Here is a 56985-nt window from a genome sequence, read left to right on the forward strand (position 1 = left end):
GCCGCGTCGCCACCCGCTACGACCGCTGCCCTACGGCTTTCTTCTCCGCCATCGCACTCCCCGCAACCGTCTTCTTCCGGCTGTAATCAACGAGCCCTGACCCGAGTACCGCAAAATTCAGACATCTGCTTTTATTGCACGCTGATAGCAAAAGGGAGGCTTTTGTGGGCGAAGAGCTGGCAAAACCGGTGCTCTCGCTCGATTCGTACAATCGAGGAAATAAAAAACAAAAACAGGCGCCGGCACTTCCATGCCGGCGCCTGTTTTTTCGTGTCCGTCACCTGCGCGGCGTGCGCCGTTTGTGGCTCGGAAGAAGCTCGGTCTTCAGCTCGTAGGCGGGCCGCCGAGGGCGCGGACAAGGGCGATGCTGGCGCGCATCTGGTCAGTCTCCACGGAAATCAGCGCACGTTCCGCGTCAAGGGCGCCAGTCTGGGCCGTCACGACCTCCAGATAGTCGGACGCGCCGTCGTGATAGCGTGTCAGCGCCAGATCGCTGGTGCGCGCGGCGGCATCCGCTGCATCCCGCTGCTCGACCACCTGCGCGGCGAGATTGCGGCTGGCGGCGAGGGCATCCTCGACCTGACGGAAGGCGCCGATCACGGTGGTGCGATAGTCGGCGGCGAGCGCGTCATATTGCGCGCGTGACAGCCGCAGCCCGGCATGGCGTCGTCCGCCGTCGAACAGGGTGACGAGGCTGGCGAGTGGTCCCAGGCCCCAGAAGCTGTTGGGCGTGGTGAGCAGCGCGCCATGCGTGGTTTGCCAGCCGCCCGACAGGCCCAGCGACAGCGACGGGAAGAACGCGGCCCGCGCCACGCCGATCCGCGCATTGGCCGCCTGCAGCCTGCGTTCGGCGGCGGCGATGTCCGGACGGCGCTGCAGCAGTTCGGACGGTGTCGCGACGGGCAGGGCAGGGGCGTGCAGCGGTCCGACGCGCGGCGCTACCGCGAAGTCTGAAGCCAAGGCGCCGACCAGTGCCGCCAGCTCGTGCTCGGTCGCAGCTCGCTGGTTGGCGATCGCCGATATTTCTGCGCGGGCATTGGCCAGCACGGTGCGCGCGCGGTTCACGTCCATGCCAGAACCGATGCCGCCGTCATGGCGTGTTACGGTCAGTTGATAGGCGCGGTCGAATGCGGCGACCGAGCGGCGCAGCAGTTCGGCCTCGTCGTCCAGCCCGCGCAGCCGTGCATAGGCATCGGCCACGCTGGCCTGCAGGCTCAGCCGCGCCGAGGCGAGGTCGCCGGCGCTTGCAGCAGCATCGGCGCGCGCCGCCTTGACGCTGTCGCGAACCCGTCCCCAAAGATCGACTTCGTAGGACAGCGTGCCGCCGACCATGGCATTGTCATAGGTGACCGGGCTGCCCTGGCTTAGCGGGCGCCCGGCGGAGACGCGCTGGCGGCCGTCCTGTCCGGCCAGCGAGAGCTGGGGGAACAGGTCTGCCTGCCCGATCCGCGCCTCGGCCTGCGCCGCGTCGTATCGGGCAAGTGCAGCCGCCAGCGTGGGGCTGGCGCGTTCGGCGCGCGCTTCCAGCTCGTCGAGCACCGGGTCGCCATAGGCCTGCCACCAGGCGCCGCGCGGCTGGCTGTCGAGCGGCGTGGCTGCCGTCCAGCCGGTCGGGGGCGCTTCCTTGAACGCGGCCGGGGCCGGTGTGACGGGGGGATGATAGGCGGGTGCCATTGAACATCCCGCGAGCAGGGCGGCGAAGCCCCCCGCGAGGAACCGCTTAGCCCGCATGTGCGCTCTTCCCGCCAACCGTCTGGATGCGGACATGATCGCCGGTGCGGATCGCATCGGGCGGCGAATCGATCACGACGTCGCCGACGCCAACGCCGCGCGAGATCGACACGGTCTTGCCCTGGTCGCTGCCGATCGTCACCGGCTTCAGCATCACCACACCCTTGGCGTCGACCGTTGCGACGCTCGGCCCGTCGTTGCCATAGAGGATTGCGCTGCCCGGCAGCGACAATGTCCCGCCCGATGCCTTGGCGCCCGATCCGCCGCCAACCGCGAAGGACACCTGGGTGAAGGCGCCCGGCTTCAGTGCGCCGTCGGGATTGTCGGCCTGGAGTTCGACCAGCACGGCGCCCGATTGCGCATCGACTGCCTGTGCACTGCGCACCAGCGTCGCCGGGAAGGTTCGCTGCGGATATTCCGGCAGCGACAGGCTGGCACGCATCCCCGGATAGACCCGGGCGGAAAAACCCTGCGGCACACGGACATAGATCCGCATCCGGCGCACGTCCGACACCGTGAACAGCGGCTGGGAGGACGCATTGCCCGCCACGACGAGCTGCCCGATCTGTGCTGCCCGGCTGGTGACCACGCCGCTGAACGGTGCATGGAGTTCGGTAAAGCCCCGCAGCGCCTGCAGCCTGCGGACATTGGCGAGCGAGGCGTTGGCGAGCGCCGACTTGGCGGCGAGGTCGCCCGACTTCTCGTCGGCTTCCTGTCGCGACACGGCATCCTTCTGGAGCATCGTCGACCAGCGGCGGGCCGTTGAGTCGGCAAGTCGCTGATTGGCGAGCGCGGTCTGATAATCAGCGCGGGCCTGGGCAAGCTGCTGATCGACTTCTGGCGCATCGAGAATGGCCAGCGTCTGGCCGGCGCGGACATGGTCGCCGATATCCGCCAGCCACTGGCGTACATAGCCGTTGGTGCGGGCATAGATTGCGGCGCTGTTGAGCGCCTGGACCGTGCCCGGCAGCACCAGCGCGTCGCCGCCATTGACCGGCGCCGGGTGGACCACCGCGACCGACGGCATCGCCGCCTCGGCCGCCGTGCTGTTGAGCGCCTTTGTGGCATGCATCCGTGACGTGGTGCCGATCGCCACCACCGCCAGTGCGACTGCGGCGACGCCGATGCCCAGCTTCTTCATCGTGGCACGGCTGGGCGCGGCGGCCTCTGCCTGAGCAGACAGGGTCTTGATATCGGAAAGATCAGACATGGCTTTGCTGCAATTCCATGGATGGGGATGCGGCTGCGCGCTTGCGGTGCACGAGCGCGAAGACGGTGGGGACGAAAAACAGGGTTGCGATGGTGGCGCAGATCAGGCCGCCGATGACAGCCCGGCCCAGCGGCGCGTTCTGCTCGCCGCCGTCGCCGAGGCCCAGCGCCATCGGCGCCATGCCGATGATCATCGCCAGCGCGGTCATCAGTACCGGGCGGAAGCGGACCAGCCCGGCGCTGAGCGCCGCCTGGGTCGAATCGCCCAGTTCGGCAAGCTGTTCGCGGGCGAAGCTGACGACCAGAATAGCATTGGCGGTAGCGACGCCCATGCACATGATCGCCCCGGTCAGCGCGGGTACCGACAGGGTCGTGCCGGTGCTGAACAGCATCCACACAATGCCGGCGAGCGCGGCGGGCAGGGCCGTAATGATGACGAACGGGTCGACCCAGCTCTGGAAATTGACCACGATCAGCAGATAGATCAGCACGATCGCGCCCAGCAGGCCGAAGCCCAGCCCGGCAAAGGCCGTGTTCATCGTTGCATATTGGCCGCGAATCGTGACCGTCGCGCCCTTGGGCAGTTCCGAATTCAGCGATGCGATCGCGTGCTGGACGTCGTCCGTCACCGCACCCAGATCGCGGCCTTCGGTAGTCGCATAGATATCCAGCACCGGCTGAATGTTATAGTGCGACACAACGGGAAGCGCGTTGGCGCGGCGAATATCGGCCAGGCCCCCCAGCGGCTGGGGCGGCCCCGAGCCCGACACGGGCACATTAGCGAGATCATCCATCGAGCCCACCAGATATTCGGGGGCCTGCGCAACCACCGGATAGGAGACACCCGATTTCGGATCGACGAAGAAGACCGGCGCCGACTGGGATGTGCCCGCCAGCGAACTCGACAGGCTGTTCGTCACGTCGCGCTCGGTAAGACCATATTGGCCGATGCGCGAGCGGTTGACGTCCACTTCCAGCTCGGGCGAGCGCTCGGGCTGCTGGATGCGTGCATCGGCAAGGCCTGGAACGACGGCGATCTTCGCCAGCAGCTTCTGGGCATATGCGCGGGTTGCCGCCGGATCCTTGCCCGCGATCTGGATGTCGATCGGGGCCGGCGCTCCGAAGTTCAGGATCTGGCTGGTGATGTCCGCTGGCAGGAAGGCAAAGCTTGTGCCGGGGAAACGGCGCGGCAGTTCGCGGCGCAGCGTCGCGATGATCTGGTCGGTCGGCGCATGCTCCTTGGTCAGCGTGATCAGGATGTCGCCGTCCTGCGGGCCGATGGTGCCGCTGTTGTTATAGACTGTGTTGATCGAGCTGACCGGCAGGCCGATATTGTCTGCCACCGCCGCGATCTGCCCGGCAGGCGCCAGTTCGCGCACCGCCTGGGTGATCCGCTGGAAGCGCGCCGACGTGTCTTCGATCCGTGAACCGACCGGCACGCGCACATGGAGTGCGATCTGGCCCGAATCGACGCTGGGGAAGAAGTTGCGCCCGAGCATCGGCACCAGCGCGAAGGACAGCAGCACCACCGCCATGAAGCCGATGAGGAACGGCCCGCGCGCGGCGAGTGCCCGCTGGAGCAGCCCCGCATAGCCGAGCCGGATGTGTTCGAACCGTGCCTCGAAGCCGCGCTGGAACCGCACGAACGGGTTACGCGAACCGGGCGAGCCGGCCATATGCTCGTCCTCGCCGGGCGCGTGCGGCTTCAGCAGATACATGGCCATGGTCGGCACCAGCGTGCGCGACAGGATGAAGGACGCGACCATCGCAAACACGACCGACAGCGCCATCGGCACGAACAGAAAGCCGGCTACGCCGGGCAGGAAGAACATCGGCACGAACACGATGCAAATGCACAGGAGCGATACGAAGGCGGGCGTCACGATCTGGGCGGCGCCGTCGAGGATTGCCTGAATAACGCCCTTGCCCTGTTCGAGGTGCCAGTTGATGTTCTCGATGGTGACGGTCGCATCGTCGACGAGAATGCCGACTGCCAGGGCAAGGCCGCCCAGCGTCATCACGTTCAGGGTTTGACCGAACAGGGCAAGCGCGGCCACTGCCGCCAGCACCGCCAGCGGAATCGACAGCGCGATGATAACGGTCGAGCGCCACGAACCCAGGAAGAGCAGGATCATCAGGCTGGTCAGCGCTGCCGCGATCGCGCCTTCCTGTACCACGCCGATCACGGCGCCCTTCACGAACATCGATTGGTCGCCCACCGGCAGGATCTTCAGCGTGTCGGGTAGCGTCGCGGCGATTGCGGGTAGCTTCTCCTTGACGCCGTTGACGATCGCCAGAGTCGAGGTCGCGCCGTTCTTCAGCACGGTGAGCAGCACCGATCGGCTGCCTTCGACGTGCACGACATTCTGCTGCGGGCCGCTGCCGTCGCGGACGTGCGCCACGTCGCGCATATAGATGGTGGCGCCGTTGACGACCTTAACCGGCAGGTCGTTCAGCGCGGCGATGGTGTCGGGCGCGTTGTTGAGCTGGACATTATACTGGGTCGGCCCGATCTTCACGAAGCCGGCGGGATTGATCTGGTTCTGCGCGGCGATGGCGTTGCCGATGTCCTGCGCCGAAAGGCCCTTCGATTGCAGCGCCTGCGGGTTCAGGTCGATCTGTACCTGGCGCTGCTTGCCGCCCGACGGATAGGGCATGGCGAGGCCGGGGACGGTGACGAGCTGGGGGCGGATCTGGTTCTGGCCCATGTCGAACAGTTGCTGTTCGGAAAGCCCCTTGCCCGACAGCGCCAGCTGCAGAATCGGCACGGTCGAGGCCGAATAGTTCAGGATCAGTGGCGGCGTGGTGCCTGGCGGCAACTGGCGCAGGATGGTCTGCGACACCGACGTCACCTGTGCGGTGGCGGTACGGATGTCGGCGCCCGGCTGGAAGTAGATCTTCACCACGCCAATGCCCTGCAGCGACTGGCTTTCGATATGGTCGATGTCATTGACGGTGGTGGTCAGCACGCGCTCATAGGGCGTGATGACCCGGTCTGCCATGTCCTTGGGCGGCAGGCCCGAATAGCTCCACGCAACGGCGATGACCGGAATGCGGATGTTGGGGAAGATGTCGACGGGGGTGCGTACCGCCGACAGCACGCCGACGATGGCGATCAGGATGGCCATTACGATGAAGGTCAGCGGCCTGTGGAGCGCAACCCTGACAATTCCGATCATTCACGACCTCGTACCGGCGCGCGGACGCGCATTATTGTGTATCTCTCTCCTGGGCGCGGCCGTTGCCATCTGGACGAGCGGAGCGCGGAGCTCGCTCGGGGCACATATCCTCGCGGGGATGCAGATGGCCCCTTGGTCGTTTCGCGTCTAATATATAATACGGTTCGATTGATAGTCAGGAGCAATCGATCGGATGGACCTGCGGCACCTGCGCTATTTCCTCTGTGTCGCCGAGGAAATGCATTTTGGCAGGGCGGCGCGGCGGCTCGGGATTTCCCAGCCACCGCTCAGCCAACAGATCCGTGCGCTGGAAGACGAACTGGGGGTGCGGCTGTTCGATCGTACCAGCCGTCGCGTCCGATTGACCGAGGCGGGGATGCTGTTCGCGCCCGAGGCACGCCAGACGCTGGCGCAGGCCGAGCATGCCGCGCTCACCGCACGCCGGGCACAACGCGGCCAGATCGGCCATCTGGCGCTGGGCTTCACGCCCTCGGGGCCGTTCGTGCAGGTCGTCGCCAGCGCGCTCTATCGCTTTCGCGAGACCTATCCCGAAGTCGAACTGCTGCTGCAGGAGCAGGGGCGCGACGAGCAGATCGCGCGAGTGGAGGATGGTGAGCTCGATATCGGGCTGATTCGCGGGTCGACGATGCCGTGCCTCCCTGCCGGCATGGTCTCTCGCTGCCTGATCAACGAAGACATGCTGCTGGCGCTCCGGGCCGACCATCCGCTGGCGACGCGCGCCCGAGCGCCTGCCATCGCCGATCTCGCGGATGTGCCGCTCGTGCTGTACGCGCCCGCGATGGGTGCAGGTTTCAACGAGCATTTCTTCGCGCTCTGCGACCAGGCGGGCTTCCAGCCGCGCATCGCCCACCAAGCGACCAGCTTTGCGACTCTGCTGGGCCTGGTGTCGGCGGGGTTCGGCGCGACTATCCTGGCGCGCTCGCTCGAGCGGCTGCATCTGGACACGCTGGTCTATCGCCGGCTGGAGGCTCCGGTGACCAGCAGGTTGTGGATGATCCACCGCACCGACCTCTCCCCGACCGCCCACGCCTTTCGCGCGGTGATCGAACAGGAGGCTGCGCGCGGGAATTGAGGGATGGTGCAAAGCATCTTTTTAGTTTCGCTGTGGCGCGAGTGCTTCCGGTAGTTGGGCCGTCGATTGGCTAAAAAGATCGGCCTGGCTGCAAAGTCGGTGAACGGGAGGTCGTCGGGGGAAGTTTTGTCGAAGCCGGTCGTCGCCATGGTGGAGGGCGGTACGGGCGCAGCGGGCACCGGCGCGGCAGCAGGCAGGGCAGCAAGCAACATCGTGTGCGGTTCCGTTTTGGATGGTGCGCAGGTACAGATGACGCGCCCGCTGTTGCTGGCGATCAGAGGATCGCAGCGATGAGGCCGTCGCGAAACCAGTTGCCCAGCCCAGCCAGGTGCCGACGATGGCGGCGCTCGCCGCTTCGCCGTGTTCGGTTGCCAGCACCGCGCATAGCGCACCGAAGGGCATGCCCGCCTCCAACTGGAGGATCGCCTTGGCCTCCGCTTGCTCGATCGTCCGGAAGCTGGGGGTGAAGCCGTCGCGCCAGAGAAGAACGGCACCCGGCGCCGGCAGTCGCTGGGGGGCAGGTGGCGCGGTTTCCGCAGCGAGGGACTGCCACAAGGCGGCGGCGTTGGTGACGACGGGCAGCAGCGTCAGGTTGGGCGCGAAGGCAAAGCACGCGGTTTCCCATTCCACCGCGCTGAGAGCTTCCACGCAGAGGGGGGCGACGTCGGGCATTGTGAACGCCGCCGCCAACGCCCATTCGATTCTCGCCAGCTCGGCGCATTCCGGATCGTCCGGGTAGAGCGCTGCGATGGTCGCCGGACAGGGCGGCCCCCATCGGACGATGGTCGCCGTTGAGTTGCGGCACAGCGCCTCAACCCTTCACCCTGACGGGAACCCGTAAATGCAGTGATCTGGAATATCGAGAATGAAGTGGCGATAGGGTATTGCTGCAAGCCCCAGCAATGGCATGGAATCCTTTTTGCTGGAGTTATGGGAGACGGTGATGTTTCTTAAAATCAGGCCAAAAACTTCAAAGGAACCCACCGATATTTGAGCAAAACCGGAAACTCCGGATCCAGACTCCACTTTCTGAGAACCGATCTCGTGCCCGCAAGGCGGCGTGAGATCAACGGCCCCGGTGTCGAGCAGCGTTCCAGTATATCCTGTGTCGAGCTGCGCCGAAAATGAGCGCGTCCCACACAGGATAATTTTGGTGGTTACAGAGCCCGATCGCTGGTCATACTGGATAGGCTGGGTCACGAACGACTTCGGTATATGGCGCGGATCAATAAGCCGGATTCGCTCGGCCCCTTGATCGACCTCTATCGCAAGCCGCTCGAAAACCGCGGAACCAAGCACCACATCGATTCCACTGTCGATGCGCGTCTTGGGCAGGGACAGGTCGGCGACTGCAACGCGCTCATTCTTTATAACAAGCGCGCCAATGTTCATCTCCTGAACCTTCCCGACGCCCCCTAACACGCTACCGCTACCAGTATTAACTTCTACCTTGCTACCTTCGACAGCAATTCTCGATGAGGGTACAATTATCCAATTTGTTCCTGTGTCGATGATCGTCTTTCCGGGTTTTCCATTCAGCGTGATATTAATGACGAGGACGCCCATCTTGTTTGGCACCAGCGGCATCCAGTTTGCCAGTTGGCTCGGCTCAACCGTCCACGTTGAATCCCGGGAGGCCCAGTTTACCTCTTGTGCGAAGCAGGGCGCGCCGATCGCGAGAAAGACGACCAGAAAGAGAATGAAGCGCATGACGTGACCCTGGACACGAGAGCGCTCTGGTAAGTGCCATCGAGTAAGCAATTGCAACCTTCAGCCTATCCTAGGTGGCCAATTTTTCTTGTGGGCGGTTGTCACATATCGCCGATGACTGGCACCTGGGTGGTGAGCGTTCCATTCGACTGGGCCATTGGGTGTCGCCGCCCGTTGTATCCCGATTTGTATCCCATTTCTCTTGGCCCTCGAAATTCAAGATGGCATACTGCCGAAAGCCGCAGAAATCTGTGGCTTTCGGATTGTTGGGATGGTGTGGTTTCGATTTTTGGTACCGTCATTCGGAGGTTCGAATCCTCCCGCCCCAGCCAGTTTCCTTCATATTCCAGCTCGATAGTCCCTCCTTGCCGTGTGTGGGGCCGATTTGTGGGGCAGCCTGATTCGCTGTGATTGCGCGCTTCCGCCGCAGCGTTGCAGGTGACATTTTTGACGTGGGCAACGATCGGTGCTACGGGCCCGCGCTCGTTCAGTCTGCCACGAAGTCGTCCGGAGCCGCTTGGCGGCGCGGTCGTGCGTGGAGGCGAGACGTGGGGGTCACCCGGCGTGTCTCTACCTGCTTGCATTTCTTCTATGCGCAGGGCGCCCCCGCGCACAGAAGATAAGCAGGAATGATCAAACGTCTCCCGGTGGTTCTTTGTCTGTTGCCGATTGCGCTCGGCGGAACGACGAGCATGAAAGTATCGGCTGCGAGCCCCCTGAAGGTTGCGGTGGCTCCGCCCAGACAGGATGTACCGGTCGAGGCGCAACCTGCTGTGTCAGCGCCGGCGGCGGAGTCTGCCCTTGACCGCAATCGCCCGGACCCCAGGGACGTCGCCTGCGTCGCCAAGGTCATCATTCATGAAGCCGGCAACCAGTCGCTCAAGGGGCAGATGGCCGTTGCCCAGGTGATCCGCACCCGCATGGAAGACGGTCGTTTTGCCCGCAGCGCCTGCGCCGTGGTGAAGCAGCCGGGCCAGTTCTTCGATGTCGATTCCTACCATCCCGAACGCAGCGACGATCGCTGGCAGGGCGCCGTCGCGGTCGCGACCGCCACGCTGAAGGGCGAAGGCGAAGAAGTCGTGCCCGGCGCGCTGTTCTTCCATACGGTCGGTTCCGACATGCCCAACCGCACCCGCGTCGCTCGGGTGGGCGGACACGTCTTCTATCGCTGATCCTGGGTCAGGGGGCGTCCGACGCCCCCGCCTCGCCGGGCTGTTCGTTCCCGAACCGGGCCCTGCGCGCTGCCATCCACTGGCTGCGCAGCCACTTTGCCGGCATGTCGAGCCCCCAGCGGCCGGTGAACCCGGCCCAGGCCGATACCGGCGGCTGCAATAGGGAGACGGCCGGGCCGGGGGGAAGATCGTCGACCCATTCGGCCATCGCCGGGCCGTCGCCCAGCGCGAGCAGCAGCGTCGCCAGCGCGAGGCTCAGCGTCGTCCACCGCCAGGGATGGCGATGATCGACCGGCGCAGGTGGAACTTCCATGGGCGATCCCACCTCGGCGATTTCGCCCCGTTCTGCGCCGACCGTCACGGAACTCTCCTCAGAACTGGTAATAGATGAAGGGGGCGACGCCTTCCGGCTGCATTGCTCCGACCAGCAGCAGGCCCAGCGCGAGCATCACCCCCACCAGTGGCGCCGGCCACCCGCGCAACCGCTCGGCCAGTTGCTGCAATCCCCGCTGCGGCAGCGCGTGCATCGCGAGGCCCAGTGCCACCAAAGCCAGCGAAAGCGGCGTGACGAGCGTGTTGCGCCAATCCCCCGCGCCCAGCCCGCGCAGATAGGTCAGCGCCTCGTCTAGCCCCGGCGCCCGGAAGAAGATCCAGCCGAGCACCACGATATGAAAGGTGATGAGAATGCCGAGCCAGCGCGGCATCGCCACGCGGCCCCGCGCCAGCCGGCCGAGCGCGCGTTCGATGGCGAGCCAGCCGCCTTGCAGGGTGCCCCAGAGCACGAACGTCCAGTTCGCGCCGTGCCACAGCCCGCCCAGCACCATGGTGAGGAACAGGTTCAGATAGGTGCGCAGCCGTCCCTTCCGGCTGCCGCCCAGCGGAATGTAGAGATAGTCGCGCAGCCAGCTCGACAGGCTGATATGCCAGCGGCGCCAGAAATCCTGCAGCGAGGCTGCGCGATAGGGCTGGTCGAAATTGCGGGGGAAGCGATAGCCCAGCAGCAACGCCAGCCCGATCGCCATGTCCGAATAGGCGGAAAAGTCGCAATAGATCTGCACCGCATAACCATAGGCGCCGAACAGCAGATCGAAGCTGCTATGGTGGGCGGGATCGCGAAAGGCCGGGTCTACGAGTGCCGTCGCCAGTTCTGACGCTACCACCGTCTTCTTGAACATGCCCCACAGGATCAGCAGCAGCGCGGCTGCTACGGCGCCGCGCTCGAGCCGTGGCGCGCGGCGGAACTGCGGCAGCAGGTCGAACCCGCGCACGATGGGACCGGCAACCAGATGCGGGAAGAAGGACATCAGCAGCGTCAGGTCCAGCCATCCGGCCGGCGCGATCCGCCCCTTCTGCACGTCGACCAGATAAGACACCGCCTGGAAGGTGAAGAACGACACGCCGACCGGAAGGAATACCTGCATGAGCGGTACGTCGCGCCCGAACCCGAGGCTGAACAGCAGCGCATCTAGCTGCTCGAGGAAGAAGCCCGCATATTTGAAATAGGCCAGCACGCCCAGATTCAGCACCACGCCCAGCGCGACGAGGCCGCGCTGGCGTCCGCTGCCGGCGGTAGCGGCGATGGCACGCGCCAGTGCCCAGTTGCCGCTTGCCGAGAGGAACAACAGCAGCACGAAGCGGCCGTCCCATGCGCCATAGAAGAACCAGCTCGCCATCAGCAGGGCGATCTTGCGCCACTCGTTCGCGCCGTTCAGCGCCCATGCAACGGCATAGACGAACAGGAAGAACAGGGCGAAGCTCAACGTCGGGAATTGCATTCAGATCAACGGATCGTCTGCGGGGTGGAAGTGCCATAGGGTCGGGTGGCGGGCTGTGCCATGGCGGCTTCCAGATCCGCTTCCAGCCGGCGGGCAATCTCGGCGGCGCCAGCAGTGGTGAAATGCACATGGTCGCCGCGCATCATCGGCGGCTGACGCGATGCCCAGTCATTGGCGGTGCACCGTCCGCCCATTCGCATCGACCAGTCCCAATAGGCGATGCCGAGCTGATGGGCGCGCCGGCGCTGGATGGCCTGTACCAACGCCAGCGCAGCGGTGGGGCGCCATGCACCGGCCATGTCGGCCGGGCCTGCGGCGGGGCAGGGCGGGGATACGCCCTCGGCGTTCACTTGCAGCGAAGGCAGCTTGGTCGAGGAATCCGGTGCGCCGATCATCAGGATCGGCACGCCGGGCGCCAGCCGCTGGATGCGGGACAGGCTGGCGAGCAGCTGGGCATCATAGCCGGCCGCGGTGAAGCGCGGGTAGAAGGCCTCGTTGGTGCCGAAGGCGATCACGATCAGGTCCGGCCGATATTCGCGCAATTCGCGCGCCACCACGCGGTCGTCGGTGCGGTCGAAATGGATCAGCTGGGCGCCGACGGTGCCGAGGTTCGACAGCGTCACGCCGCCGGTTCGACTGGCTTCGGTCGACCAGGAGGTGATCGTCACCGGTCCTTGCGTTACCACCAGCCCCGCATTGGTGGCGGCAACCGGGGTTGCGACCGTGGTGCAGTCGCTGCCCGGCACCGGCGCGGCGAGCGACCAGTTGCGCTGCTCGTTTCCGATCGACAGCGCCACGGCGCCTGCGCCCGGGCCGGTGAGTGCGCAAACGGTGAAGCGGTCGAAGCTCTGGTCAGGGCGATCGGCGCGCAGCCCCATTTCGGCACCGGCCAGGGCGGTGGTCAGGCTGTAGCTGCTTAGTCCGATGGGAATGCCGGCATCGGGTCGCCAGGCGGCACCGAAGATCCCGCTCGTCGTCCATGGTCCCGACTGCGTGGCGGTGATGTCGCGCGTCAGATAGCCGGCATAGGGGCGACCGGGCGGCAGCGCGCCGCGTCCGGCGCGTCCGAACCGCGCCTGCAGCAGCGTTCGCCAGCTACCCGTAACCTGATCGGCGGCGGTGTGGCTGTCGCCGATCTGGACGATGCGCACGATGCGGCCCGTCTTGCGGGCGGTTGCCAGCTTCTCGAAAACCGGCGCGAGCCGCTCGCTATCGCACAGCGCCTGGGTGCAGTCTGACGGGATCGCCGGCGCGGCCGCCTGCAACGCCATCGCCGCGAACAGCGCCGGGATCATCGCTGGGCCGCCTTGCGGAGTCTTTGCGCCAGCGTCTCGATCTGCGCCGCAAGGCCTTCGGTCAGGCGCTGATAGCCGATGCCGATCATGTGCACGCCGTCATTGGTCCGGATCAGCCGCCGCGCGCCGGTCTTCGGGTCCGGCATATAGGCGGTATAGCGCCCCTGTTCGTCCACCGACCTTGTCCGCGTTTCGATGAAGGGGATATTCAGCCGGCGCATATGCTCTGCATAAAAGGCGTTCATCGCCTGGATAGAGGCATCGAGCTGCGGATCGCGCATGGCGGGGAGGCCGACCCAATAGACCGTCGCCCCGGTCGAACGCGCGGTCGCGACGAAGCGATCGATCCGCTCGCCGATCACCCGTTTCCAGCCATCGCTGAGCAAGGGCTGCTCATGGCCCGAATCGTAAAAGGGAACCGCGTCGTTCGCGCCGAAGCAGATCACCGCCACGTCGACCGGATCGGCGGCAAGCTGTTCGCGCGCCCGTGCTTCGAGATTAAGGCGATGATATTGCGTGAAACCGGTCGCTTCCTTGGCGAAGCGCAGCACCTGGAACCCTGCCTCGCGGGGGAGCTGATGGTCGAGCGCTTCCCACAGGCCTACGCCGAAGCTGTCGCCGAACACCCCCACGCGCACCGTCCCGCTCTGCGCCACCCGCGCCACCGCGCGCGGATCGAGCACCGGCTCGCCGATTGCGGGCGTAGCGGTTGCAAGCGGGGCAGCGGTGGCGATCGGCGGTGTGGGCGGCGCCGAGCGATGGAGATCGAAGGAAAGGCCGACGGCAATACCGGCGACGAACCCCACCACCAGCACCGCACTGCGATCGAGCACAAACCCCGCTTTTGCAGCAACGGTGCGGCCGGTTGCTTTCTCGGCGGGAGAAGAGGTGCCGCCGCCGTCGCCTCGTGCATCCGCTTCGTCTTGGGGGAATAGCAGTTTCACGCTCGGTTCCGTCATTCCAGCTACAGAGTTGCAGCGGCACCGTCACTGCATCCCGTGCGACGGGCGGCGCGCTTCCATACTTCTTGTTTCGGGATGGTCGGCGCCGGCGCGACCAGCCTTCCTGCCATCCCGATTTGGAACCCTGCGTGTGGAAAGTCGAGAGCGAATGCGCAGAAAAGCTTCTGCGCGGCGAAGTTCGGCGTGCTTGTTCAGAACCCGCCGTGGAGGCGGATGGCGAACAGGTTGGCGGGGCCGCGGTCGCGGTTGTAGCCGGGGTTGGTCAGGTGCTGATAGTCCAGCGTGATCTGCACGCCCTTCATCGGCTGCCAGTTGTAATAGACTTCGGCGATCTGTTCGTCGCCGGGGTGGGGCAGGCGCCCGTCGCCCACCAGCACGCCGATGCCCCCGGCGTCGAGATAGCGCTGGTGGACGCTCGAAATGCCGTTGACGATCGCGGCGATGCCGATCGTGTCGTCGGCCCGGCCCCAGCCTTTCCCCTTCAGCGCGCCCCCCAGCTGGACGGTGCGGTCAATGTCCGTGAAGTCATAGGGTTCGACCGACCCGTCGGCAAAGCCGGCGCGGGCGAACAGGCCGAAGCTGCCGGTAACTTCCTGCTCGGCATTTGCGGACATGCCCAGCCGGCTCATCCGGCGGCGGACCAGCGCGGTGTCCGGCGTGGTGCCGGTGGCGGTGGCCAGCGCCAGCGCATCGTCGAACCGGCCGAACTTGCCGCGGTTGCGGAACGCCGTGATCCGCACCGCGCCGGGGTGGCCGGCGAGCTGGTGGCGATGCTCGACTTCCACGTCGATCTGATACTGACTGAAATCGCGCTCCAGCGTTTCGCCATTGGGAATCCGGGAAAGGTTGAACGCGCCGGCGCGCAGCGTCCACGCGCCCTGATACCATTCGGCGGCAGCGCCGGTGGTATAGCCCCAGGCATCGGCGGCATAGTCGAAGCTGCCGACATCGACCGCCGACCAGTTGAGGAAATCGCCGCGCGGATCATGGGCATAGCGATTGGTGTCGAAAATGTCGCCGACACCGATCTTGCCAAGCGTCAGCACCAGCCGGTCTGCCCGGGTAGTGCCGGCAAGCTGGTTCGCGGCAGCGTCGACCTTCACATGCTCGCCGCCCAGCCCGATCGTCTGGCGAAAGAACAGGCGCTGCAGGCGCACATAGGGGTGCGACTTGCCGACCTTATAGGCTTCGGCGCTGGGGAAGCCGGCGGCACCCAGCGTATTCGACAAGCCGAAGCCCTGGTCGACTTCGGGATTGATCCACAATTCCGCGCCCGACCAGGGGCGCACGCCGGCATATAGCGTGGCGTCGAAGGTTTCCTTCACCTGATCGGGCGCCAGGCTGTTGGTGCCGCTATAGGGCGATGCGAAGCTGCCGGTGCCTTGCGCAACGAAGGTGGCCTGGGCGTGGATGGCCCATGTCTGCCCGGCGCTCGCTGCGGGTACATCGGCGGGACCAGCATCTGTCTGGGCGTACGCCGGTAGCGCGGCGAGGGCGAGGGCGGGGAATGCGAACGGGCGGAACAGGTGGAGCAACGGTCAATTCCTTCAGGGCTGGCGATAGGCGCGGCCCTGATCTCCGTCGCTAGCGGATCGCTTCCGATCCCGCGTGCGACGACCGATTCCCGGCCGCGTTGGTCTGTGCGTGGTGTGAAGTCGAAGCCGCGCTTCGACTGTCTCCTTCGCCGCTATGGGAGGGGGATGGGCTCGGCATCACTCTTTGATCGGGGTTGCGTGTTACGACGGCGCGGCCCATACCCCCGGGGGGTATCCATTTCAAGCGGAAAGAAGGCCGGACGATGGGGCATGTGGCAAAAGAAAAGCAGAAGCTGCTCAACCGTCTGAAAAGACTGCGCGGGCAGATCGAGGCGGTCGAGCGTGCGGTCGATGCCGATGCTGAATGCGCCCGCGTGCTGCAGCAGGCGATTGCCTGTCGCGGCGCGCTCAACGGCTTCATTGCCGAAGTGATCGAGGATCATATCCGCGAACATATGGTCGATTCTGTTGCCGAACCGGCCGATCCCCGCGCGCAGGCGGCGGAGGAGCTGGTGGCGATCGTGCACAGCTATCTCACCTGAATTTTCGTGGCTGCGTCATGCTAGTGAAACATGGCTGCGCTACCGGACACACAATGACATTATGGGTTATCTCATCCTGTCGCAGGATGGGCTATGCAGGCGTCATGGTTCGGGCTAGGTTCCGGCATGGCGCGCAATTGTCGTCCCCGCTTTGTTGATTTCGCGGTGGATAGCCGGGCAGGTTTCCCGGCGGCGTGCGTGCCTGAATTTGCTCGCTACGTCCCGTGAGTTTGCCGTTGATCGACCCTGCACCCTCTTTCGCCATCTCCACTTCGCCCGAACTGGCCGATTTTGTAGGTTCGGAGGCCAGCTCCAGCGCCCGCACCGGCTTTGGCCCGGCGATAGTCCGGTGCGTGGTAATCGGCAGCGTGATCAGTTGCGCGGCCTTGCTATGGGCGGTGGGGTTGTCGATCGATCCGTTCAGCCGGAGCAATATTCCCTATTATTGCGCGCTGATGCTGGCGCCCTTGTTGCGCATCGTCTGTGCGCGCGATGGTCGGCGCTGGAGCCTCGCGCTTGCCGACTGCACGGAATATTACATGCTTTTCATCACGATAGCACTGATCGGCGCTACCACCAGCTATCCTGTCGCGGCACTGAGTGACGGCTATGCGGATGCGACGCTGCAGCGGATCGACGAGGCGCTGCATTTCGACTGGCTGGCCTGGTACCGGTTGGTGGCGGAGCACCGCTCGCTGCAACTGCTTGGCATGGCCGCCTATCAAAGCATTTTCCTGACGCCCGCCGCGTTGCTCGGCTGGTTCGCCTGCACGGGCCAGCGGCGCGAGGCGCACCGGTTCCTCGCTGCGTTCTGGATTGCAGCGGTGCTTACGCTGGCGCTGTTCAGCCGCATGGCTGCGATTGGCCCGTTCGCGCTGCTGTGGAAGGGGCCGATCCCCTATATGCCGGTGAGCGAATTGTGGCAGCCGGAGCTGATCCCGGCGCTGCGCAGCCATGGTGCGCGCGTTGTCGATCTCGGCCAGTTGCGCGGTTTGGTGTCGGCGCCGAGCTTCCACGCCGCCTCGGCAACCCTCTATTGCGCGGCAGCCTGGCGCTGCGGTCCTTTGCGCTGGCCGCTGATCGGGATTACCGCCGCGATGATTCTCGCTACGCCCGTAGAGGGCACGCACTATCTGATCGACCTGATCATGGGCGCAGGCGTGGCACTGGTCGCGCTGTATCTCGCGTCCGTACTGGTCGCGCGGTTCGGCGACGCGCCGCCCCCCTACCGCGCCTGAGCATCGGCCGGGCCCGAGGGCCCGGCCGTCCCGGCATCAGCCGTTGCGCGCCCGGCGCGGCTTTGCGCCTTCTTCGCCGCCGCTTTCCGCATTGGCATTGGCGGGCTTGCGGCCCAGACCCAGGCTCTTGGCCAGGGCGCTGCGCTGCTCCGAATAGCCTTCGGCCACCATCGGATAGTCCGACTTCAAGTTGTAGCGCTCGCGATATGCTTCGGGCGTTAGTCCATGCGCCGCCAGATGGCGCCGCAGCGTGCGATAAGGTTTGCCGTCGATCATCGAGAGAATGTAATCGCGCGAGGCAAGCGACTTACGTACGCTGACTGCAGGCGTGAAAGTTTCGGTATTTTCCGGAGACGTTTGTTGATCCGAAGCGCCCGCGTCGCTGCCAAGCAGCTCAGCCAAGGTCGCATGTACCGTGCGAATGAAGGCTGGCACATCGTCCATATGGACCCGATTATTGGGATTTGAAAGCCAAGCCACCGTCACTTCGGTTGCTAGCTCCACCGGGCTCACCATACCCTCATCAGTCATGTTTTCTGCCTTTCTCGAACAAAATGTACGCAATAATAGCTTATATCCCCCGGTCCGTCCATTTGCGGAGTGTAATCGTTGATGCAACCAACGTGTAATCGAAACTATCGTTTCGGGTAATTTAAATTCTTTAAGCGGTTATTTCGTACATCTCTTGCACTCGCCGGTCGCACTTCGGGTTGGCGCACGCAAATGACGTGGCGGAGGGAAGACAAGCACCGTCCGCGTTCCGCTGTAGGATCATTGAAAAGTTATCGACGAGTTAATCAAGATTTTCAAGTGTCTGGTTCTCGAAACCAGCGATGCCCGCTTGTATCGGGCTGGTACGGTGCAACCTCCGGATCATTGCCCGATAGCCCTGGCGTTTTCTCGCGATACGCAGATGCGGAAACCACCGATTTGTCCGTCGCGAACGGAACCCGGTTTTGGCCTGCGCGAGAAAAATAACACATGTTTATCAAATAAATGTGGAGTCTCGGGGATAGGAATCCGATCACGCGTCGTTCGCATTGTCTCTGGTGAAGGAGGCAATTGTGCACAGGATCCAATGGAGCATGATCGCCGCGGGTTGCGGCATAGTGGCGCTGGGCGCAGGCTCGCTCGCCGCGCACGGTAATGTTCAGGCAACCGGAACGCCAGGGGCGGGAACAACCGCGCAGCAGCAACCTTCAGGAAGCGGCAAGGCGACGGCTGGCGACCGCAGCTATGTGATGCACGCAGGCGCCAGCGATCTGTACGAAATCGAAAGTTCGCGGCTGGCGCAGCAAAAGGCTGCATCGGGCGCCGTGCGCGACTTTGCGCAGATGATGATTGACAACCATATGCGCACCACGCAGGCGGTGACGCGAGCAGCCCAGTCCGCCGGGATCACGCCACCGCCGCCCGCCCTCGAGCCGCAGCAGCAGCAAATGATCGAGGCGCTTGGCCCGCTCTCGGGCGCGGCGTTTGACCGCGCCTATATCCGTCAGCAGCGCAGCGCGCATCAGACGGCGCTGGCCCTGCACAGAAACTATGCCGAAAGCGGCAATTCCGCGCCGCTTCGTGCCGCTGCCTCGGCAGCAGTGCCCGTCGTGCAGCAGCATCTCGACCGGTTGCAGGCGATGCCCGACCCCTGATCCGCATTTCCCACCCCCGGGGAATTTAGGGGCGCCCCAAGGGCGTCCCTTTTTTATCCATCGGCGGGATCAGTTGCGGCGATGATGGTTGCGACCATTATGAAAGCGAAAGCAGCGGCAATACTCGCCTGCGCCAATACGGACTTGCGTTCGGCGTCGGCCCGCGATTATCCGGGACTGGCACTGTTTGGCCACTATTCCTCCTGATAGGGGGTAAATCGCACGCGTCGCATAAGGAGCTTGCTAGTGGCCGCTACCGGCGACGACTATCAATTCGCCCCAAGTGAGCGATCGATCATTCCGGGTTCGCCGGCCACGCCTGCGCACCCCACCAGACGGCGTCTCGCCTATTTCGGCATCGGCATTTTGCTGGGCCTCACGGGTGGTCTCAATACCGCCTTGCTCACCGCCGCCTTGCCACAAATCCAGGGCGCGCTGGGCCTTACCCCGGTCGAGGGCGGCTGGCTGACGGCCATTTTTTCAATGACCAGCGTATGCATGAGCGCGCTGATGATCCGGTTCCGCCAGCATTTCGGGCTGCAGCGGTTCATGCGGGTCTATCTGCTCAGCTATGTCGTGCTGACGGTCGTGCAGATGTTCGTCCACGATTTCGTGACCGAACTGATCGTGCGCGGCGCCAGCGGTCTGGTGGGCAGTGCCCTCACCACGCTCGCGCTTTATTATGTAATGCAGTCGTTGCCGGCATCGAAGCGGCTGGGGGCAATGGTGATCGGCTTCGGCGTGGCGCAGCTCGCGCCGCCCTTGTCGCGTATCGTCACACCGGTGCTGCTCTACGAAGGCCAGGTCGAGAATCTCTTCCGGTTCGAGGCCGGGCTGACGCTGATATGTTTCGCCGCCGTGTCGTTGCTGCGCCTGCCGCCGAGCGAGCGGATGGATGCGCTGGAGCCGCTGGATTTCGTGTCGATCGGGCTGCTGGCCCCGGGCGTCGCGCTCCTCTGCGCCGTTCTCGTGCAGGGACGAATCGTCTGGTGGTCGACCGAATGGCTGGGCTATGCGCTCGCAGCCTCGATCCCGCTGATCGGCGGGTGCTTGCTCGTCGAGCATTACCGCGCCAACCCGCTGCTCAACACGCGATGGATGCGCAGTCGCAATGTCGTACGCTTCGTTATTATCGCGATCGTGCTGCGCATTGTCCTGTCCGAGCAGAGCTATGGCGTCTATGGCCTGATGACCGTCCTGGGCATGACGAACGACCAGATGATCACGCTCAACGTCATCGTCTTCCTTGCCTCAGCCGCCGGGCTGCTGGTGGGAGTGTTGACGGTACGGCCCACCGATCTTCTGATGCCGGGGGTGATCTCTGCGTTGCTGATCGGCGTGGCGGCGTGGATGGATTCGCACACCACCAACGTCACCCGACCTGAACAGCTGTATGTCAGCCAAGCACTGATCGCATTTGCCGCGCTCTACTCGTTCGGGCCGATCGTCATGGCCGGGGTGGTGCGTGCGCTCGCCAAGGGGTTCAGTCACATCATCAGCTTTTCCGCGCTGTTTTCGATCAGCCAGACGGTTGGCGGACTGGCTGGGTCGGCGCTGCTCGGCAGCTTCCAGATCATTCGCGAGAAATATCATTCCTTCGTGCTCACCCAGGCGCTGGTGCCTGTCGACCCGCTTGTCACCGGGCGGATGCAGGCGCTGGGCGGTGCCTATGGTCGCGTGCTCGGCGATCCCGCGCTGCGCCAGGCGGAAGGCGGTGCGCTTCTCGCGCAGCAGGTGACACGCGAAGCCAACATTCTTGCCTATAACGACGTGTTCCTGCTCGTCATGGCATTGTCGCTGTTGACGGTATCGTGGCTGGGCGGGCGGTGGATCCGCCTGAAGATCCGCGGTGTCGATCCCTTCGCCGAAGACCTTGCCGCCCTGCAACGGATGAGACCGCAATCATGAACGACACTTCTCCTCCGCCCTCGCAGAATGCGCGCTTGCAAGAGCCGATTGAAACGGAAACGCCCGGTGACAGCGCCGCAAATGCGGCGACTCCGCCGCGCGGCTGGGCGCCGCCGCGCGGCAGCACGCGGGCGATCTTCGGGTTTCTTGCCATTTTGCTGTTGGGCGTGCTGCTGGTGCTCTATTCCTGGGGCCTGCCGCCGTTCGCCAGCGAGATACAGGCGACCGACAACGCCTATGTTCGGGGGCGCACCACGATTATCGCGCCGCAGGTGAGCGGCTATGTGACGCAGGTGCTGGTCCGCGACTATGAGCAGGTGAAGGCGGGGCAGGTGCTCGCCCGTATCGACGATCGCATCTATCGCCAGCGTGTCGAACAGGCCCGTGCCAACCTCGCCGCGCAACAGGCAAGCCTGGCCAATGTCCAGCAGAGCAGGCGGTCGAGTGAGGCGGGCGTGCGGGGCCAGTCGGCTGCGTTGCTCAGCGCGCAGGCGCAGCTTGCGCGCGCGCGGGCTGACATGCGTCGGGTCAATGATCTGGTGGCCGAAGGCTCGGTATCGCTGCGCGAACGCGACCAGACGCTGGCGGCGCTCCGCCAGGCTGAGGCCGCCGTTGGGCAGGTCCAGGCGCAACAGGCCGTTGCGCGGGAGCAGGTGCGCACCGTGCAGGTCGGGCGCGGCGGGCAGGAGGCTGCCGTGGCCAATGCGCAGGCGGCGCTGCGGCTGGCGGAAATCGATCTCGACAACACCATCATTCGCGCGCCCAGCGACGGGCGGCTGGGCGAAGTGGGCGTGCGGCTGGGCCAATATGTGACGGCGGGCACGCAGCTCACCTTCCTTGTGCCGCCGAGCGTGTGGGTGATTGCCAATTTCAAGGAAGCGCAAACCGCACATATGGCGCCGGGCCAGCCCGCGACGATCCGGGTCGACGCGCTGGGCGGCGCGCGCCTGAAAGGCTGGGTGGAGCAACTTGCGCCTGCCGCAGGCAATGAATTCACCGTGATCCGCCCCGACAACGCCACCGGCAATTTCGTGAAGGTGGCGCAGCGCATATCGATACGGATCGCGATCGCCCCGGACGATCCGTTGATCGCACGCCTCCGGCCCGGCATGTCCGTTGAAGCCAAGGTCGATACCCATGGCGGCCCGCATCCGGAGGCGCGGCGGTGAAGGCGGCGATTGCCGCGCTGCCGCTGCTGCTTCTGGCCGGCTGCGGTCTGCCGCCAAAGACCGGCCGCCCGGCGGAGGCGGCGGTCACGCCGCCGCTTGCCTGGCGCACGCAGTTGCCCGGCGAGGCGGCAATCGAACAGGGCTGGTGGCAGCGCTTCGGCGATCCGGCGCTGACTACGCTGGTCGAGCGGGCGCTGGCGAACAATCCCGACATTCCGATCGCGGCGGCGCGGGTGCGCGAGGCGCGGGCACAGGAAAGACTGGCGCGCTCCCAGCTGTTCCCCACGCTGGACCTTGGCGGGCAGGTCGGGCGCTCGCGGACGCTGAGTGCGTTCGGCACCGGCGTGAATGCCACTGCGGTCCAGCCTGTTTTTCAGACGAGCTACGAACTCGACCTGTTCGGTCGTGCCGATAATCAGATCGAGGCTGCGCGGGCCGGCACCCTGTCGGCCGAGGCAGCGCGCGATGCTGCCCGCCTGTCGGTCGCCGCGGCAACCGCGAGCGGCTATATCACGCTGCGTGGTCTCGATGCGCGCGCGGCGCTGACCCGCGCGACGATTGCTTCACGCGCGGAGGCGCTGCGGCTTGCCCGGTCGCGGGCGCAGGCGGGCTACACCTCGCAGCTGGAGCTGCGCCAGGCCGAGGGCGAGTATGAAGCCGCAGCGCAACTGCTCCCCCAGATCGAGCTGGCCATCGCCCGGCAGGAACATGCACTGAGCCTGCTGGCGGGCGAGGCGCCTGGCAGCATCGCCCGTGGCAGTGCGCTGGATGCGTTGCAGCCGCCGCCGGTACCTGCGGGCCTGCCTTCGGACCTGCTGCGAAGGCGGCCTGACATCGCCCAGGCGGAATATAGTCTGGCGGCGTCGGACAGTACGCTGGCGGCATCGCGTGCGCGCTTCCTGCCGACCATCCAGCTCGCCGGATCGGCGGGCGTTGTTACTGCCGATATTCTCGCCGACCCGGTAACCTTGTGGTCGGTGGGCGCCAGCGTGCTTGCGCCCCTTTTCGAAGGCGGGCGGCTACGCGCCGGTGTCGAAACCGCGACGGCGCGCCGCGACCAGGCGGCATTCGCCTATCGTCGCACGGTGCTGACGGCCTTCCGCGAAGTGGAGGATGAGCTCTCCGCCGTGGACCGGCTCCGTGTGCAGCGCGTGCATCTGGAGGCGCAGCGGGCGGCCGCGGCGGAAACGCTGCGTCATGCGACCAATCGCTATCGCGCCGGCTATACCACCTATCTGGAGCAACTCGACGCGCAGCGAACGCTGTTCGCTGTCGAGCAGAGCCTCGCGCAGGTGCAGGCAGATCAGCTCACGGCGCTGGTGGCGCTATATCAGGCGATGGGGGGCGGCTGGCCGGGAGTTGGCGCGAGCGGCTGACAGAATTGCCTAAATTTCGCAGCGGTATAACCTATGCGTGTATGAGAGAGTAATGCCTCGGCTATGGCGATTTGTCGTAAGGAGACGCGCCATGGCCAGCGGTACCGACCGAGACTATTTCCGCGAGCGCGCCCGTCGGGAACGCGCCTTTGCGGTACAATGTGACGATCTTCATGCCGCCAGAGTCCACCGGCAAATGGCTGAGAAATATGAACGGAGCCTGCGAGCGCTGGATGATGCGGGTGCCAAGGTGGTACCGATCCGTGCAAGCACAGAGTGATCGGACGCTATGCGCGGACGAGATGCAGCGCGGAGCGCGACCGCGCATGGCGTTGCTCGACCAGAGCGTCCTCCTTCAGCCGAACCACGCCGTTGCGCAACTCGATCACGTCGTCACGCCGGATCGCCTGCAAGGTTCGGTTGATATGGACGCTGGTTAGCCCCAGCGCATCGGACAACACTTCCTGCGTCAGCGGCATGGCGAAGCTGTCGGGGCCGGCGAGGCCTGCCAGCGACAGCCGCTCATGAATTTCTGCGAACCAATCGATCATCCGTTCATAGGCGCTCATGCGTCCGAGCCGGGCGATCTGGCGGAGCAGGTACAATTCGTCGAATGCCGCGCTCGTGGCATAGGCGGACGCAAGGCTGCTACCGGGCGGGACTGGAGGCGCCGCGCAGAGCAACACTTCGGTCAACGCGGTGATTGTGCTGGTCGCTACCGGATCGGGATGTGCGGTCGTGCCGATGACGTCCCCGGGCAGATAGAAACCCAGAATCTGGCGTCGGCCGTCGCTGAACAGGCGTATGCGCCCCAGCCATCCGTCCAGCAACAAGAGCGGAGCCGGGGCGCGGCGACCCTGCACTGTCAGATCCTGAAGCGGCAGCAGGCGCTGCACGTTGAGCGAAGCATCACGGATCGCGCTTGTTTCCTGCTCGCTGAGAGCAGCCAGCTGCCCCAGGCGCGCAGTGGTCGCGTGGAATAGCGACGATGAGGCGCGGATAGCGGTCACTTGTCCCGAAGCAACGGCCGCCCAAAAAGTTGCCTGAAACTCGCTATAAGGAGCTAATATCGGGCCAGATGGATTTCAGGCAGGCGAATCGAGCAACTGATTCCGCCAGGCTTGATGGTAAGCCGGTTCGTCGCGCTTAATTGCTGCGGTAATATATCTTCTATAAGTCGTCGCCCGAAGCCGTAGCGAAGCGGCGCGGGCGCGAGTACGGCCACGCCCGTTTCTTGCCAGTCGAGCGATACCCCGCCTTCATCGTCGGTCGTCCAGCTGATCTGCACCTGGCCGCAACTGCGCTCTTCACCCAGTGTACCGAACTTGATGGAGTTGGTGACGAGTTCGTGCAGCGCCAGCCCCAGCCACTGCGCCGCCTCTGCGGTCAGGCGCATTTCGGTGCCGCAAAGCGCTATGCGCGGATCATCGCCGAAGCGGAAGGTGCGCAGTTCCTCGCAGACAAGCTGTTCCAGATCGAACCCGCCATGGGCATCCGCCGCATAATGGGAGAAATGGCGGGCCAGCGCATCGAGCCGCCCGAAGAAATGGTCGGTAATGTCGTCGATCGATCCGCCGGCGGCCATGGTACGCGCGAACACCGTCCTTACCGTGGCGAGCAGCGCCTGATTGCTTTGGCGAATCTGGTGCCGCGTCGACGCAGAACACGGGGCATGGTCCTGCATATCCCCCTGCTGCGGGGCAGGGGGCGCCGAGGCAGACCGGCCATTTTGCTCCATTCCCTGCCTCGTCCCTCTGTACTGACCGGTCGACCCGCCTGCGCTGCGTCCGCCCGGACATGCAACAGAACAGAAACGCGGCAGCAAAGCTTACGCATTGCGATTCCAGAGGAAACTACGGCAAAAGGGACAGGTCTGATGCAGAGGAGAAATACGGAAACGGAAAAATACGGGGCGTCGAGCGGGCGCAGATACCCGCCTTGCAGCCTCATTCGGCTGCAAATTCCATCATTGCCGGTGTGTTCTCCGTGGCGGCGAGCGTCTGCGCGAACCAGGCATAGGTCCGTGCGAGCCCATCCCCCAGCGGCACCTGCGGCGTCCAGCCCAGCAGCGTGCGGGCGCGGGCAATGTCGGGGCGTCGGCGGCGCGGGTCGTCGACCGGCAGCGGGCGATATTCGATCGGCGCGGCGATGCCGGCCAGTTCGGCGATGCGCCCGGCCAGTTCGGCGACCGTAATCTCTACCGGATTGCCCAGATTGACCGGCTCGCTGCCGTCGATGTCGCTTTCCATCAGCCGCATCAGCCCTTCGACCAGATCGGAGACGTAGCAGAAGCTGCGGGTCTGACTGCCATCGCCATAGAGGGTCAGCGGCTGGCCGGACAGCGCCTGGCAGATCAGGTTGGAGACGACGCGCCCGTCGTCGCACTGCATGTGCGGGCCATAGGTGTTGAAGATGCGCGCCACCCGCACCTCTGCGCGGCCGGTGCGAACGAAGTCGAACGCCAGCGCCTCCGCAGCGCGCTTGCCTTCGTCATAACAGGCGCGTGGGCCGGTGCAGTTGACCCAGCCGCGATACTCCTCGCGCTGGGGATGCACCTCGGGGTCGCCATAGACTTCGCTGGTCGAACTGAGCAGGAAGCGCGCGCCGGCCGTCTCCGCCAGCCGCAGCAACTGGCTGGTGCCGACGACATTGGTGAGCATCGTATGCTCCGGATCGGCTTGATAGTGCGGCGGCGAGGCGGCGCAGGCGAGGTTGTAGATTCGGCCAATCTGCTCGGCCCGGTCCAGTATTTCGGCCGGAAGCGGGTCGGTAATGTCCGCCCGCACGAACCGGAAATGCGGGTGTTCCCGCAAGGGATCGAGATTTGATGCGCGCGATGTCTGAAGATTGTCGAGGCACAGCACGCGCTCGCCGCGTTCGAGCAGCGCTTCGCACAGATGCGAGCCGATGAACCCGGCACCGCCGGCAACCAGCGTGATCGGCTTTTCCTTGTCTGGCATGATGGCATTCCTCTCCCGGCGCATGCTGTTCCGCCGCGTCCTGGCGTGTTCGAGATGGGCTTCGAGTTCGGCCGCCCGGTGCGGGGCGGCATGGCCGGCCAGCAGCCGGGCGCGCGCGGCGGCGCCGATCGCCGCGCCGTCGCGTTCAATTGCGGCTAGGGCGTCGTTGCTGGTGTCGGCGAGCAATATCTCCTCTCCGGGGACGAACAGGCTTTCGATGCCGTCCCACCGGTCGGACAGGATCGGCGTGCCGCATGCCGCCGCCTCGAACAGCCGCACTGAGGGCGACCAGCCCGCCGCGATCATGTCCGCGCGGGTGACGTTCAGCGTCATGCGCGAGGCGGAGTAGAAGCCGGGATGCTCCGCCGGGGGCAGATGCTCGATCCGCTCAACATTGGCGGGCCAGTCGATCGTGTCGGGATATTGCGGCCCGGCCACTGCAAAGCGCCGGTCGGGCGCGCGGCGGGCGGGTTCGAGCAGCAGCCGTTCCAGCGTCGGCTGGCGATCGGGGCTATAGGTGCCGAGATAGGTCAGATCCCAACGCTTCGCCACGTGGAGCGGGCGATAGGCGTCCGTGTCGACCGAGCAATAGAGCGCCCGCGCGGCCGGGCTGCCGAACGCGCGTTCGATCCGGTCCAGCGTCGGCCCGCCGGTGAAGCTGAGATACAGGTCGTAGCCGGGGATCAGCGCGCGCGACAGATAGGCGCAGTCGCCGCGTTCGAGTGCCGCGAGCGTGACCGGCGTGTCGATATCGTAAAAGGCGGTGACGCCGCGCGCGGTGCGCTGGACGAAGGCGCCTACATCGATCCCGTCGGACACATAGGAGCCGACGATCACCGCGTCGGCGCCCGCAGTCTCCGCCCGCCAGCCGTCGAGATCGGCGAGCGTGCGGTAATAGGCCAGCGTGCAATAGTCGGGATCGCGCAGGTCGCGATGCGCGCAGGCATACCAGGGCACTTCGCGTTCGAGGAACAGCACCTCGTGCCCGCGCGCGGCGAAGGCGCGGAGCAGCGCGCGAAAGGTGGTGGCATGGCCATTGCCCCAGGAAGAGCCCAGGCTGAGGCCGAGGACGATCAGCTTCATGCGGCTTTCCTTTCGCGGGGCTGGTGGGATTTCAGGATCGCGTCGATCTGGGCGCCGCGCAGGTCATAGCTGTGCTCGGCCATCACCCGGGCGCGCGCCGCTTCGCCGATCGCGCGGGCGCGCTCGGGGGTGAGCGCCGCCAGATGCTCGGCGACATCCTGCCCGTCGCGCGCGACCAGCACTTCGCTGTCGGGCTTCAGGAACAGTTCGATGCCTTCCCAGGCGTCGGTGATCAGGCAGGCGGCGGCGCCGGCGGCCTCGAACACTCGGGTCGCGGGGGAAAAGCCGATCGCCGCCATCGAATCGCGCGCCACGTTCAGCACCGCCTGCGGCGTGCAGTTGAACGCATTGTGATCGGCGGTGCCGACATGGCCGATCGCGCGGACATTCTCCGGCATCGCCTTGTCGGGCCAGCCATTGCCGCCGAGCAGGAAGTGGCGGTCGGGCGTCAGCGCGGCGGCGCGGAGGAAGAATTCCTCGATCCGCGCCTCGCGGTCGGGCAGGCGGTTGGCGAGCAGCGCGAGATCGGCCGCAAAGCGCGGATCGGCGGGGGCGGGGTGGTGCGTCTCCGGGTCGAGCGCGTTGTAGACCGGGATGCAGGTCCGCGCGCCCATCGTCCTATAGGCGTCGATCACCGGCGGGCCGCCGCCATAGGTGAGCACCAGGTCGATGTCCGGCAGCATCGCGCGGACCGGATGGGCGGGATCGGCGCGCATCTCGTCGAGCGTGGCGGCGGCATCGACGTCCCAGAATATGCGCAGCGCATCGGCGCGCGGCGCGGTGCGCAGCGCCTCGATCAGTTCGCGGTCGAACACGCCGACGCCGCTCGCCTTCACCACGACATCGGCATCGCCGGCCTCGGCCAGCACGCTGCGCAGGCCTTCCTCGGTCGCCGGATAGACGACGACCCTCGCCCAGCTCGGCGGGTCGATGTCGCGATGCTGCTGGCGGTCGAAGGCGTCGGGTTCGTAGAAGCTGATGTCATAGCCGCGCGCCGCCAGCGCCTTCAGGATGCCGCGATAATAGGTCGCCGCGCCGTTCCAGTAGGAGGAGAGCAGGCTCGATCCGTAGAAGGCGATCTTCATGCGGCATCCTTGGTTTTCAGGGTGGTCAGGTCCGCGGCACCTGTCGTCTGCGCTCCCCTCGCGCTTGCGGGAGGGGTCGGGGGAGGGGAGGGACGTTGCGCTGGGGAGTGCGGCGGGGAAAGAGCCTCCACGTCGATCCCTCCCCCAACCCCTCCCGCAAGCGGGAGGGGAGTCTTCAGGTCTTCAACGATCGACAGCAGTTCGTCGACCCGATGCGCGCAGCTATGCCGGGTGCGGATCGTCTCAAGCCCGTGCGCGACCAGCGCGGCGCGCAGCCCCGCATCCTCGCGGATCGCGTGGAGGTGCCGCGCCATCTCCGCGCCGTCGCGGGCGACCAGATAGTCGGTGCCGGGGCGGAACAGATGCTCCGCATCGTCCCACGGCGCGGACACCAGCGGGATGCCGCAGGCCAGCGCCTCGAACACCCGGATCGTCGGGATGCCGGGCAGGATCGTCGTATAATAGCGCCGCGGCACATGCACTGTCGCAAGCGCCCGTGCGAAAATCTCGGGCGCGCGGACATTGGCGGCCCAGCCATGATAGTGCGCCCCATACCGGGCGAGCATCGCCCGGGCTTCCTCCGGATAGCGCACACCATAGATGTCAAGCGGCAGCCCCGCTTCGGCGGCAGGACGGAACAGGAAGCGCTCCAGTTCCTCGGTGCGTTCGCCATCGCCCCAGTTGCCGATCCAGACCAGCCCCTCCCGCGTGACCTCGTGCGCAGGCGGCTGGAAGCGGCGCAGGTCGGCGGCTTCGTGCCACACCCAGACGCGATTGCCCCAGCCCCAGCCGCGATAGACGGCCGCCAGCGCCTCGCCGAACGCCAGCACGCCGTCATAATCGCCCAGATCATAGGCGCGCATCGCCTCGGGTTCGGAAACCGCGCGGTGGTGGGTGTCGTGGAACAACAGGGTGAAGCGGCCGCCCATCGCCCGCGCCTGGCCGATCCGCGATACCAGCTTCGGATCATTCCATTCGTGCACGATCACTAGATCGGCATCGCCGATCATCGCGGCCGGATTGCACTTGCTGGTGTAGGTGGCGGAGCGCAGCTCGGGATAGGCGCTGCGATAGGGAGCGAGGCCCGCCTCGCCATGGTCGGCGAGCAGGTTGGCGAGGCTCCAGGCGTCCTCCGGCTCCCAAACCTGCACGTCATGGCCGCGCGCGACCAGTTCGCTCAGCACGCCGCGCAGAAAATGGGCGTTGCCGTGATTCCAGCACGAGGCAAGCGAATGGGTGAAATAGACGATCTTCATGCGGCGACTTTTCCGGCGTCTGCGCGCCCCGTGAGGCACTGGCGGTAGAGGGCGAGCATGGCGTCGGCCATGCGAGCGGGGGTGTAGCGCTGCGCCCGGGCAGCCGCGGCGTCGCCCAGCTGGCGACGGAGCGCCACGTCGCCGATCAGCTGCTCTATGGCGCCCTGATATGCGGGGGCATGGCGCGGGGGGACGAACAGGGCGGTATCGTCCCACAGTTCGCGGAACACGGGGATGTCGGCCAGCACCAGCGCGCAGCCGGCGGCGGCGGCCTCCAGCACTGCCAGCCCGAACGGCTCGAAGCTCGCGGCCGAGACGAACACCGGCCGCGCGGCAAGATGGCGCGCGAGCGTGCCCGGGGCCAGCTCGCCGAGCAGGTGGAGATGGTCGAGCGTGATCGTCTCGCCATGCGGGCCTCGCACGGCGCCGGCGGCGTGGAAGGGCACCGACAGCGCCGCTGCGACCTGATCGAGCAGCGCTGCGCCTTTCACCGAATCCCACAGCCGGCCGACGGTCAGCACGCAGTCCTGCACCGGTGCGCCCATCGGCTCGACCAGCGGCGCGCGGCCATTATGGACGACCGTCGGTGTGCGGCGCAGACCATAATGGCGCGCCACGAACCGGGCATAACCAGCCGACGGCGCTACCACCTGATCGGCGGCGTGCAGCCCTTCCGACATCAGCGCGCGGTGCCAGCGGAATTGCGGATCGAGCGGTTCGCCCGGCCGGCCATGCTGCCACCAGGTCGAGACACAGCCATGCGTTACCGCCAGGACGGGGACGCCCGGCGGCGCAGCGGCGGCCAAGGTGGGCATGTTGAGCTGGACCAGATCGATACGATGCGAAGCGGCCAGCCCGGCAATGGCCTCTCCGGCAGCCAGCACCGGTGCGGGTCCGTCAACCAGCCAGTCGAGCGGCAGCCCGGTTTCGATCAGCTTCAGCCCGTCGATCGCCTGTGCCGCCGCGCGCTGGTCCGCTGCGGGGGCTGGCCCCAGATGGGCAAGGATTGTCTCTACGCCGTGCGCGGCCAGCCCCTGCGCCAGATCGAGCGCATAGTGCCAGACGCCACCTACGGAGTCCGCAGTCAGCAACAGCCTCACAGCGCGGCCACTTCGGCATTGGTATCGATTGCGATCCCGCGTTCTTCGGCCAGCCAGTGTGCGAGCCTTGCGACGCCCTCTCGCCACGGCGTCGGCCTCGCCAGGCCGAGCGCCGCCTGCGCCAGCCTTGTATCGGCAACGAAATAGCGTTGATCGCCCGCCCGCCAGTCGTCGAAATGGAGGTCCACCGGCCGGCCGGTCAACGCCGCGATATGGTCCAGCAGCATGTGCAGGCTGACGGCATTGTCGGGGCCGCCACCAAGATTGAAGGCGCGTCCGGCGACGCGGTCGATGCGCCGCCATGTCGCCAGATAGGCGTCCACGGCGTCCGACACTTCCAATATGTCGCGCACCTGCTGGCCGTCGCCATAGAGCGTGATCGTTTCGCCTTGCAGCGCGCGGATCAGGAAATGGGCGACCCAGCCCTGATCCTCGGTGCCCATCTGCCGCTCGCCATAAATGCAACTCATCCGCAGCACGGCGGTGGGCAGGCCATAGCTGCGCGCGTAATCGAGCACATATTGGTCGGCGGCGCCCTTGGAGCAGCCATAGGGCGTGTGGAAATCGAGCGAGCGTGCTTCGCCGATGCCATGATCGCGCACTGCGGGGTCCACGGGCTGATAGCCGCGCTCGGTCAGGGCGAAATCCAGATCGGCAAGGTCGCCATAGACCTTGTTGGTCGATGCGAAAATCACCGGAGGCGGGGTGCGGGCGCGCCGGGCGGCCTCGAGCAGCGCGAAGGTGGCGCCGATATTCACCTCGAAATCCTCGCGCGGGTCGACGAGGCTGGTGGTCACCGCGACCTGTGCGGCGAAGTGGAACACTGCGCGCGCGTGCTGCACCGTCTCGGTGAGCAGTGCGGTATCGCGGACATCGGCGACGACCGCCTGGATGCGCCCGCCGTGCCGGTCGCGCAGCCAGGCGAGGTTGCGCTCCACGCCCGGTCGGCGGAGCGCGTCGTAGATCACCACCGTCTCGCCCGATTGCGCCAGGCGGTCGGCCAGATTGGCGCCGATGAACCCCGCCCCGCCGGTGATCAGGATCGGCCGGCTCATGCGACCAGCCCCCGCTTTTCCAGCTCGGCGCGCGCCTGGCCTACGCGGTCCTCGGCGGTTTGCCGCTGCACCCATTCGGCCAGTTCGGCAAGGCCGGCCTCGAAATCCTGCCGCGCCTCGAAGCCCAGTTTCTCGCGCGCGAGGCTGGTGTCGCAAAAACAGTGGCGAATGTCGCCGATGCGGGCCTTGCCCAGGATTTCCGGCGCAGCGTCGTTTCGGCCCATCGCGCGGGCCAGCGCCTCGGCCACCTGCGTCACCGACCGGTTCTCACCCGATCCGATGTTGAACGTTTGGCCCGCAGCCTCGGGCAGCACCAGCGCATCGGCAAAGGCGCGCGCGACATCTTCGACATGGACGAAGTCGCGCCGCTGCTCGCCATCCTCGAAGATCATCGGTCGCTGGCCGTTGAGCAGCCGCGAGGCGAAGATCGCCAGCACGCCGGTATAGGGGTTCGACAGCGCCTGGCCGGGGCCATAGACGTTGAACAGCCGCAGGCACACGCTTTCGATGCCATAGGGTGCGCCCATGATGTGCGTGGTGCGTTCCTGCACATATTTGCCGAGCGCATAGATCGAGGCGAGGCTGGGGCGCTTCCATTCGGGGGTGGCGACGGGGGTGAGCGGGCGCCCCTGCGCGTCGAGCGGGTTCCATTCGCGCTGGCGATCGCGCACGATCCCCCGCTCGGCGGTTTCGACCAGCGCGCCGTCGGCATCGCGGTACAGGCCCTCGCCATAGATGCTCATCGAGGAGGCGGTAACGACGCGCCGCACGGGCCGGTCGATCAATCGCTCGAACAGCACCGCCGTGCCGACATCGTTGGCGGAGGTATAGCGTTCGACTTCGTACATCGACTGGCCGACGCCGACTTCAGCGGCGAGATGGATGACGCTGTCCACTCCATCCAGCGCCTGCGCGACTGCATCGCCGTCGCGAACATCGGCATGGATCAGTTCGACTTCCGCATCGAGATCAGCCGGACGGCCGCTCACGCCGTGGACCTGTTCGAGCAGCGAATCCAGCACGCGAACCTTGTGACCCCGCCGCAGCAGTTCGGCGCAAACCCGGCGGCCGATAAACCCCGCGCCGCCCGTGACCAGCACCCTCTCGTTCATTCGCTTTGCTCCATCGTGAATATTAACCTGTGTAAGTACAATATTTGTGATGACATGTATGGGTTGCTGATCTTTGGCGTGGAACGAACAACTTCTTCTTCATCTTGTTCCGTAATCGCCAAAATTGGCGCGGTGAATATATTTGCGCATTAAAGATGATGATTTAAGTTAATTGGAACTGATTTGCTGCAGCGGTCGTTTCGCCAGCATCTATGTTGAAGCTTTTCGATAGGGACCGGTCAGAATGACCGCGCGGGTGCATCTGGTCCGCCATGGCGCGCACGGCGATGTCGGGCAGCGCCTGAGCGGCCGGACCGACGATGCGCCGCTCACCGTAGAGGGGTGGGCGCAGGCGAAATGGCTGGCAACGCTTCGGGCGCGATGGACCAGTCGCCGCGATCCACAGCAGCGCGCGCGCGAGACGGCGCAGATCATCGCCGAACGTATCGGGCTCAGCGTCCAGACGGTCGCCGCGCTGGACGAGATCGATTTCGGTACCTGGACCAGGCGCAGTTTTTCGCAGCTCGAGGGCGATCCCGACTGGGTGAAGTGGAACCGCCTTCGGGCCACTGCCCGACCTCCCGGTGGTGAAAGCATGGCGGAGGCGACTGCGCGTGCGGTGACCCATATCGATGGGCTCGCGCGCCGCGGATGGCAGGGCACCTTGCTCTGCGTCAGCCACTGCGACGTCATCCGTGGCGTCATCGCCCATTATCTGGGGCTGGGGCTAGACCGGCTGCTCGCCTTCGATGTCGACCCCGGATCGGTCAGCACCCTGCTGGTCGGCAACTGGGGTGCGCGCCTGCTCAAGCTCAACGAGGGATCGGAATGAGAAACATCACTGCCGCGCGGGCTGCCCCCGCCGACAAAAGCCTGCGCGCCGAGATCGAGGCGCTGGGGCCATGGTTCCAGAATATCTGCATTCACGGCGTGGAGACGGCGCCCGACCATTTTCTCGGCGACTATCCCGCCTTCAAGTTCGCGCGCTTCGCCGATGCGCTGCCGGCCGATCTGGAGGGGCGGTCCGTGCTCGATATCGGGTGCAACGCCGGCTTTTACAGCTTTGAGATGAAGCGGCGCGGCGCGGGCGAAGTGCTCGGTATCGACAGCGACGAGCGCTATCTGGCGCAAGCCCGCTTTGCCGCAGAGGCGCTGGGGTTCGAAGATGTCCGGTTCGAGCAATGCTCGGTCTATGATGTCGCCAGGCTTGGGCGCCGCTTCGATCTCGTGATCTTCATGGGCGTGCTGTACCATCTGCGCCATCCGCTGCTCGCGCTGGACCTGATCCGCGAGCATGTCGCCGGCGACATGCTGCTGTTCCAGACGATGCAGCAGGGATCGGACGACGTCGTGCTGGTGCCGGACGATCACCCCTTCCACATTCCCGGGACGCACCGGCCGCCGACCTATTTCGACAATCCCGGCTATCCCAGGCTGCATTTCATCGAGCGCCATTTCGCGAGCGACTGGACGAACTGGTGGGCACCCAATGCCGCCGCCAGCCAGGCGATGCTCCGCGCCGCAGGCTTTACGATCGAGGCGCATCCCGAGTCCGAAGTCTATCTCTGCCGCATCGCCGAGGTGCCGTTCGGCGAATATGGCCCCGCCGCAGTGTACCCGGCCCGGGGAGGCGCTGCATGATCGACGCGGCGATGCTCTGGAACGAGCCCAACAACAAATCGCATTGGGATGTCGCCCTCGACCCCGACTGGCGGCTGTTTGCAGACCATGTCATCGCCGCCGGCAACGCGATCCGCGCGGTAAATCCGCGCCTGCCGCGCGTGCTGGGCGGCATGTCGCCGATCGACCCGCACTGGTTGCGGCGCATGGAGGGGCACGGCGCGCTGGACGCCGTGGATGTCGTGGCGGTGCATGGCTTTCCGCTCGACTGGAACCTGTGGCCGCTCTCCGCCTGGCCCGACAAGATCGCCGAAATCCAGGCAGTCACGGACAAGCCGGTCTGGGTCACCGAAGTTGGGGTCAGTTCGTTCGGGGCAGAGGAAGTGCAGGCATTCGGCCTTGAGCGCACCGTCGAATTGCTGCGCGGGCGGGTCGAGCGCATCTTCTGGTACTCGCTGTTCGACTTGCCGGCGAGCTGGGGTGCCGAGACGCGTCACCGCGAGGCCGAGGGCTCTTCCTACTACCGGCATTTCTATCTTGGGCTGATCCGCGAAGACGGCACGCCCAAGCCCGCGCTCGACATTTATGCGCAGCACGCCGCCGAGATCGGGCTGATGCAGTGGTTCCATTTCCATGACCCGCGCCTGGACGAGGCGGCGGCGTGGATGAAGCGGCTGGGGACGAAGCGCATACGTACCGGGCTGAGCTGGGCCGACAGTTTCCGCGAAGGCGCGCTCGACTGGTTCGACCGGCAGATGGAGGCGCTTGCCGACTTCGACGTCACCGTCACGTTCTGCTTCACGCCGGCGCATCTGGGGCTGGCGCCGCACCACACCAGCCCGGCGCGCGACCCGCAGGCCTTTGCCGATTTCTGCGCCTGGATGGTCGATCGCTATGCGGGCACCGCCACGCTGGCGGCGCCGGAGCCTGCCGTCTCCCTGGCCGCCAGCCAATCCGATCTCAACCCGCTGCTGTTCAACCGCGACGAGCGTCTCGCCGCCGAGAGGAGGTCCGCCTGATGCTCTCTCCCGATCGCCATGGAATCAATCTCGCCCTCGTGGGGGTGGGCAATTGCGCCAGTTCGCTGGTGCAGGGGATCGCGCAATATCGTGCCGGTGCCAACGACATGGTGGGGCTGATGCACGCCGATCTGGGCGGCTATGCTCCCGGCGACATCCGGGTGGTTGCCGCCTGGGATGTCGATGCCCGCAAGGTGGGGCGCGATGTAGCGGAGGCGATCTTCGCCCGGCCCAACAACACGGTCATTTTCTGCGACACCGTGCGCCGCACCGGCGTGAAGGTACGGATGGGCCAGGTGCTCGACGGACTGGCCGAGCATATGGCCGATTATCCGGAGGACCGTACCTTTGTGCGCGCCGATGCGCCGGAGCCTGACCGCGGCGCGGTGGTGGCGGTACTGCGCGAGAGCCAGGCCGATGTGCTGGTCAACTATCTGCCGGTTGGATCGCAGGCGGCGACGGAGTTTTATGCCGAATGTGCGCTGGAGGCGGGGGTTGCGTTCGTGAACGCGATCCCGGTGTTCATCGCCAGCGACCCGGCCTGGGCAGCGCGTTTCGCGGGCGCTGGCGTGCCGCTGATCGGCGACGACATCAAGGCGCAACTGGGTGCCACCATCGTCCACCGCGTGCTGACCGACCTTTTTGCGAAGCGCGGCGTGAAGCTGGAGCGGACCTACCAGCTCAATACCGGTGGCAACACGGACTTCCTGAACATGCTCAACCGCGCGCGGCTGAAGTCGAAGAAGGAGTCGAAGACGGAGGCGGTGCAATCGGTTGCGGCGACGCGGCTGGAGGATGTAGACATCCATGTCGGCCCCAGCGACTATGTCGCGTGGCAGAATGACAACAAGGTCTGCTTCCTCAGGATGGAGGGGCAGTTGTTCGGCGGCGTGCCGATGAATTTGGAACTGCGCCTGTCGGTGGAAGACAGTCCGAACAGTGCCGGCGTGGCAATCGACATGATCCGCTGCGCCAAGCTCGCGCGGGACCGCGGGCTGGGCGGGGCGATCGTTCCGGCGGCGGCATGGTTCTGCAAACACCCGCCGCAGCAGATGCCGGACGATGCGGCGCATGCGGCGATGGAAGCGTTCGTTGCGGGAGCGTGAGGTGCGGGCAGGGCTGGTTCCCCTCCCGCAAGCGGGAGGGGAGCGTCAACTCAATCGATTCCCTTCTCCTTCCGGCTCTTGTCCAGCGCATCGAGCACCGCGACCGGCTCCACGTCGGTCCGGATTTCCTCGAAGCCGGGCTCGTCGGCAGGGACTCCAAGCCGACCCGCAATCCGCTCCACCAGCCGCGCGAGCTTGGTCAGTTCGTGCTCGGTCAGCAGGCTGACGTGCAGGTCCAGATCGGCGCGACGGTCGGCAATCGCGGCCATGCGGTTCTGGCTGATCAGCACGAAGGTCGAGAGGAAAATCGCCTCCACCGACGCGAACATCGCCAGCACCACAAAGGTCGGGTCGAACCGCGGCAGCAGCGGCAGCACCCCCAGATTTACCAGAATCCAGACAGCGAAGAGAGCCAGATGCAACAGCACGAACGTCATCGAACCCGTGAAACGGGTGATCCGGTCTGCCAGCTTGTCGCTCAGCGGCGCGCGTTCGGCGTCGGCGCGCTGCCGGGCCGTGAGTTCCTCGATATTCTGGCGCAGCGTCGCGCCCATGCCACGGCGTGCTTCGGTCATCGCGCAAGAACCTGCCGCACTTACAGAAGGTTGCCGGGGGAGCGCGCATGATGCGCGCTGCCGTGCTGGTGGGGCCGGAGGCCGTCAGGATCGAAACCGCGGCGCTGCCGAGCCCCGGCCCCGGCGAGGTTCGCATCCGGCTGGAGGGTTGCGGCGTCTGCGCCTCCAATGTCGAGCCGTGGCAGGGCCAGCCCTGGAGCCACTACCCCGGCGACGCAGGTGGGCTGGGACATGAAGGCTGGGGCGAAGTCGACGTGGTCGGGGAAGGCGTTACCACGCTTGAACCGGGGGATCGGGTGGCGACGCTGTCGTACCACAGCTTCGCCGATTATGATGTTTCCCCCGCCGATCGGGTGGTGAAGCTGCCCGATACGCTGTCGGGTCAGCCCTTTCCCGGCGAACCGCTGGGCTGCGCGTTCAACATCTTTCGTCGCAGCGACATTCGCCCCGGCCAGACGGTCGCGATCATCGGTATCGGCTTTCTGGGTGCAGTGCTGACGAAACTGGCGAGCGACGCGGGCGCGCGGGTGATCGCCATTTCGCGGCGGCAGGAATCGCTCGATCTCGCGCGCCATTATGGCGCTGCCGAGACGATCCCGATGCACGACCATTATGCGATTATCGATGCGGTCAAGGCGCTGACCGGCGGCGCCATGTGCGCGCGAGTGATCGAGGCGGTTGGCAAGCAATGGCCGCTTGATCTGGCGGGCGAGCTGGTCGGGTTTGGCGGGCGGCTGGTGGTGGCGGGCTATCATCAGGACGGGCCGCGCCAGGTGAATATGCAGAACTGGAATTGGAAGGGCATCGACGTCATCAACGCCCATGAGCGCGATCCCGATGTGCAGATGCAGGGACTGCGCGAGGCAGTGGAAGCCGTGGCGAGCGGGCGGTTCGATCCCGCGCCGCTCTACACCCACCGCTATCCGCTGGAGGAACTCGGCGAGGCATTGCGGGCGACGCGCGACAAGCCCGACCATTTCGTAAAGGCGCTGGTGATGCTGCGATGACACCGCAGATCGGGTTTCTCGGCACCGGCTGGATCGGCCGGCACCGGATGGAGGCGATGCTGGCGACTGGCGCGGTCGAGGCGGCTGCATTCGCCGATCCGTCGGACGATTGCGCGGGGGCGGCGCAGGCGCTGGCGCCGCACGCCCGTCGGGTCGAGGGGCTGGAGGCGATGCTGGCGCTGGGGCTCGACGGGGTGGTGATCGCCACGCCGAGCGCGCTTCACGCCGAACAGAGCATCCGCGCCCTGGAGGCTGGCGCCGCGGTATTCTGCCAGAAGCCGCTGGGACGGACGGCTGCGGAAGTGGCGGCGGTGATCGCCGCGGCGCGCGCGGCCGACCGGCTGCTCGGGGTCGATCTGTCCTATCGGCATACGGCGGGCATGCAGGCGGTCCGCGATCTGGTGCAGGGCGGAGCGTTGGGCCGGGTGTTCGCGGTCGATCTGGTGTTTTACAACGCCTATGGGCCGGACAAACCCTGGTTTTACGACCCCGCCCAGTCGGGCGGCGGCTGCGTGATCGATCTGGGTGTGCATCTCGTCGATCTGGCACTGTGGACGCTAGGCTTCCCGGCGGTACAAGGCGTGACGGCCTCGCTGCGCAAGCAGGGCGCGCCGCTGGCACCGATGCAGGTGGAGGACTATGCCACCGCCGCCTTCCGGGCGGGCAATACCGATGTCCGGCTGGCCTGTTCGTGGCGGCTCCATGCCGGGGTGGAGGCGGAAATCGCGGCGGCGTTCTATGGCACCGAAGGCGGTGCAGCGCTGCGCAATGTCGGCGGATCCTTCTACGATTTTGTGGCGGAACGGTTCAACGGTACATCCAAGGCCCAGCTTGCGGCGCCGCCCGACGCCTGGGGAGGGCGGGCCGCGGCGGCCTGGGCGGAGCAACTTGCGCGGTCGCCTCGCTTCGACCGGGCGGCACTGGATTTCCAGCGATCGGCGGAGGTGCTGGACGCGATTTACGGCCGCTGAGCCATTGGCTTCAGGAGAGCCCGGCCTCCACGGCGATCCGCAGCAGGTCGGCCGTGCGCACCACCCCCAGCTTGCTCTTGATGAGGCTGCAATTGTTGGCGATCGTCTTGTAGCCGAGCCCCAATATGTCGGCGATCTCGCTGAGGCTTCGACCTGCTGCCAGTTGCCGCAATATCTCCAGGTCGCGCGGCGCCAGCGTATCGAGCGTCGCCGCAGGCGTGAACGACTGGGTGGCCAGCGCCTGGGCGATGTCCTGTTCGACATAGCGCCCGCCCGCCGCGACCTTGCGGATGGCGACGAGCAGTTCGTCCGGCGCCGCGTTCTTGCTGATATAGCCCTGCGCGCCTGCGTTGAGCGCGCGCGTGACGTATAGCGGCTGGTCGTGCATCGACAGGACCAGGATGGGGACGGAGCCGATCTGGCGCAGCCGGGCGACCAGCTCGATCCCGCCCAGCTCGGGCAGGTTGAGGTCCAGCACGATCAGGTCGAGCTTTTCGGACCGGGCACAGGCAAGGCTTTCGCGCCCCGTGGCGGCCTCGAAAATACGGGTGCCGGGGATCATCGCCAGCATGCGGCTGAGCCCGGCGCGGACAATGGCGTGATCGTCGACCAGAAGGATGTTCATTGCGACGCTCCGGCGTCCTCCGATGATGGTTCAGTAGCACATGTACAAGGCAATCGGGCGGCGACGGTCCAGCCGCTGCCCTCCGACCCGTATTGCAGCGTGCCGCCAAGCTGGGCGACACGCTCGCGCATGCCGATCAGCCCGAAGCCGCTGGAGGCGGTTGCCGTGCCGGGTGCGACCGGCAAGCCGTCATTCTCGATCCGAACGGTCAGGATGTCGCCCGCCTCGCGCGTGACCGTGATGGCGATGCGGCCGGGATTCGAATGACGGACGGCGTTGCTGAGTGCTTCCTGGACAATGCGATACGCCACTTCTGCGGCCGTTTCGCAAATCATGCCCTGCGGCAATGCCGTCTCGAACACGATGTCGCCCCGCCGTGCGGACCAGAAGGCGACCAGATTTTCGATTGCTGCCCGCAGTCCGAATTCGGTCACCGACGCCGGGCGCAGCCAGCCGAGCAGATCGCGCACCTGGCCCTGCATGTAGGCGACGGCCTCGCGAATCTCGTGTGCGCGGGGCACGGCATCGGCTGCGCGCCCGGCTTCGCATAGCTGCGCGATCAAGGCGGCATCGAGGCTGACCGCGAACAGCCGTGGTCCGATTTCGTCGTGCAGGTCGCGGGCAATTTCGGCGCGCTCTTCTTCCTGCAACTGTGCGAGCTGTTCGCCCAACTGGCGGTTGCGGCGCATGGTGAGGGAAAGCTGCGCCGTCATTGCGTTGAACCCGCGCTGCAATACGCGCAATTCCGGCGGGCCGGTTTCGGCGACGGACGCCGAATAGTCGCCCGCGCCGAGATTTTCGAACTGGCTGCTGAGCTGCGACAGGGGACGAAGACCGGCGCCGAGCGCCAGCCAGATCAACAGTCCGCCGACCACCGATACGCCCGTCACCACCTTGCCCAGCGTGGATGCTTCTTCCCAGGCGGCGCGAACATCGGGGGCGGGGGTTGCCGTGAGTGCCAGCGCCAGCGGTGTGTCGTGCCGGATCGGCACCGGCAGGATCACGGACGGCGGCTTTTCCGCCACCAGCCTGCTGAACCATTCCGGCGGCGCCGCGCCCCTTTCGGGTTGCGAGGCCATGATCGGGTGCCCGCCCGCCGCAATCAGCGTCATCGCCACATGACGATTGCCGTCGAAGGTATGCACCAGTTGATGCAGGTCGCGGATCGGATGGTCGGAGCGGGCGAGATCCTCAAAGGCGCCGGCTGCCGTCTGCCGGGCGCCGGCCAATCCTGCTTCCAGTTCGGCTGCCAGTTCGCGCCGCACCTGATAGCCGACAAGGAACGCGCCCAGCGTGACGCTGAGCGCCCAGACAAGCGTGACGAGCAGGATGACCCGCAAGCGAAGCGACATGGCGGCTCCCTACCACAAACGCGCGATCCACAAGTCCTCTATAGGCGATCGGGAACTTTTCCCGGGAAAATAGGGAAGCCCGGCCATGGTTCCTGCAAGGCACGCCAGCTACTGCGATGCCGACCAAAATCCAGAGTAGTTTAGGGGTTGTGTTATATGATCGCGCGTCGGGCGTTTCGTTCCTGGTTCCTGGCTTCGACCGGCATGTTTGCCTGCGTCCAGGCCCCCGCAGCACTGGCGCAGACCAGCGCAGCCCCCGCTGACGACATCGTCATCACCGCGAAGCGGCTCGACGAAGCGCGGGAAAGCATCAAGCCCGCCCTGGGTGCGTCGACCTATACGATCGACCAGCAGGCGATCCAGAATCTGCCTGGCAGCGACAATCAGCCGATCCAGGACATCATCCTGCAGATGCCGGGCGTCAGCCAGGACCAGTTCGGCCAGTTCCACGTTCGCGACGAACATAATGGCGTCCAGTATCGGCTGAACGGCGTCATCATTCCCGAAAGCATCGCGGTGTTCGGCCAGATGCTCTCGCCGCGCCTGGTCGACAAGATGAGCCTGGTCACCGGCACGCTGCCCGCACAATATGGCCTGCGCACCGCCGGCATCCTCGACATCACGACCAAGTCGGGCCTGAAGGACAGCACCACCGTCAGCGTTTATGGCGGCAGCTTCGGCACGGTGGAGCCGAGCATCCAGCTATCGGGCAGTTCGGGCGCGACGAGCTGGTTCGCCTCGGGCGACTACAAGCATTCCGACCTCGGCATCGAGAACGTCAACGGCAACCGCAGCGCGCTGCACGACCAGACCGACCAGTTCAACGGCTTCGGCTATGTCGATCACATTCTCGGCGCCAATGACCGCATCGCGCTGACCGGCGGTTATACCAACCAATATTATCAGATCCCGAACCCGACCGGGCTGACCGGCGGGCAGACGGACGTGAATGGCAATCCTGTTTCGGTCAACGGCGTCACCAGCTATCCCAGCGAACAGCTGAACGAGCGCCAGCTGCAGACCTTTGGCTTCGGCGCGCTTTCCTGGCTGCATACGGCCGGCGATTTCTCGTTCCAGGCATCCGCCTTCGGTCGCGTCGCGACGCTGACCTACCGGCCGGACTATACCGGTGAACTGTTGTTCAACGGCCAGGCGCAATATGCGAACAAGAAGGACACGACCTTCGGCCTGCAGGTCGACAGCGCCTACAAGCTGTCGGACAGCCACACGCTGCGCGGCGGTATCCTGTTCGAGAACGACCGGTCGAAGAGCACCACCAACACCAATGTCTTCCCGACCACGGGCGATACCTTCGATCCCACCAACCCCGATGCGGGCTGGCAGCAGGGCAGCATCGTTGCCAATGCGCAGCCGGTGTCGCTGCCTTTCGCGATCACCATCACCCAGCGCACCTACAGCGTCTATTTGCAGGACGAATGGCATCTGACGCCGAAGCTGGTGCTCAACTATGGCGCGCGCTTTGACGAGAATGACGGCCCGCGCGACGAGCGCCAGCTGTCGCCGCGCGTCAACATGGTGTGGACGCCCAATGCCGGCTTCACCTTCCACGCCGGCTATGCCCGCTATTTCGCGCCGGCGCCGTTCGAGCTGATCGCCAACAGCAACCTGGCGCAGGTGTTCAACACCACCGCATCGCCCAATGTGCGGACCAACGACACCACCTATGCCCAGCGCGAAAACTATTGGGATGCCGGGTTCCAGCAGAAGGTCGGCGCCTTCACCTTCGGGCTTGACGGCTATCTCCGCCGCTCGACGCATCTGGTCGACGAAGGCCAGTTCGGCGCGCCGATCATCCTGTCGCCCTTCAACTATGCCCGCGGCCGGATCGTCGGCACCGAGCTGACGCTCAACTATGCCCGGGGCGGCTTCACCGCCTATGGCAACATCGCCTATGAAAAAGCGCAGGGCATCAACATCGTCTCGAACGAGTATAACTTCCAGGCGGCGGACCTCGCCTATATCGCCAACCACTATATCTACCTCGACCATGACCAGACCTGGTCGGGATCGGCGGGCGCGTCGTACAACTGGCGCGGCGGTGCGCTGGCGGGTTCGCGTGTTTCGGCGAGCATGATCCTGGGCTCGGGCCTGCGCCGCGACCTTACCCTGCCGGATGGATCGGGCATTCCCAACGGGGCCGCGCTGCCGACCTATGTGACGTTCAACCTGTCGGCGGGCCACAAGTTCGGCAACAGTGGCTTCGACGTGCATGTCGACGTCCAGAACCTCTTCGACCATGTCTATGAAATCCGCGACGGGACCGGCGTCGGCGTCGGTGCGCCCTCTTACGGGGCGCGGCGCGGCTTCTTCGTGGGAGTCAGCAAGACCTTCTGATTGCTGTTCGTGGGGCGGCGATCCGGATAGGGTGCGACGCCATGCGACACGCCAAGGACCCCGCCGAACTCGAAAAACAGATCACGCTGCGCCAGCTGCGCTATCTTGTGGCGCTGGCGGATGCCGGGAGCTTCACCCGCGCTGCTGCGGCGGCGGGCGTGTCGCAGCCGTCGCTGTCGCAACAGATTCGGTTGCTGGAAGAGGCGGTGGGCGGGCCGCTGGCCGAACGCGGCGCGCGGGTGTTGCTGACCCCGCTGGGGCGCGAAGTGGTCGAGCGCGCCCGCGGCATCCTGTTGCAGGTACGTGATCTGCAGGAACTGCGCGGGCAGGGCGAGGCGGCGCTGCAGGGGACGATCCGACTGGGCGTGTCGCCTACCATGGGTGCCTATCTGTTGCCGCGGCTCGTCTCGCGGCTGCACCGGCGCTATCAGGCACTGCGCGTCCATGTTCGTGAAAGCGTGCCTGCCGCGCTGGTCGAGGGGCTGCTCGCCGGGCGGTTCGACGTGATCCTGGCGCAGTTGCCGCTGCAGGCGCCGGGCGCGCATGTCGAGCGGCTGTTCCGCGAACCGCTTCATCTGGCGATGGCGGCCGACCACCCGCTTGCCGAACGCGCGGCGATCGTCACCGAGGATCTGGCAGGGCAGGAACTGCTGATCCTCGAGCGCAGCTATCGGTTGAGCGAACAGGTGATTGCGCTGGCGGCGGAGGCCGGCGCGCGCGTCCTGACCGATTATGAAGGCACCAGCCTCGACGCGATCCGCCAGATGGCCGGCATGGGCATGGGGCTGGCGGTGCTGCCCGAACTATATGTGCGGCAGGAGATCGGCCCCGGCGGCGACGTGGTGGCGCGCCCGTTCCGGGGCGCACGCCAATATCGTGAACTGGGCCTGTTGTGGCGCAGCGGTGCGGGGCGTGCCGCGGCCTATCGCCATCTGGCGAGCGAACTTGTCGACTGTGTCGATGAAATAGGAATTTCCTATCGATGATATAGTCTGGCCTCCATTGTGCCAATTTGCTGAGGTCTGCATCTAGGGGCCGTGCAGGGAGGTACGGCATAGTGGCAGGTGAAAGGCGGATTGGCTGGGCAGAAGTGCGTGGCTGGCTGGGCGAAGTGGTGGGGCCGGACCGACCCTATCTGCGCATCGCCATGGTCTATGGCGTGGCGATCAGCCTGTTGTCGCTGGCTACGCCGATTTCAGTGCAGCTGCTGATCAACAGCGTGGCGAACATCGCGCTGCCGGCGCCGCTGCTGACGCTGGCACTGATCCTGTTCACGCTGCTGCTGATCGTCGCGGTGCTCAGCACGCTGCGCATTTACCTGATGGCGCTGTTCGAGCGGCGAATGTTCGCGCGTACGGTTGCCGAAATCACCATCCGTGCGGTGCATGCGCGCAATCCTTTCTTTGCCGATGCGCGGCGCGGCGACCTGTTCAACCGCTATTTCGATCTGATGACGGTGCAGAAATCGGTGCCCAGCCTGGTGATCGGCGGGTTTACGATCCTGCTGCAATCGGTGGTGGGGCTGGTGGTGACCAGTTTCTATCATCCGTTCTTTCTGGCCTTCAACATCGTCCTGATCTTCACCGTGCTGCTGATCTGGCAGCTCTGGTCGCCCGGGGCGATCCGCTCTGCCGTGGCGCTCAGCCATGCCAAGCATGAGGCGGCGCGCTGGCTGGAAGGGCTGGGGAGTTCAAACGGCTTCTACAAGTCGAGCCGGCATCTCGACTTCGCGATGGACGGGTCGGAAGGGATGACCGCAGCCTATGTCGCCGAACATCGCCGGCATTTCCGCTACAGTTTCGCCCAGACCTGCGCGCTGCTGCTGCTCTATGCGGTGGCGAGCGCGGCGCTGCTGGCGCTGGGCGGGTGGCTGATCCTGCAGGGGCAGCTGTCGATCGGCCAGCTGGTCGCGGCCGAGCTGATCCTGTCGGGTGTTTTCTATGGCCTGGGACAGCTCGGCACCTATCTCGACGCCTTTTACGACATGGTTGCGGCGGCCGAGGAAGTCTCGTTGCTCTACGCCATCCCGCACGAGCATCATGGCGGTGCCGCGCAGGCGCCCGCCAGCGGCGAGGTGCGGCTGCGCGACGTGAGTGTCGGCGATGCGCGGATCGACTTGCAGATCGAGGCAGGCGCGCAGCTGGTGGCAGTCGCCGCCAGCGAGATGGACCGTAGCCTGTCGCTGCTGCTCAAGCGCAACCTCGATCCCGACCGGGGGCTGGTGATGGTGGGCGGCGTCGATCTGGAGGCGCTCGACGTCTATCGCCTGCGGTCGGACGTGGTGGTGCTCGACCGCCCGACGATCGTGGAAATCACGATCCGCGACTATCTGGCGCTGGCCGGCCCCGGTGTACTCGCCTCCGCTCAGCTCGATGCACTGGCACGGGTTGGCCTGGAGCCGCGGATCGCGCAGCTCCCTGGCGGCATGGATACGCTGCTCGCGGCGTCGGGCTGGCCGCTGTCGATCGGCGAGCTGATGGCGCTGAAGCTGGCCAATGCGCTGCTCGCCCGGCCGCGCGTACTGGTGCTGAGCCCGCTGTTCGACCTGTTGCCGCCCGAGCGGTTGACCGACGTGCTCGACGCGTTGCGGGAAGCGGGGACGACGGTGCTGCTGTTCACCGGCCGGCCCGACGCGATCCGCCGCGACGGCTATCTCTGGCTGGGCCGCACGCGCCAGCAGCGTTTCGACGCGCTGGAACCGCTGCTCGTGGCGCTGGCCGAAACGGAGGATCACCATGCCCTTTCGCGCTGAAAATCTCAGCCACTTCCCGACACTGGCGGCGATGCGGCCGCCCCGGCTGGCGCGCGTGCTGGCGTGGATGATCGTGGTGGGGGTTACGATCGTCGTGCTCGCGCTGATCTATGTCCCGTGGGTGCAGACGGCGCAGGGGCGTGGGCAGGTGGTTGCGCTCGATCCCGAGGCGCGGGTCCAGTCGGTCACCGCGCTGGTGCCGGGGCGGGTGGAGCGCTGGTTCGTCACCGACGGCCAGCAGGTGAAGAAGGGCGATCCGATCGCCAAGATCACCGACAACGACCCCAATCTGCTGTCGCGCCTCGCCGCCGAGCGCGCCCAGATCGAGGCTGAGATTGCGGCAATCCGCCAGGCGCAGAGCGTCGCAGGCATCGACGTGCGCCGCTCGCGCGAGCTTTTGGCCGAGGGACTGGTGGCGCGCCGCGAGCTGGAACAGGCGCAGATCCGCGTTGCGGACCAAGGGGCCAAGCTGGCCGAGGCGCGCGCCAAACTCAACCGCATCGACGTGTCGATCAACCGCCAGGCGGTGCAGATCGTCCGCGCACCGCGCGACGGCCGTATCCAGACGATCAACGCCGCCGCCGGCGCGACGCTGGTCAGCCCGGGCACCGAGCTGGCGACGCTCGCCCCCGAACATTCGGTCGAGCGGGTGGTCGAGCTGCTGATCGACGGGCGCGACGTGGCGCTGGTGCGCCCCGGCCGCCGGGTGCGGCTGGAGTTTGAGGGATGGCCGGCGATCCAGTTCAGCGGCTGGCCGTCGATCGCGCAGGGCCTGTTCGATGGGCGGGTGCGCTCGATCGACCCTTCGGCACAGGCCACGGGGCTGTTCCGCGTGCTGGTGGAGCAGCAACCGGGCGCGGCGCCCTGGCCCGACGGCCGCTTTGTCCGGCTGGGTGCCAAGGTGCGCGGCTGGGTGCAGATGGAGACCGTCTCGGTCGGCTATGAACTGTGGCGCCAGCTCAACGACTTCCCGCTTGAGTTCGGCCAGCCGGTCGAGGCGGGTCGGGTGAAAGGCGTGGCCAAGGGGATCAAGAGCGGCAAGGCCGAGGAGACGGCCAAGGATGCGACGGAGGAGAAGAAGTGAGCCGGCTGCTTCTCCTCTGCGCGATGGTGCTGGCATGGCTCCCCCATGTCGCCGCCGCGCAACCGCTGACGCTGGACGAGGTGCTGCGCTCCTCTGCCCGCTTCGCGCCGCAGATCGTCGAGGCGATGGCGAAGGAACGCGCCGCCGAAGGCAAGGCGCTGACCGCCGATGGCGCGTTCGACACGGTGTTCGACCTCGACGCCCAGATGCGCGCGCTTGGCTATTATGACGGGTCGCGGGTCGAGGCGAAGGCGAGCCGGCCCTTTTCCGACAATGGCGGCGGTCTCTATGCCGGCTATCGCGTGTCGCGCGGGCGGTTCCCGGCCTATGAGGATCACGACTATACCAACCAGCTCGGCGAGTTGAAGGTCGGCGCGGTGTTTTCGCTGATGCGCGACCGGTTGATCGATGAGCGCCGCACAAAGCAGGCGCTGGCCGCGCGTGATATAGACATCGCCCGGCTGGAGCGCGAGATGGTGGCAATCGGCGTGCAGCGCCGCGCGCTGGGCGCCTATCAGAGCTGGGTGGTCGCCGGGCTGCGGTTGAAGGCGTATCGCGACCTGCTCGCGCTGTCTGAAGATCGCCGGGCCAAGCTGGCTAGGCAGGTGCAACTGGGGTCGCGGCCTGAAATCCTGCTGACCGAGAACGACCAGAATCTGGTCCGCCGCCGCGCCCTGGTCGCGCGCGCGGAGCAGGGCTTTGCCGATGCCGCCAATGCGCTGTCCTTCTACCTGCGCGACGACAATGGCCTGCCGGTGCAGGTAGGGGCGGAGCGACTGCCCCAGGATCTGCCGGAAATGCGGCGAGGCCCGCAGCCGGCCGGGCCGGCGGTGCGCCCCGATGTCCAGACGCTGATGGCGCGGATCGATCAGTCGCTGGCCCGGCTGGCGCAGGCCGAAAACGAGCTGAAGCCGCGGCTCGACGCCCGCGCCGAGCTGGGCCAGGACATTGGCCCGCAGGGACTGGGCGGTCCGTCGCGGACGGGGACCGAGGCGATCGTCGGACTGCGCTTTTCGGTGCCGCTCGAACGGCGCGCGGCGCGCGGCCGGATCGCCGAGGCGCGTGCGGAGATCGACGGGCTGAAGGTGCGTTGGCGGATACTGGAGGAACAGATCGCCGTCGAGGTGAAGGGTCTGTCGATCGCGATTGACGGGACGGAGCGGCTTGCCGGTCTGGCCGAGGAGGAGGCCGGGCTCGCCGCGCAGATGGCCAAGGCCGAGCAGCGCCGGTTCGACATGGGCGCCAGCGACTTCTTCCTGATGAACCAGCGCGAGGAAAGCGCCACAGACGCCCGGCTGCGGGCGCTCGATTCACGCTTCAGTGCGCTGATCGCGCGAGCCGACCTGGCCGCCGCCACTGCAGATCGCGCCGCGCTAGGGCTTTGAGCGCGGCGGCTTGCCGTCGACTTTTTGGGAAGAGTCCAGCGGCGGATCGGAAAATGGAGCGGTGAGCGGCCGTTCATAATTTGCGCATCTTTCAAATGGCGCGATTGGTTCCGCGGCGGCTGGATTTGCGGTAATCGGATGGGCTCATGCCGATCTCCGCGAGGAATGCGCGCGTGAAGCAGGCTGTTTCGGCATAGCCCGCTTGCTGCGCGATCTGGAGGATGCTGAAGTCGGTTTCTGCCAGATGCCGGGCGGCGCTGGCGCATCGTCTGTGGCGGAGCAGACGCCGAAACGAGGTGCCTTCCCGGAGCAGTCGACGGCGCAACTGGTCTTCGCTGATGCCCAGCCGGGCTGCGACCAGCCGTAGCGACGCGTTACCCGCCTCGATCATGCCGGGGAGCAGCGCCTCGACTTCCTGCGCGATTGTCTCGCGGGGTGGACCACCGGGGCGGGCAAGTCCCATATAATGCTGGAGGATCGCTACGAGCTGAGGATCGTGCCGGCGCCCCGCTTCCGCAATGTCTTCCTCCCGCAGGATAAGTGCGTTGTGCGGCTGTTCGAAATAGGTCGGGCAGCCGAAGATCGCGTCATACTGCGCCCGCGGCCCATTCGCTGCATGTTCGAAATGTACTTCGCGGGGCGCATAGGGACGGCCGAGGAACTGCCGTACAAGCGCATGGACATAACCCAATGAGAATTCGACGTCCTGCCGCCGCGGGTGGAGCCGCTCGTCCGAGATCACATAGCGCAGGACAGGCTGCGGATCGCGTGCATAGCGCAGTGCGTCACACCCTGGATGCTGAAAACGGAGCTGGCAAACGCCTCGATTGCGGCGTCCAGCGTGGCGGAGTGGATAAACACATAGCCGACCGCGCCGATCAGGTCCGGCCTCATGCGCAGCGACAGGTCGAGGCCGAGCGTCGGGCGTTGCAGCTGCTCGGCCAATTGATCAAAAATGCGCAGATAACTGGACAGGGGCACCGATGCGTCCGCGCCGCGCAAGTCGCTCGCGATCAACCCCTCGGCATCCAGCAGACGCGCTCGGGCGGGTGCCGGCAGGGGCGCCGCATCGAGGATTGCGGCAAGTACCCGGGCGTGGATCACCGCCCGTGGGGGCGCGCCGACGGGTGCCGAGATCTCGGTGTCATGCTGGGGCAGGGCGTTCCCGGCGCGCATATCGAAAATATCAATATATCGCCGGAAAATATCAATCCAGTTTCAACAATGCCGATACATTCGACCCAATAAAGTCCTTACCGCAACAATGGCGGGAGGCCGGGGAGGGCGCAAATGGTGGGTGCTGGCGATCGGTTCGTTACGGTGGCGGTGGTCGATACCAATGGCCTGTTGCGCGGCCAGAAGATTTCGGGCCATGAGATCGACGGGATCCTGGACGACGGTGTCGGCATGTCGGCCGCCCAGCTCGCGCTCGACCCGACTGACATATTTCTCGAACTGCCCGGCGTGACCGACGCGGCCGCCGATTATCACGACAGCCGTCTCGTCGTGGATCGCGCCAGCCGGGTGACGCTGCCGTTCGAGGTTCCCCAGGACAGTGGCCTTTACCTGGCGGAGTTCACCGGTGACGCACAGGCATTCTGCCCGCGCAGCCTGCTCCGCCGTACCCTCGAACGCGCCGACGCTGCCGGCTTCTCGGCGACGCTCGGCATCGAGCTTGAATTCACGCTGTTCGACGAAACCCCGCGCACGCTCGAGGCAAAGGGGTTCAACAATCTTCTCACGGCGACGCGCCATGCAAGCCATGACCTGCTGATCTATCAGGTGGCGCAATCGGACTTCTACAGCGCGGTCGCCGATATGTGCGATACGCTGGGCATTTCCCTCTCCAAGATGCACGAGGAGATCGGCGGGGGCTTTATGGAAGCCTGTATCCGCGCTGCTCCGGCCCTGTCGGCCGCAGACCAGGCGGTATTGTTCCGCAACCTCGTCCGCGTTCTCGCTATGCGTCGCGACCAGACGGTCAGCTTCATGCCGCGCTGGTCGGAACAGGCCGACAGTCAATCGTCGCACATGCACGTTTCTTTGCGTCGCCGTGACGGTACGCCCGCCTTCTGGGATGCCGCGGCGTCGCACCAAATGTCCGACACCTTCCGCCATTTCCTGGGTGGTCTGCAGCGCTACCTGCCAGAGATGATGCTGGTCTTCGCTCCTACCGTGAACAGTTGGCGCCGGTTCGCCGAGGGGACCTTCGCACCGCCTGCCTTCACCTGGGGCATCGAAAACCGGACGACCTGTCTGCGCGTTGTCGGCGAGAGCCCGAATTCGCTGCGTGTCGAGAACCGGCTGCCTTGTGCCGATGCCAATCCGCATCTCGCTGCCGCAGCGACCATCGCGGCGGGCCTGGCCGGCATCGAGGAAGGTCTCGAGCCCGATCCACCGGTCGTCGGCAATGGCTATGGTGGCGCCACCGGGCGGCCGCTGCTGCGGACCATGGAGACCGCCATCGCCGCGATGCGCGAGTCCGCCTTTGCAAAGCGCTGGCTGGGTGCCCGGTTCGTCGAGACTTTTTCCGCCGGGCGCGAGTCTCAGGCCCGGCAGATGCAGGGCAAGACGTTGATCGACGAACGCCGTCGCTTCTTCGAGCTGGGATGAGCCGCCATGACCGTGATCGGGATTCTGGAATGCGGGCACAACAAGCCGGAATGGACCCGCGACCATGGCGGCTTCGCCGACTTGTTTCCCCCGCTGCTGCACAGCGCCGACCCCGTCATCGGGTTTCGGGTCTGGAAGGCGATCGACGAGGAACTGCCCGTGGCGCCTGACCTGTGTGACGCTTGGCTGCTGACCGGCAGCCCCGCCAGCGTCTATGAAGACAGACCATGGCAGAGAGCGCTGACCGGGTTTGTGACCGAGGCGCGTCGGCACCGCCCGCTTGTCGGCATCTGCTATGGCCATCAACATCTGCACGCCGCATTTGGCGGAACGGTGGCGAAGGCGCCGCAATGGGGCGTGGGCATCACCTCCTATGCGATTACGGAGAAACCCGGCTGGCTTGCCGGCGACGCGGTAGCGGCCGGCGCCGACCAGTTCCGGTTGATCGCGCTGCACCAGGATCAGGTCACGGTGCTCGCGCCGGAATCGAGGGTGCTCGCCACGAGCGCCGAATGCCCGTTTGCGGTAACGACCATCGGCACGAACGTCCTCACCTTTCAGCCGCACCCGGAAATGACTGCGGCACAGGTCACCAAAATCTACGATTTCCATCGCGGGGACATGGGCGATGCGCAGTGGGCGAAGGCGCAGGCCAGCCTCGCCGAACCCTGTAATGCGCATCTGGCGGCACGGTGGATCGTCGACTTCTTGCGATCGCGTCCGGACCCGTACCGTACTGCGGCGCGCTCCGCGGAAGACCGTTCGGCACATGGAGAACAGGCATGACCATCGGCACCATCACGGCGCGTCCCACCACGCGCATCGACCTGTCCGACGCCGGCAACTGGCACCGGAGCGTACCGCACGCGGAATTCGCACGGCTGCGCCGCGAATCTCCGGTCGCCTGGAACGAGCGCTATGACGGCCATCGCGGCTTCTGGGTGGTTGCCGGCTATGAGGAGGTCACGGCCGTTTCCCGCGACACCACAGGCTTCACCTCGCGCGAGGGCGTGATCAGCCTGGATGATTTCGACACAACGCAGAGCGACGCGCGGCGGACGCTGCTGGAAATGGACCCGCCGCAGCATGGCATCATGCGCGAGATCACGGCTAAGGGCTTCGGTCCGCGCGCCATTGCACGGCTGGAAGACGACATCCGTCGCCGCACCGTTGCGCTGCTCGACGAACTGGTTGGTTCAGGCCCGTTCGAAGCCGTCAGCCGTCTGACCAAGCAGATTCCGATTGCGACGTTATGCAGCATCCTCGGCGTCGCGGACAGCCGCCGCGACGACATGATCCGCTGGAGCGATCTGCTGATCGGCTCCGACGACCCCGATTTCCACGATCCCGCCTATGCCGATTTCCCGGAGGAGCAGCGTCGCCTGCTGCCGTTCGGTCATCCCGCCTCGCTCGATGCCTTTGCGCTTGGGCGTGAGCTTGCCGATATGCGGCGGCGCGAACCGCAGGACGACATCGTCACCCTGCTGGTCCAGGGGCGCGTCGGCGATCGCCCGCTCAACGACGACGAGTATCTCAACTATTTCCTGATGCTGGTCGTCGCGGGGAATGAAACGACGCGCCACACCATGTCGCACCTGTTGGTCGCGCTGGCCGAGAATCCCCGTGAATGGGACCGCTTCCGTCGCGATGGGCTCAATCCGCGTCTGGCCGTGGGCGAGGCGCTGCGCTGGGCCACGCCGGTCCATTTCGTCCGCCGGGTGGCGACGCAGCCGATGGAACTGGGCGGCGCGCAGATCGCAGCGGGGGACAAGGTCGCCATGTACTTCGCCTCTGCCAATCGCGCCGAGCAGTGGTTCGACGATCCGTCCGTCTTCTGCATCGATCGCCAGAAGAACCCGCATCTGGCGTTTGGCGGTGGCGGCGCGCATTTCTGCCTCGGCAATTTCGCGGCGCAGTTGCAATTGCGCGTGCTGCTCGAAGAAATGGCGCAGCGGGTCGGGTCAGTCGAATTGCGTCAGGCGCCGGATCGCCTGCGCAGCAATCACGTGCACGGCATCAAGTCGGTATTCCTATCGCTGCATCCGGTCTGATCGAGCGGGCGTTCGGCGGTAGCGCGGTCCCCGGATATGCTTTCAACCCCACGCTGCGCAAACCGCGTCGGCTGTCCCAAATGGCTGTTGACAATTAGAAACAGAAAAATATAATATTTCAATATTGTTCACAAAAAGGCGCCATTCGTTTCGATACGATCGGGTGGCGCCGGAACGTGAGAGGACGTCGCCATGCAGGTAGCGGTTGAAGCCATCTCGTCCTTCCCGGCCGCTGAGCGGCCTTCTCCGGAAGAGCTTGTAGCCCGCGCCCGCGCGCTCGTGCCGATGCTGCGCGAGCGAGAGGCAGACGCCATTCGCAACCGGCAGGTTTCGGCCGAGACGATCGCCGCGTTTCAGGAGGCCGGATTCTTCAAGATCCTGCAGCCCGCGCGCTATGGCGGCTATGAAATGTCGCCGGCGGTGTATTGCGAGGTGGCGAAGACACTGGCCGAGGGCTGCATGGGCAGCGCCTGGGTCTATGGCGTTGTCGCCGTCCACAACTGGCAGTTGGCCTTGTTCGACCCGCGGGCGGCGGAAGACGTTTGGGGCGAGGATCCCTCCGTCCTGATCAGCTCGTCCTACATGCCGACTGGCAAGGTCACCAAAGTCGATGGCGGCTATCGGCTTAGCGGGCGCTGGGCCTTTTCCAGCGGCTCGGCCCATTGCCAGTGGGTCATCCTCGGTGCGAACATGATCGCCGACGATGGCGACAGCCAGCCTGAGCCGTACAACTTCCTCCTGCCGCGCAGCGACTATGCTATTGTGGACACCTGGCACACCATGGGCCTGTGCCCCACGGGCAGCAACGACATCGTCGTCGACGACGTGTTCGTGCCCGCCTATCGGGTGCTCCGCGAACGCGACATGTTCGAGCTGGACTGCCCCGGCCACGCGCTGAACACCGGACTTCTCTATCGCATTCCGTTTGCACAGCTGTTCAACCGCACCGTTTCCACCACGTCGCTCGGCGCGCTCCGGCGTGCCCTCGACACCTTCGTCACCACGACGCGGGAGAAGCGGACCACCTATACCGGGCTGCGAGTCGCCGAAGACAGCGCGATCCAGGAGGCGGTCGCGGAGGTGATGCTGACGCTGAACGACCTCGACCTTCGCCTGTCGGCGGATCTTGCCGAGCTGGACCGGCGTGCCGCCACGGGCGACTGGCCGATCGAGCGCCGGGCCCAGTTGGGGCACCACACCACGGCGATGGTCTCCCGCTGCGTCGAGGCGATTGATACGCTGATGACCTTTGCGGGCGGCAAAGCGATCTATCTCGGCAATGCCATCCAGCGCGCCTTCCTTGATCTGCATTGCGCGCGCGCGCATGTGGCGAACAATCCGGCGCCCTATGCGCGCAATCTAGGCGCGGTCGCCTTCGGCTTCGAGAATGGCTGCCTCGACCTCTGAGTAGCCTCGCGCGTGTGGGGTTCAGCCACGCCGCGCACCGCGCGGCGTGGCTGAGTGCGTTCCGAACTCAGATCGCAGTGGCGAGCCCCAGTACCGCGACGCCGCGGCCGGATTCCCGCTCGTCGCGCATTTCCTCGCGAACGAAATCGACAAAGGCGCGCACCTTCGACAGGCCATAGCTGCCGCGCTGGAACATGACGTGTAGCGGAATGCTCTCGGTCACTACATCGGATAGCAGGGCGTCGAGGCGCTTTGCCGCAATGTCTTCCTCGACGAGAAAGCGCGGCAGATAGCTGACACCTAGCCCTTCCAGCGTCGCCTCTCGCGCCATGCGAACAGAGTTGGTGGTCAGCGGCCCGCGGTTGACGGCGATCGTCACGTCCTCGGACAGACGCCATTCGCCGACCTTGGACAGATGGGTTTCGACGATGCAGGTATGTTCCTTCAGGTCGTAGGGCGTCGAGGGAACGCCGGCACGCTCCAGATAGGCGGGCGCGGCGACCAGCACCATTGGATAGGAGCGGAGCTGTACTGTCTCCAGGTTCGCGTCGAACGGATCGCCCATCCAGAAGGCCACGTCGAACCGACCCTTGAGCATGTCCACCTTGCTGTCGGACAGGTTGAGGAACAGCCGCACATCGGGATAGCTGTGCAGGAATTTGGGCATGATCGCGGTCAGATCGAACAGCGACGAGACGACGGGCGCGTTCACGCGAAGGTCGCCGCGCGGCTTGGCTATCATGCCGGTGATGACCTGATTTGCCTCGTTCACCTCGTCAACGATGCGAGCACAGCGGGCGTACATCTCGCGCCCGGCGGGGGTGAGCGCCACCGAACGGGTGGTGCGATCCAGCAGGCGTACGCCGATGCTCTGTTCCAGCTTGGCGATCTGCCGACTCACGGCGGCCTTGGAATATCCCAGCGTCTTCGCCGCGCTAGAAAAGCCCCCGGTGCTCACTACGGCGGCAAACGACATCATCGCCATGACGTTGCCCAGATCCGGTCTGTCTTCCATGCTTGCTCCGTCCCGTATGTGCATAGGGATGTCAATTCAAACTGATCCCACGCTGCCGGCTTGTATGCGCCGCGCCCGTCACAATTGTTGCTCTAGAGCAAAAATGCGCCAGATTTAAACTGCACTGTTGCGTCTAAGTGGAGTTTGCTCCACAACCGTTGAATTGGATGCTGTGCCGCGGGAGCGCGGCGAAACAGGAGGTTCCATCTTGTCCACTCAGATTTCCGAGCGTGCCCGGCAGGACCAGCGCAGCCAGTTCCATCCCTTCACCTCGATCAACGACCTGAAGGCCGAGGGGCCGACCGTGATGGCGTCGGGCTCCGGCGTGCGCGTGCGGGACATCGACGGCAAAGAATATCTGGATGGCATGGCCGGGCTGTGGTGCGTGAACCTTGGCTATGGTCGCACCGAGATCACCCAGGCGATCGCGCGGCAGAGCGAAAGGCTCTCCTTCTTCCACACCTTCAACGGCATGAGCACCGACGTCGTCGCCGAATGCGCAGAGGCGCTGCTGGCGCGTGCGCCGGTGCCGATGTCGCGCGTGTTCTTCGGCGCTTCGGGCAGTGATGCCAACGAAACCCAGCTCAAGCTGATCTGGGCGTACAACAATCTTCGCGGCCAGCCGCAGAAGAAGAAGATCATCGCGCGCCGCAACGCCTATCACGGTTCGGGCGTCGCCACGGCGAGCCTTACCGGCCTGGTCGGCATGCACACGCTGTTTGATCTGCCGCAGGGGCCGATCCACCATGTCAGCGCGCCGAATTATTATCGCAACGCACCGGCCGGCATGTCGGAGCGCGACTTCTCGCGCATGCTGGCGAAGGAACTCGAGGATCTGATCGAGGCGGAAGGCCCCG

Annotated in this window: 51 protein-coding genes and 2 pseudogenes (1 of these 53 only partly in view); 27 read left to right on the plus strand and 26 right to left on the minus strand. The window is 65.7% G+C overall.

The annotated features are described in order from the left end of the window. Nucleotides 1-86 (plus strand): annotated as a pseudogene (locus ACT53M_RS18735) (IS5 family transposase); the annotation flags it as partial. 78 nt (nt 87-164) lie between these two features. Beyond that, the gene (locus tag ACT53M_RS18740; protein ID WP_476235346.1) at nt 165-335 is read left to right on the plus strand and encodes a hypothetical protein; all 171 of its coding nucleotides are present in this window, start codon (nt 165-167) and stop codon (nt 333-335) included. Here ACT53M_RS18740 and ACT53M_RS18745 read toward each other — a convergent pair. Genes ACT53M_RS18745 through ACT53M_RS18755 form a run of 3 tightly spaced genes read right to left on the minus strand, consistent with a single transcriptional unit; the run spans nt 325 to nt 6119 of the window. After that, nucleotides 325-1731: an efflux transporter outer membrane subunit gene (locus tag ACT53M_RS18745; RefSeq protein ID WP_476235348.1), complete on the minus strand. Its 1407-nt coding sequence runs from the start codon at nt 1729-1731 to the stop codon at nt 325-327. The genes ACT53M_RS18740 and ACT53M_RS18745 overlap by 11 nt on opposite strands. Next, nucleotides 1721-2941: an efflux RND transporter periplasmic adaptor subunit gene (locus tag ACT53M_RS18750; RefSeq protein WP_476235349.1), complete on the minus strand. Its 1221-nt coding sequence runs from the start codon at nt 2939-2941 to the stop codon at nt 1721-1723. The genes ACT53M_RS18745 and ACT53M_RS18750 overlap by 11 nt, the downstream gene beginning before the upstream one ends. Continuing rightward, nucleotides 2934-6119: an efflux RND transporter permease subunit gene (locus ACT53M_RS18755; protein WP_476235351.1), complete on the minus strand. Its 3186-nt coding sequence runs from the start codon at nt 6117-6119 to the stop codon at nt 2934-2936. Before ACT53M_RS18755 ends, ACT53M_RS18750 begins: the two co-directional genes overlap by 8 nt. 193 nt (nt 6120-6312) lie before the next feature. Here ACT53M_RS18755 and ACT53M_RS18760 point away from each other — a divergent pair, with 193 nt between their 5' ends. Next, entirely contained in the window at nt 6313-7212 is a 900-nt protein-coding gene (locus tag ACT53M_RS18760) for a LysR substrate-binding domain-containing protein (RefSeq protein WP_476235352.1), read from the plus strand. A gap of 21 nt (nt 7213-7233) precedes the next feature. On the opposite strand, the gene ACT53M_RS18765 is transcribed toward ACT53M_RS18760, so the two are convergent. Beyond that, nucleotides 7234-7884 carry a hypothetical protein gene (locus ACT53M_RS18765; RefSeq protein ID WP_476235353.1) on the minus strand — a complete coding sequence of 217 codons (651 nt, stop codon included), beginning with the start codon at nt 7882-7884 and terminating at the stop codon, nt 7234-7236. A 147-nt stretch (nt 7885-8031) separates the two neighbouring features. Continuing rightward, nucleotides 8032-8922: an aspartyl protease family protein gene (locus ACT53M_RS18770; protein ID WP_476235354.1), complete on the minus strand. Its 891-nt coding sequence runs from the start codon at nt 8920-8922 to the stop codon at nt 8032-8034. A gap of 728 nt (nt 8923-9650) precedes the next feature. On the opposite strand from ACT53M_RS18770, the gene ACT53M_RS18775 reads away from it, so the two are divergent. Continuing rightward, on the plus strand, nt 9651-10094 hold the full coding sequence (locus ACT53M_RS18775; RefSeq protein ID WP_476235356.1) for a cell wall hydrolase: 444 nt from the start codon (nt 9651-9653) through the stop codon (nt 10092-10094). 7 nt (nt 10095-10101) lie between these two features. Here ACT53M_RS18775 and ACT53M_RS18780 read toward each other — a convergent pair whose 3' ends face one another. The 5 genes from ACT53M_RS18780 to ACT53M_RS18800 all read right to left on the minus strand — a co-directional run bounded on the left by ACT53M_RS18780 (nt 10102) and on the right by ACT53M_RS18800 (nt 15661). Next, nucleotides 10102-10455, minus strand: coding sequence for a hypothetical protein (locus tag ACT53M_RS18780; RefSeq protein WP_476235357.1), 354 nt, complete (start codon nt 10453-10455; stop codon nt 10102-10104). A gap of 10 nt (nt 10456-10465) precedes the next feature. Continuing rightward, entirely contained in the window at nt 10466-11869 is a 1404-nt protein-coding gene (locus tag ACT53M_RS18785; RefSeq protein WP_476235359.1) for an MBOAT family O-acyltransferase, read from the minus strand. Nucleotides 11870-11874: 5 nt separating this feature from the next. Further along, nucleotides 11875-13164 carry a GDSL-type esterase/lipase family protein gene (locus ACT53M_RS18790; RefSeq protein WP_476235360.1) on the minus strand — a complete coding sequence of 430 codons (1290 nt, stop codon included), beginning with the start codon at nt 13162-13164 and terminating at the stop codon, nt 11875-11877. Next, nucleotides 13161-14108 (minus strand): SGNH/GDSL hydrolase family protein, encoded by a 948-nt coding sequence (locus ACT53M_RS18795; protein ID WP_476235362.1) that lies wholly within the window; start codon nt 14106-14108, stop codon nt 13161-13163. Before ACT53M_RS18795 ends, ACT53M_RS18790 begins: the two co-directional genes overlap by 4 nt. Nucleotides 14109-14317: 209 nt before the next feature. Next, the gene (locus ACT53M_RS18800) at nt 14318-15661 is read right to left on the minus strand and encodes a carbohydrate porin (RefSeq protein WP_476235363.1); all 1344 of its coding nucleotides are present in this window, start codon (nt 15659-15661) and stop codon (nt 14318-14320) included. Nucleotides 15662-15924: 263 nt separating this feature from the next. On the opposite strand from ACT53M_RS18800, the gene ACT53M_RS18805 reads away from it, so the two are divergent. Both ACT53M_RS18805 and ACT53M_RS18810 read left to right on the plus strand, forming a co-directional pair. Further along, on the plus strand, nt 15925-16203 hold the full coding sequence (locus ACT53M_RS18805) for a metal/formaldehyde-sensitive transcriptional repressor (RefSeq protein WP_476235365.1): 279 nt from the start codon (nt 15925-15927) through the stop codon (nt 16201-16203). Nucleotides 16204-16427: 224 nt separating this feature from the next. Further along, nucleotides 16428-17441, plus strand: a complete 1014-nt coding sequence (locus ACT53M_RS18810; RefSeq protein WP_476235366.1) for a phosphatase PAP2 family protein — start codon at nt 16428-16430, stop codon at nt 17439-17441. A gap of 36 nt (nt 17442-17477) precedes the next feature. Here ACT53M_RS18810 and ACT53M_RS18815 read toward each other — a convergent pair whose 3' ends face one another. Further along, nucleotides 17478-17972 (minus strand): Ros/MucR family transcriptional regulator, encoded by a 495-nt coding sequence (locus ACT53M_RS18815; RefSeq protein ID WP_476235367.1) that lies wholly within the window; start codon nt 17970-17972, stop codon nt 17478-17480. A gap of 533 nt (nt 17973-18505) precedes the next feature. Between ACT53M_RS18815 and ACT53M_RS18820 the strand changes: the two genes are divergently transcribed. From ACT53M_RS18820 to ACT53M_RS18840, 5 genes are all read left to right on the plus strand, one after another. Next, entirely contained in the window at nt 18506-19087 is a 582-nt protein-coding gene (locus ACT53M_RS18820; RefSeq protein WP_476235368.1) for a DUF4142 domain-containing protein, read from the plus strand. Between the two features lie 246 nt (nt 19088-19333). Then, a complete protein-coding gene (locus ACT53M_RS18825) occupies nt 19334-20995 on the plus strand; it encodes an MFS transporter (protein WP_476235370.1) in 1662 nt (553 codons plus the stop codon). Beyond that, entirely contained in the window at nt 20992-22164 is a 1173-nt protein-coding gene (locus tag ACT53M_RS18830) for an HlyD family secretion protein (protein WP_476235372.1), read from the plus strand. Before ACT53M_RS18825 ends, ACT53M_RS18830 begins: the two co-directional genes overlap by 4 nt. Then, nucleotides 22161-23540 (plus strand): efflux transporter outer membrane subunit, encoded by a 1380-nt coding sequence (locus ACT53M_RS18835; RefSeq protein ID WP_476235374.1) that lies wholly within the window; start codon nt 22161-22163, stop codon nt 23538-23540. The genes ACT53M_RS18830 and ACT53M_RS18835 overlap by 4 nt, the downstream gene beginning before the upstream one ends. 91 nt (nt 23541-23631) lie before the next feature. Then, nucleotides 23632-23820, plus strand: a complete 189-nt coding sequence (locus ACT53M_RS18840; RefSeq protein WP_476235376.1) for a hypothetical protein — start codon at nt 23632-23634, stop codon at nt 23818-23820. Between the two features lie 7 nt (nt 23821-23827). Here ACT53M_RS18840 and ACT53M_RS18845 read toward each other — a convergent pair whose 3' ends face one another. From ACT53M_RS18845 to ACT53M_RS18885, 9 genes and pseudogenes are all read right to left on the minus strand, one after another. Continuing rightward, nucleotides 23828-24550 carry a Crp/Fnr family transcriptional regulator gene (locus ACT53M_RS18845; protein WP_476235377.1) on the minus strand — a complete coding sequence of 241 codons (723 nt, stop codon included), beginning with the start codon at nt 24548-24550 and terminating at the stop codon, nt 23828-23830. A gap of 53 nt (nt 24551-24603) precedes the next feature. Further along, nucleotides 24604-25224: an HWE histidine kinase domain-containing protein gene (locus tag ACT53M_RS18850; RefSeq protein WP_476235379.1), complete on the minus strand. Its 621-nt coding sequence runs from the start codon at nt 25222-25224 to the stop codon at nt 24604-24606. A 262-nt stretch (nt 25225-25486) separates the two neighbouring features. Continuing rightward, nucleotides 25487-26500 (minus strand): UDP-glucuronic acid decarboxylase family protein, encoded by a 1014-nt coding sequence (locus tag ACT53M_RS18855; RefSeq protein ID WP_476235451.1) that lies wholly within the window; start codon nt 26498-26500, stop codon nt 25487-25489. A gap of 72 nt (nt 26501-26572) precedes the next feature. Next, a pseudogene (locus ACT53M_RS18860) lies at nt 26573-27583 on the minus strand (CgeB family protein); the annotation flags it as partial. Next, entirely contained in the window at nt 27580-28668 is a 1089-nt protein-coding gene (locus ACT53M_RS18865) for a CgeB family protein (protein WP_476235380.1), read from the minus strand. The gene ACT53M_RS18865 and the pseudogene ACT53M_RS18860, both read right to left, overlap by 4 nt. Next, complete coding sequence (locus tag ACT53M_RS18870) at nt 28665-29924, minus strand: CgeB family protein (protein ID WP_476235382.1); 1260 nt, start codon at nt 29922-29924, stop codon at nt 28665-28667. The genes ACT53M_RS18865 and ACT53M_RS18870 overlap by 4 nt, the downstream gene beginning before the upstream one ends. After that, nucleotides 29921-31024, minus strand: coding sequence for a glycosyltransferase family 4 protein (locus ACT53M_RS18875; protein WP_476235384.1), 1104 nt, complete (start codon nt 31022-31024; stop codon nt 29921-29923). Before ACT53M_RS18875 ends, ACT53M_RS18870 begins: the two co-directional genes overlap by 4 nt. After that, nucleotides 31021-32079 carry an SDR family NAD(P)-dependent oxidoreductase gene (locus tag ACT53M_RS18880; RefSeq protein ID WP_476235386.1) on the minus strand — a complete coding sequence of 353 codons (1059 nt, stop codon included), beginning with the start codon at nt 32077-32079 and terminating at the stop codon, nt 31021-31023. The genes ACT53M_RS18875 and ACT53M_RS18880 overlap by 4 nt, the downstream gene beginning before the upstream one ends. Further along, a complete protein-coding gene (locus tag ACT53M_RS18885; protein WP_476235388.1) occupies nt 32076-33191 on the minus strand; it encodes an SDR family NAD(P)-dependent oxidoreductase in 1116 nt (371 codons plus the stop codon). The genes ACT53M_RS18880 and ACT53M_RS18885 overlap by 4 nt, the downstream gene beginning before the upstream one ends. Nucleotides 33192-33435: 244 nt before the next feature. On the opposite strand from ACT53M_RS18885, the gene ACT53M_RS18890 reads away from it, so the two are divergent. The 4 genes from ACT53M_RS18890 to ACT53M_RS18905 are packed head-to-tail and all read left to right on the plus strand — an operon-like array spanning nt 33436 to nt 36936. Further along, nucleotides 33436-34023 (plus strand): histidine phosphatase family protein, encoded by a 588-nt coding sequence (locus ACT53M_RS18890; protein ID WP_476235392.1) that lies wholly within the window; start codon nt 33436-33438, stop codon nt 34021-34023. Continuing rightward, a complete protein-coding gene (locus ACT53M_RS18895) occupies nt 34020-34832 on the plus strand; it encodes a TIGR04290 family methyltransferase (RefSeq protein ID WP_476235394.1) in 813 nt (270 codons plus the stop codon). Before ACT53M_RS18890 ends, ACT53M_RS18895 begins: the two co-directional genes overlap by 4 nt. Next, on the plus strand, nt 34829-35830 hold the full coding sequence (locus tag ACT53M_RS18900; protein ID WP_476235396.1) for a glycosyl hydrolase: 1002 nt from the start codon (nt 34829-34831) through the stop codon (nt 35828-35830). The genes ACT53M_RS18895 and ACT53M_RS18900 overlap by 4 nt, the downstream gene beginning before the upstream one ends. After that, a complete protein-coding gene (locus ACT53M_RS18905; protein ID WP_476235397.1) occupies nt 35830-36936 on the plus strand; it encodes an inositol-3-phosphate synthase in 1107 nt (368 codons plus the stop codon). Before ACT53M_RS18900 ends, ACT53M_RS18905 begins: the two co-directional genes overlap by 1 nt. A 50-nt stretch (nt 36937-36986) precedes the next feature. On the opposite strand, the gene ACT53M_RS18910 is transcribed toward ACT53M_RS18905, so the two are convergent. Further along, a complete protein-coding gene (locus ACT53M_RS18910; RefSeq protein ID WP_476235398.1) occupies nt 36987-37511 on the minus strand; it encodes a DUF1003 domain-containing protein in 525 nt (174 codons plus the stop codon). A 47-nt stretch (nt 37512-37558) separates the two neighbouring features. Here ACT53M_RS18910 and ACT53M_RS18915 point away from each other — a divergent pair, with 47 nt between their 5' ends. Together ACT53M_RS18915 and ACT53M_RS18920 are read left to right on the plus strand one after the other, a co-directional pair. Continuing rightward, nucleotides 37559-38518 carry an MDR/zinc-dependent alcohol dehydrogenase-like family protein gene (locus ACT53M_RS18915; RefSeq protein ID WP_476235399.1) on the plus strand — a complete coding sequence of 320 codons (960 nt, stop codon included), beginning with the start codon at nt 37559-37561 and terminating at the stop codon, nt 38516-38518. Next, nucleotides 38515-39489 carry a Gfo/Idh/MocA family protein gene (locus ACT53M_RS18920; RefSeq protein WP_476235400.1) on the plus strand — a complete coding sequence of 325 codons (975 nt, stop codon included), beginning with the start codon at nt 38515-38517 and terminating at the stop codon, nt 39487-39489. Before ACT53M_RS18915 ends, ACT53M_RS18920 begins: the two co-directional genes overlap by 4 nt. A gap of 10 nt (nt 39490-39499) precedes the next feature. On the opposite strand, the gene ACT53M_RS18925 is transcribed toward ACT53M_RS18920, so the two are convergent. Continuing rightward, complete coding sequence (locus ACT53M_RS18925) at nt 39500-40114, minus strand: response regulator (RefSeq protein WP_476235402.1); 615 nt, start codon at nt 40112-40114, stop codon at nt 39500-39502. Then, a complete protein-coding gene (locus tag ACT53M_RS18930) occupies nt 40111-41466 on the minus strand; it encodes a sensor histidine kinase (protein WP_476235404.1) in 1356 nt (451 codons plus the stop codon). The genes ACT53M_RS18925 and ACT53M_RS18930 overlap by 4 nt, the downstream gene beginning before the upstream one ends. Nucleotides 41467-41622: 156 nt before the next feature. Here ACT53M_RS18930 and ACT53M_RS18935 point away from each other — a divergent pair, with 156 nt between their 5' ends. The 5 genes from ACT53M_RS18935 (at nt 41623) to ACT53M_RS18955 (ending at nt 49042) form a co-directional block, all read left to right on the plus strand. Beyond that, the gene (locus ACT53M_RS18935; RefSeq protein ID WP_476235405.1) at nt 41623-43821 is read left to right on the plus strand and encodes a TonB-dependent receptor; all 2199 of its coding nucleotides are present in this window, start codon (nt 41623-41625) and stop codon (nt 43819-43821) included. 41 nt (nt 43822-43862) lie between these two features. Further along, on the plus strand, nt 43863-44807 hold the full coding sequence (locus ACT53M_RS18940; RefSeq protein WP_476235406.1) for a hydrogen peroxide-inducible genes activator: 945 nt from the start codon (nt 43863-43865) through the stop codon (nt 44805-44807). A gap of 71 nt (nt 44808-44878) precedes the next feature. Further along, a complete protein-coding gene (locus ACT53M_RS18945; RefSeq protein ID WP_476235407.1) occupies nt 44879-46573 on the plus strand; it encodes an ABC transporter transmembrane domain-containing protein in 1695 nt (564 codons plus the stop codon). Continuing rightward, a complete protein-coding gene (locus ACT53M_RS18950) occupies nt 46557-47657 on the plus strand; it encodes an HlyD family secretion protein (protein ID WP_476235409.1) in 1101 nt (366 codons plus the stop codon). The genes ACT53M_RS18945 and ACT53M_RS18950 overlap by 17 nt, the downstream gene beginning before the upstream one ends. Then, complete coding sequence (locus ACT53M_RS18955; protein WP_476235410.1) at nt 47654-49042, plus strand: TolC family protein; 1389 nt, start codon at nt 47654-47656, stop codon at nt 49040-49042. Before ACT53M_RS18950 ends, ACT53M_RS18955 begins: the two co-directional genes overlap by 4 nt. A 91-nt stretch (nt 49043-49133) precedes the next feature. Here ACT53M_RS18955 and ACT53M_RS18960 read toward each other — a convergent pair whose 3' ends face one another. After that, complete coding sequence (locus ACT53M_RS18960; RefSeq protein WP_476235412.1) at nt 49134-49784, minus strand: helix-turn-helix transcriptional regulator; 651 nt, start codon at nt 49782-49784, stop codon at nt 49134-49136. Next, a complete protein-coding gene (locus ACT53M_RS18965; RefSeq protein WP_476235413.1) occupies nt 49781-50218 on the minus strand; it encodes an AraC family transcriptional regulator ligand-binding domain-containing protein in 438 nt (145 codons plus the stop codon). The genes ACT53M_RS18960 and ACT53M_RS18965 overlap by 4 nt, the downstream gene beginning before the upstream one ends. A 114-nt stretch (nt 50219-50332) precedes the next feature. On the opposite strand from ACT53M_RS18965, the gene ACT53M_RS18970 reads away from it, so the two are divergent. The 4 genes from ACT53M_RS18970 to ACT53M_RS18985 all read left to right on the plus strand — a co-directional run bounded on the left by ACT53M_RS18970 (nt 50333) and on the right by ACT53M_RS18985 (nt 55113). Then, nucleotides 50333-51655 (plus strand): glutamine synthetase family protein, encoded by a 1323-nt coding sequence (locus ACT53M_RS18970; RefSeq protein ID WP_476235414.1) that lies wholly within the window; start codon nt 50333-50335, stop codon nt 51653-51655. A 6-nt stretch (nt 51656-51661) separates the two neighbouring features. Further along, nucleotides 51662-52441 (plus strand): glutamine amidotransferase-related protein, encoded by a 780-nt coding sequence (locus ACT53M_RS18975; protein WP_476235416.1) that lies wholly within the window; start codon nt 51662-51664, stop codon nt 52439-52441. Next, nucleotides 52438-53706, plus strand: a complete 1269-nt coding sequence (locus ACT53M_RS18980) for a cytochrome P450 (protein WP_476235417.1) — start codon at nt 52438-52440, stop codon at nt 53704-53706. The genes ACT53M_RS18975 and ACT53M_RS18980 overlap by 4 nt, the downstream gene beginning before the upstream one ends. Before the next feature lie 192 nt (nt 53707-53898). Next, complete coding sequence (locus tag ACT53M_RS18985; protein WP_476235419.1) at nt 53899-55113, plus strand: acyl-CoA dehydrogenase family protein; 1215 nt, start codon at nt 53899-53901, stop codon at nt 55111-55113. A gap of 67 nt (nt 55114-55180) precedes the next feature. Here ACT53M_RS18985 and ACT53M_RS18990 read toward each other — a convergent pair whose 3' ends face one another. After that, a complete protein-coding gene (locus tag ACT53M_RS18990) occupies nt 55181-56128 on the minus strand; it encodes a LysR family transcriptional regulator (protein WP_476235421.1) in 948 nt (315 codons plus the stop codon). A gap of 208 nt (nt 56129-56336) precedes the next feature. Between ACT53M_RS18990 and ACT53M_RS18995 the strand changes: the two genes are divergently transcribed. Then, on the plus strand, nt 56337-56985 hold the 5' portion of the coding sequence (locus ACT53M_RS18995; RefSeq protein ID WP_476235423.1) for an aminotransferase. Its footprint extends 716 nt past the window's final position; only the first 649 of its 1365 coding nucleotides appear in the window; its start codon is at nt 56337-56339; its stop codon lies beyond the right edge, outside the window.

Source organism: Sphingomonas sp. DMC6, from assembly GCF_056314225.1.

Coding starts and splice junctions, on each gene's coding strand:
- ACT53M_RS18880 (WP_476235386.1), bottom strand. CDS start 32,079: ATGAGCCGGCCGATCCTGATCACCGGCGGGGCGGGGTTCATCGGCGCC.
- ACT53M_RS18745 (WP_476235348.1), bottom strand. CDS start 1,731: ATGCGGGCTAAGCGGTTCCTCGCGGGGGGCTTCGCCGCCCTGCTCGCG.
- ACT53M_RS18965 (WP_476235413.1), bottom strand. CDS start 50,218: ATGCGCGCCGGGAACGCCCTGCCCCAGCATGACACCGAGATCTCGGCA.
- ACT53M_RS18815 (WP_476235367.1), bottom strand. CDS start 17,972: ATGACTGATGAGGGTATGGTGAGCCCGGTGGAGCTAGCAACCGAAGTG.
- ACT53M_RS18935 (WP_476235405.1), top strand. CDS start 41,623: ATGATCGCGCGTCGGGCGTTTCGTTCCTGGTTCCTGGCTTCGACCGGC.
- ACT53M_RS18910 (WP_476235398.1), bottom strand. CDS start 37,511: ATGACCGAAGCACGCCGTGGCATGGGCGCGACGCTGCGCCAGAATATC.
- ACT53M_RS18865 (WP_476235380.1), bottom strand. CDS start 28,668: ATGAAGATCGCCTTCTACGGATCGAGCCTGCTCTCCTCCTACTGGAAC.
- ACT53M_RS18985 (WP_476235419.1), top strand. CDS start 53,899: ATGCAGGTAGCGGTTGAAGCCATCTCGTCCTTCCCGGCCGCTGAGCGG.
- ACT53M_RS18805 (WP_476235365.1), top strand. CDS start 15,925: ATGGGGCATGTGGCAAAAGAAAAGCAGAAGCTGCTCAACCGTCTGAAA.
- ACT53M_RS18785 (WP_476235359.1), bottom strand. CDS start 11,869: ATGCAATTCCCGACGTTGAGCTTCGCCCTGTTCTTCCTGTTCGTCTAT.
- ACT53M_RS18850 (WP_476235379.1), bottom strand. CDS start 25,224: ATGCAGGACCATGCCCCGTGTTCTGCGTCGACGCGGCACCAGATTCGC.
- ACT53M_RS18975 (WP_476235416.1), top strand. CDS start 51,662: ATGACCGTGATCGGGATTCTGGAATGCGGGCACAACAAGCCGGAATGG.
- ACT53M_RS18755 (WP_476235351.1), bottom strand. CDS start 6,119: ATGATCGGAATTGTCAGGGTTGCGCTCCACAGGCCGCTGACCTTCATC.
- ACT53M_RS18895 (WP_476235394.1), top strand. CDS start 34,020: ATGAGAAACATCACTGCCGCGCGGGCTGCCCCCGCCGACAAAAGCCTG.
- ACT53M_RS18870 (WP_476235382.1), bottom strand. CDS start 29,924: ATGAAGATCGTCTATTTCACCCATTCGCTTGCCTCGTGCTGGAATCAC.
- ACT53M_RS18905 (WP_476235397.1), top strand. CDS start 35,830: ATGCTCTCTCCCGATCGCCATGGAATCAATCTCGCCCTCGTGGGGGTG.
- ACT53M_RS18930 (WP_476235404.1), bottom strand. CDS start 41,466: ATGTCGCTTCGCTTGCGGGTCATCCTGCTCGTCACGCTTGTCTGGGCG.
- ACT53M_RS18920 (WP_476235400.1), top strand. CDS start 38,515: ATGACACCGCAGATCGGGTTTCTCGGCACCGGCTGGATCGGCCGGCAC.
- ACT53M_RS18770 (WP_476235354.1), bottom strand. CDS start 8,922: ATGCGCTTCATTCTCTTTCTGGTCGTCTTTCTCGCGATCGGCGCGCCC.
- ACT53M_RS18765 (WP_476235353.1), bottom strand. CDS start 7,884: ATGCCCGACGTCGCCCCCCTCTGCGTGGAAGCTCTCAGCGCGGTGGAA.
- ACT53M_RS18970 (WP_476235414.1), top strand. CDS start 50,333: ATGGTGGGTGCTGGCGATCGGTTCGTTACGGTGGCGGTGGTCGATACC.
- ACT53M_RS18750 (WP_476235349.1), bottom strand. CDS start 2,941: ATGTCTGATCTTTCCGATATCAAGACCCTGTCTGCTCAGGCAGAGGCC.
- ACT53M_RS18990 (WP_476235421.1), bottom strand. CDS start 56,128: ATGGAAGACAGACCGGATCTGGGCAACGTCATGGCGATGATGTCGTTT.
- ACT53M_RS18790 (WP_476235360.1), bottom strand. CDS start 13,164: ATGATCCCGGCGCTGTTCGCGGCGATGGCGTTGCAGGCGGCCGCGCCG.
- ACT53M_RS18900 (WP_476235396.1), top strand. CDS start 34,829: ATGATCGACGCGGCGATGCTCTGGAACGAGCCCAACAACAAATCGCAT.
- ACT53M_RS18980 (WP_476235417.1), top strand. CDS start 52,438: ATGACCATCGGCACCATCACGGCGCGTCCCACCACGCGCATCGACCTG.
- ACT53M_RS18915 (WP_476235399.1), top strand. CDS start 37,559: ATGATGCGCGCTGCCGTGCTGGTGGGGCCGGAGGCCGTCAGGATCGAA.
- ACT53M_RS18885 (WP_476235388.1), bottom strand. CDS start 33,191: ATGAACGAGAGGGTGCTGGTCACGGGCGGCGCGGGGTTTATCGGCCGC.
- ACT53M_RS18760 (WP_476235352.1), top strand. CDS start 6,313: ATGGACCTGCGGCACCTGCGCTATTTCCTCTGTGTCGCCGAGGAAATG.
- ACT53M_RS18855 (WP_476235451.1), bottom strand. CDS start 26,500: ATGCCAGACAAGGAAAAGCCGATCACGCTGGTTGCCGGCGGTGCCGGG.
- ACT53M_RS18925 (WP_476235402.1), bottom strand. CDS start 40,114: ATGAACATCCTTCTGGTCGACGATCACGCCATTGTCCGCGCCGGGCTC.
- ACT53M_RS18840 (WP_476235376.1), top strand. CDS start 23,632: ATGGCCAGCGGTACCGACCGAGACTATTTCCGCGAGCGCGCCCGTCGG.
- ACT53M_RS18890 (WP_476235392.1), top strand. CDS start 33,436: ATGACCGCGCGGGTGCATCTGGTCCGCCATGGCGCGCACGGCGATGTC.
- ACT53M_RS18940 (WP_476235406.1), top strand. CDS start 43,863: ATGCGACACGCCAAGGACCCCGCCGAACTCGAAAAACAGATCACGCTG.
- ACT53M_RS18950 (WP_476235409.1), top strand. CDS start 46,557: ATGCCCTTTCGCGCTGAAAATCTCAGCCACTTCCCGACACTGGCGGCG.
- ACT53M_RS18830 (WP_476235372.1), top strand. CDS start 20,992: ATGAACGACACTTCTCCTCCGCCCTCGCAGAATGCGCGCTTGCAAGAG.